Source organism: Stenotrophomonas sp. YJH_SMC_19, assembly GCF_059367915.1.
In genome coordinates this window covers 1-55,187 of the sequence record NZ_JCAFRI010000015.1, presented here as the reverse complement: position 1 = coordinate 55,187, position 55,187 = coordinate 1, and the positions used below count along the sequence as shown (strand labels likewise).

Below are 55,187 nucleotides of genomic sequence, written 5' to 3'. Positions count from 1 at the left end.
CAGGCAGTTGCTCTTGGCATGGGCAATGAAGGTGCGCATCAAGCCGATCAGGTCCGCGTCCGGCATGGGCTTTGCGCCCTGCTCGGGCAGCTCGCGGTCGGGGTTGGGGTCGAGTTCGACACCGGAGTCGCCAAGCCTCTCCGCCATATCCCGCAGGGCGTATCCACTGCGCAGACCAAACGAGGTGGTTTCAACAAGGGCGGTGCCTCGTGCCGCATGCTGTTGACGCTTCCAATGCATACCTTCGGCGTAGTCGGGAAGCTGCTCTGGCGCCTGGCCATCCGCATCCAGCGAGAAGTGCTCGTGATACAGCCCGGCGTGCGGGTAATAGAAGTTGGGGCGATACTGGCAGTGGGTGTCTGTCGCAGTATCGAACTCGTAGCGTCGCTCGTAGTCGTACGTCACGCCGTTGTAGAACAGCCAGTCGGCGATCACGCATTCTTCCAGGCTCTTCACCCGCTCACCCTGCAGGGTGCAGATGTAGGGCGTGCCATCGCGTTCGTAGCCATCGGCCTCCATTTCCGCGCCGAATGCCGGCAGGTCGCGCCCGAACACCAGGCGGAACATGTCCCACTGGGTGCGGAAGTGGATCGAGCGATCCTTCAGGTCGTCCACCAGTTCGGCCAGCTTGTTGAAGCCCAGCGTGGCGTTAATGGCCCATTCGGGGATGTCGGGCTTGCGGCCGGTGACCTTGGCGATGATGGCCAGGCCCAGGGCGTGGAAGGTCCGGGCCTCAACCACGGTGTTGCCCATGCCGAGTCGATCGAAGGTTCGCTGCGCACGCTCCTCCAGTTCCTTGGCAGCATCCTTGTTGAAGGCGAGCATCACGATGCGTTCGGGTTCGACAATGCCGCGGTCAATGGCATAAGCGGCCTTAGCGACCATGGTGGAGGTCTTGCCGGAGCCGGCTGCGGCCACGACCTGCACCCGATTGTCGAAGCAGATGACGGCGCGGGCCTGTTCCTCTGTCAGCGGCTTGCTCTCGACCCGGCCCAGGAAGCCCCTGGCCAACACCAGCTCGCGCAGGGTCATGGCCTCATTGGCTTCGGCCCAGGCAGCGGGCCAATCCAGGTTCCAGTCGCGCAGGGCGTCCAGCGCTGCGCGATGGCTGTCCGCATGCAGATCTTCATGCACGTCTTCATCGCGGAACAGCTGCTCCAGCTCAGGCGGCTGCAGGGGCAGGTTTGAGCGCTTCGCCAGCAGCGCCTGCTGCTGCTCATGGGTGATCCAGCGGCGGCCGGCACTGCCACGATCGATGAGGGCATCCGCGTCGCTCAACCAGGACTGGATCTGCTCCAGAATCGTGTCGAACAGGGCCTTGCGTCCACGCGTGGTTCGCGCAAAGAGCAGGTGCTGCAGGGCCCCCGCAAGCCGGGACGCTGGTCCGTTAGGGAGCCCGTCCACGCACAGCCCGGCAGCATCGCCGGTCTGCAGTTCGACCCGTGACCAGAAGACCCCTCGATGGACCTGCACCTGCTGATCATCATCCACGCGCAGCCGGTACTGCTGGCCGGAGACACTGAGTTCAACGTACTCGCCATCAAGCCGCAGCGACCAATGGGGCGAACGGGTCACGCGTCGGCCCCAGCCCGAGGGGCGCCATTCCATAGACATCCAGATACTGCCTTGCAAGCGTCAATAGGGCTTATTGAGCCCCTAAGCCCACATGATAAGGGGCTTGGAAGCCGCCTGTGGTCGTCAGCTCGTGGATTGACCTCGGTACGGGCTTCGCGTGCGCAGGAAGTGGTCGGTGGAGTCGCGGGGTGTCGCGTTTATCGCGTGCATCCCGGATGCGGGCTCCGTACGTGCCACTATGCACCTGTGCAATGGTGTGCCACGATCCGGCGGCTCACTGCATGTTAAGTGGAAGCAGTGCTTGGAGAAAGGCCTGGGAGGGAATACCCCGATGAATGCAGTGGATCCGGAATTAATGAGGTTGCTGGCAAGGTTCGATGAGTGCCACACCTTCGAAGGCTGCGAGTTGACCAGTCCGGAAAGCCATGGGATCGACGACGATACGCCGCTGCATATAGCGGCGTTCAATAACGACGTGTATCTACTCAAAGAGTTGATGCCGTTCGTCACCAATATCGACGTGCTCGGGGATATTGGATTGACCCCGATGGCGAACGCCGTGATTAGTGAAAGCCTCGAGGCCGTTGTCTACCTTCTCTCCTGTGGTGCGGACCCCATGATCCTGGATGAAGTGGGCGATTCGGTGCTGGATATCATGAAGATGAGACCCCTCTTCAATCAGTTGGTTGAGCAGATCGAGAGCGAGCTGCCGGGGGCGGTTTGAGGTGGGCGAGGTGTGGGTGCTGGGGCGCGCTCGGGGCTCCGCAACCTGGGGCAGGCCGAGAAGATCACGGCGCTAGGATTGCGTACCATCACTCATAGGCGCGATCCTGCTTCGTCGGCGGTACTTCCACCACATCACCGCGTCGGATCAGCTCATCCAGATCCACCGCCGAAGCGGCCAGGGCATCCTGCGCATCGAAATCCCACTTGTCCTTGTACTCGCGTGCCAGCAGGTCGCAGACCGCTTTGGCACGCGGATAGGCATCGTCCTTGCCCTCGTTCTGCTTCAGCGCATCGCGATGGATCTGGCACAGCATGAGCTGGTGCGCATCCTCGGCGCGCTCGCGCTCCCAGGTGATGTCGGGCAGGCCCGAAAGCGCAGCGGCAAGTGCGAACGCGGTCATTGGCATGTCGGGTGTCCAGGCAGCGATGGGAACCCGAGCGTATGCGAGCGGCAGTGGCTCGGGGACACCACCGCCCGCGTCGTTTCACTGCATGTTCACCATTCGCCGCAGCATGGAAGCTGCATCAGATGCAGTTGATCCAGACTATCTGCTCACGCATTCACATCCACGACAATCCGCCCACGCACCTTGCCCGGGATGATCTGCTCATAGACATCCAGCACCTCGGCAAGCCCAATCAGCTGCACTGTGCTTTCAAGCTTCTGTGGATCCAGGTCGGTGGCAAGCCGATCCCAGGTGCGCTGGCGAACCTCCTGCGGCGCATTCACCGAATCCACGCCGGCAAGCGTCACGTTGCGGAGAATGAAGGGCAGCACCGAGCCATGCAGCTCATCACTCTGCGCCAGCCCGCAGGCGGCCACGGCGCCTCGGTATTTCGTCTCGGCAATGGCGTTGACGAGGGTAGGGCCACCGGCCACATCCACCACCCCAGCCCAGCGTTCGGCGCTCACCGGCCGCTCGCGCGGTTCTGAAAGCCGCGCGCGATCGATGATCTCGGCGGCGCCCAGGCTGTGCAGGTACCTGGCGTGTTCCGGGCGCCCGGTGGCTGCCACCACGCGATAGCCCAGCTTTGAGAGGATCGCCACCGCGATCGAACCGACGCCACCGTTGGCGCCGGTCACCAGCACATCGCCCTTTTCGGGCGTCAGCCCCGCATGTTCGAGGGCCAGTACGCACAGCATGGCGGTATAACCTGCGGTACCGATGGCCATGGCGTCGCGGGTGCTGAAGTTGCCGGGAATCCGGTTGAGCCATTCGCCCCGCACGCGCGCGCGCTGGGCCAGCCCGCCGTGATGTCCCATGCTCAGGTCCCAGCCATTGAGCACAACGCGGTCGCCTGGCTGGAAGTCGGCTCTACTGGATTCCAGCACCACACCTGCCAGATCGATGCCGGGAATGAGCGGGAACGTCCGGATGACCGGACTCTTGCCGGTCAGGGCGAGCGCATCCTTGTAGTTCAGCGTGGAGTACTCGACGTCCACCAGGACGTCGCCGTCCATCAGATCGGCTTCATCAAAATCGACCAGCTCGGTCGAAACCTGGTTGTTCGTCTTGCGGCTGAGCAGTGCTTTGAACGTCATGCTGGGCCTCACATTCAAGGAATGGGGCCATGCTAGGCTCGCACCGTCATCGCAACAAGAACGATGAATTTCCGTAGGTACTATGGTTTTCAGGAGTATGCATGCGTAGCAGGCGTTGGGATGGCAAGAGCGGTTGCGCGGTGGAAGTCACGCTGTCGGTGATGGGCGGCGTGTGGAAGCCGATCATTCTGTTTCACCTGATGACAGGCAAGCGACGTTTCATGGAGCTGACCCGGCGTGTGCCCAACGCCACCCAGTCCATGCTGACCAGCCAGCTGCGGGAACTGGAGGCTGACGGGGTGGTGATCCGCCACGTGTACCCGGAAGTGCCGCCGAAGGTGGAGTACGAACTTTCTGAATTCGGCCGCACGCTGGTGCCGGTGCTGCTTGCCATGCGCGAGTGGGGTGAAACCTATCGCGGCCATAAAGGCACGGACAGCAACGGCTGAGACCTGGAGTGGAGTGCCGAAGCAGTATCCGCAGTACTGCAGGCAGCGCATGTGGCGCGCCGCCTGGTTTCATGAAGGGCTGCGATGCGGTTCCTGTTCCGTGGACGCCCGGTTGCCTATAGTGGCGCTGGAACCCTGCAATGGAATGCCCATGCACGTGATGTCCCCCAGCCGGTGTCTGACGCTTGCACTTGCCGTTGCAGTGAGTGCCGGCGCCTGTGCGCGGCCACCGTCCAACGAACACGAAAGGAATTCCGCCATGTCCGGCGCAACCCAGACCGGCCGCACGATCAACGGCCACACCTATACCGATGCGCCCGTGGACGTGAAGCTCGGGCCGAATACCTTCCGCATTCCAGCCAACTACCTGGACAGCCAGATCGCACCGTGGCCGGGCGAGGGCGTGACGCTGGTCATCGAGTGGCCGGACATGAAGCCGACGGCGCCGGGTGCGCGGGCGAATCCACGTACGAATGATTTCCGGAAGGAGATTGCTGTGGCGATCGATTACATCGATCGCGCGCCAATCGAAACATCATTGGAGCGATTGTCCTCTAATCAGGCATCCACCGAGGAAGGATCGGTGGAGCGAGGGGATCCTCGGGATCGGCTCGATCTGCGCATTGCGCGGCCCGACGTCATGGGTCTGACGCCTTACGCCATCGATGAAACGAGGATGGGGGTTTTCTCGAAGGAATACGAAGCACGCTATGGAAAACCGCCCACGCGCAATCCTGCCTTTGAAGATGACTGGTACATCGCGCGCGCTCCCAACGGCGGCCTGGCCACATTCATCAAATGCGAAAGCCCGGCGTTCCGGGGGGATGGCGTTCGCCTGCAGGGCGATCAGGTCATCAGTGAGCAAGGACAAGCCGCCGCGGGGTGCTTCCACTATTTCTCGGATGTGGAGAACAAGCTTTCCATCTCGCTGAACTACAAGCGGGCCTTCCTGGCGGACTGGAAGCGGATGGAAGATGCGGTGCGGGATGTTCTCGCGCGCTCCCGCGTCCGGTAGTGAATGCATTCAGGAGCAGGCTATGAGTGGATTGACGCAAGAGAATCTCAAGATTCTGGCCAGCTATGCCAAGGCCGGAAACCGCGAGTTGTACTGGAACTATCTGTCGCAGCTGCCAGATGCGGATGGCTATGGCACGCTTGCGCTGGGTGTTGTTCGCAACGACAGCCTGCCAGGCCGCGTTGCAAACAGCTACGCGCAGGATTACGCCCGTGATCAGGAGGGCAAGGGCTCCGGCTTTCCCGATGCGCAGCTGAGCGAGCGCCAATGGGAGATGTTTGGGCAGACGCTTCTGCGCCAGGACCTGGAGCGACGCCTGTACTGGATGGAGCAGGGCCGCCCAGACCTGGCACTGAATCTTCCCGGCAAGGATGTAATGCTGGCTCACGACCGTGCATTTGAACGGCATGAACTCGATCCCAACTGCTGGACGCCGCGCGTGTTGCTGCAGGCGGCTGAGCAGAAGAGCGGCCCCGCGAAGCTGGAGCAGATCTGGACCAACATGCTCAACAATGACTACGCCGGAGGCCCGCGTGTAGGCAACACCAGCGTCGATGCCATCAGCCAGATGGGATGGACGAAAGGCGGCCAGTACCTCACCCGGTTGAGCGTGCTGGAAGCCACCCAGGCCCTGGAAGGGCGCTCGGCGGTCGATCCGAACGTCATCGGTGGCAACAGCTACTACGCGATGTACTTCGAGGCGGACAGGAAATGGGCCAGCATCAGTGCGGGCGGCGGTCACATGTCGCTGCGCGAGATCACCGATCCCTCACGTATCGCCGAACTCAACGACGCGCGCGAGGTTCGTCTGGAGCGCCTGGAGAAGCGAACCCAGTTCCACCCGGACGACCCATATCGGACCATTACCCGCAGCCCGCTGACCGCAGCGGTGGACGACGTGGCGGATCCCTCACAGGCGCCGACCCGTCTGGCCGACATTGGTCCTGGCCACCGTGAGTACACATTGCTGCAGCAGGTGCGCGAAGGCGTGGCCGCGATCGATGCCAGCGCGGGACGTACCCACGATGAGAACAGCGAGCGTCTTGTGGCGAGCGTGATGGCCTTGGCCCGCCGCAACCAGCTTGAACGCGCCGATCACGTGCTGCTGAGCGCCCAGACGGCCGACGCTCCCGCAGGGCGGAACGTGTTCGTGGTGCAGGGCGAGATGACCGACCCCGCCCACCTGCGCGTTTCAATGCCCACGGATATAGCAGTACAGACGCCGGTTGCGCAGTCGTTGCAGCAGATGAATGCGATCGACCTGGATCGCCAGCAGACTGCCGGGCAACGCCAGCAGGAAATTGATGTGCAGGCGCGCGAGAACCATGCGATGCGGATGGGATGAAATCACACCGCCAGTCGCGTATGGAACCTTTTCAGTAGTAAGGCGCAGCGCCTGCCAGCCAATGCCAGCCCCCGAAATGGGGGCCGGCACGCATCACGGCAGTGCGTGACTTACGGGATGGTGCAGCCGCTGTTCCGCAGGCAACGAGCAAACGCCGGGTAACAGACCTTCTCGCCATTACCCGCCGCCAGGCACGCGTCATACGCGGTGTAGCAAGGGGTACAGCGGGACTGCGCGGAGGCACTGCCGATTCCCAGGGTCAGTGCAGCAGCCGCAATAGCAACAGACAGCTTGAATCCAATCTTCATGCTTCACTCCGTTGATAGCCCTCCTTGGGCAACGGCAACGCTACAGGCGGAGGAGATCGTGCACAAGTGACTGGAAGTGCCGACGGTTTCGGACGTGCGTGAACCAGTGCCATGCAACGACCTGCTTGCCGACAGTGAATTCAGCGCTGCAAATGCTTCCGGTCAGAAGCTGTAGGCCGCCTGCACATACACCCGCCGTGGATCTCCGGGGAAATGCCCGTTGCGTTCAATGAAGCCACTGGCCGCGTACACCTTGTCGAACAGGTTCTTGACGTTGGCCTGGAACTGCCACTGCCTCCACGTGGTCTTCCAGCTCATGTCGAACACGGTGTAGGCCTTGACGGTCTGCCCATCCAGGCTGACGCGCTCGCCGACGTGATCCGCGCCAAAACCGATGGCGGAGTTGATCGCCGGCAGGTCATAACGCGTCCACAATCCCAGCTTGTTGCGCGGCGCATTGGCGAATCGGTCACCGGAGGCGTTGGTGATGCCATTCGGGCCGGCGTCCTTCACCCGCGCATCGTTGTAGGCGTAGGTCAGGTTCAGCACCCAGCGCTCGCTGAGGTCGGCCAGAAGGTCAAGCTCCATGCCGGTACTGCGTACCAGGCCCAGCGCGGCCAACTGGTTCACGCCACCGATCACCTCGCCGGTGGCCTGCACGATGTTGCTGCGGTCGATCCGGTAGGCCGCCATGTTCAAGGTCACACGGTCGGCCAGCAGCGACTTCATGCCCACTTCCCACTGCTTGCTGCGCTCGGCATCGAACGGTCCGCCAGCGGCCGGGTTCTGGTTGGCGGCACTCTGCGGCACGAAACCACTGGCGACGTTGGCGTAGACGTTCAGGCCCTCGCGCACGGTGAACGTGCTGCCCAGCCGCCAGCTGAGATCGTTGCCATCCACACTGTTGCCAGTGATGCGATCCTCATCCTTGAAGCCATCCCAGCGCACCCCGGCCAGCACATGCCAGCGCGGGCCCAGTGCCAGTTCGTCCTGCAGGTAGCCGCCATGGCGCTTGCTGCGGGTGGATGTGCTGCGCCAAGGCAGGGCCGCCAGGTTGTAGTCGTGCCAGGTACTGGCGCCGTACACGGGATTGAACAGGTCGATGCCGCGCACCGGCCCGGCGCCACGCGCAAGGTCAGCGCTGTTCGCGGTCTGTGCGGTGAAATCCGCATCCAGCTGGTACACATCGGCGCCGAACAGCACCTTGTGCTCAACCGTGCCGGTGGCCACCCGCCAGACGGCATTGCCGTTGGCAGTGAATGCTTCGTTGTCGCGTATCTGGTTGCGCAGCTGGCGGGTCATCCACTCGGCCACGCCATCGCGGTCACGATCGATCAGGCCCATCGGCTCGTGGTACATCTGGTGTTCGTTGTTGCTGAACCAGCGGGCGGCGAAGTCCAGGTCCAGAGTGTCGCTCGGCGCGAAACGGTACTGCGCCAGCGCCACTTTGGCGCGCATGTCGAGGAAATCACTGGCCTCGTTGTGGTTCCAGCGGCGGTCGGTCAGGAACGTGCCTGCATCGTTGACCGGCACGCCACGCAGGCGGTTGCCGCCAAGGTTCTGGGTGATGTCGGTGAACTGCAGCACCAGCTCGCCGGTCTGGCCAACGTCGAAGGCCAGCGAGGCGTCGCCGATCACGCTCTCGCTGTCGGTATTCCAGCGCACGCCCTGTTCACTGTCGGCATAGAGCCCGGCGCGATAGCGTACGCTGCCGGCGGCATTCAACGGCCCGGTACCCTCGATCGATCCGGCACGGAAGTCCTTGTCGCCGAGCTGGACCTCGATGCGGCGTTCGGCGCTGGCTTTCGGCTTGCGGGTCACGTAGTTGATGACACCGCCCGCATCACCCCCGCCATACAGCGCGCCTGCCGGCCCCTTCAGCACTTCCACGCGCTCGATGTTGAACAGTTGCGGCACCGAAAATCCTGCGTACGGGTCGCCGCGCAGGCCGTCATACAGCACGTTCTCCTGGCGGAAGCCGCGCAGGGTCACCCCGGCATAGCTGAAATAGCTGATGCCGCTGATGCTGCGATAGAGGTCGGTCACCTGACGCGCGGCCTGGTCGTCGATCAGTTCACGCGGGATGACCTGGATCGACTGTGGGACCAGCTCCAGGGGCGTATCGGTGCGGGTGCCGACCGCGGCATCGTCTACCCGATACAGTGTCTGTGCGCGTCCGCGGACTTCGACCTTGTCCAGATCCTTGGGTGCGGCAGCGGAGGACTCAGCTGCATGCGCAAGGGGCGCCACGTGCAGGGTCAGTGCCAGGCACAGGGTGCGTTGCAGGGGCATGGGCAGGGGCATTGGGGAGGGTCACGTGTCTGCAAATGAGAAAGATTAGCATTGGCGATACTTCGACGCCTATTCCCCGGATGCGCTATGGACGCGCGCCGGGGTCCGTATACGGGGTGCCCGCCAAGGCCACCAGTACCCCGGTGGCACCGCGCACGATCAGCTGCCGCATGGCCTCACGCGGGTCCTTGCCCTGCAGCTGGCTTGCCAGTCCTTTCTCATAGGCCGCCACCATCGACGCCAGCAGCATGGCCGCGCCCAGTCGCGCTTCGGCGTCATGTTCGGGCCGGCCGACAGCGTGGGCCATCAATCGCGCCAGATCGTCAGTCAACTGCGCCTGCAGCCGTCGCGCGTGCGCGACCAGTACCGGGCTCTCCGCCACGGTGCCCCAGAAGGCGACAGCGCCGGCATTGATGCGCAGCAGCGGATGGCCAGCCTCCAGCAACTCACGAACGAGCGACTGGAAGGCCGCGAGCGGGGTCAGGCCGCTGCGCGCCATCATGCCCTCGCGCAGCAGCGTGCGCGCCTCCTCATCCCGGTCGAACACCAGGTCTTCCTTGCTGGCGAAGTAGTTGAAGACCGTCTTGCGTGAGACGCCCGCGGCTTCGGCGATCTCGGACATGGAGACGGCCTCGAAGCCGCGCCGGATGATCAGCTCGGTGGCGACGTCCGAAATCGTTTGTCGGGTCACGGCCTTGCGTTGTTCGCGGCGGCCAGGAGGCGGGGTCATGGGCGGTTCACTTGTGAAAACGTACACCGAGTGTAACATTTGATCCGCCAGAGCGCCGACCCGGCGCTCAAAAGGAATCTCGATGCTGTACGACGTCGTCATTGCCGGTGCTGGCCCGGTTGGCCTGTTCCTGTCCTGCGAACTGGCCCTGGCCGGGTGTTCGGTGCTGGTGCTGGAACAGGCCGGGTCCGCCGGTTCGCCGTTGAAGCGCCTGCCATCCGGGCTGCGCGGCCTCAACGCCCCCACGCTGGAGGCACTGGATCGGCGCGGCCTGTTGGACGCGGTCGCCGCGACGCAGGTGCTCAAGCCCGACAAGGGCGCGCCGCCGCCCGGCACCGCCCATTGGCTGGCGCAGCCGCGTGCGCTGGGTGGGCACTTCGCGGGTATTCCATTTGTACTGGACGATGTGGACCAGGCGCGCTGGAGCTGGCGCCTGCCGACACCGGTGGGCACCCAGATGGCGGTGGAGTTGCAGGCCCTGGAAGCGGTGTTTGCCGAACGTGCGACTGCGCTGGGCGTGCGCATCGAACGCGGGCGTGCGGTACAGGCGGTGGATGCGCACGAGGCGCAGGTTGCCGTGCACACCGGCTCCGGCAGGGTCCACGGCCGCTGGCTGGTCGGTTGTGATGGGGCCCGCAGCACGGTACGCAAACAATCGGGCTTCCTCTTCGCTGGAACCGGGCCAGAGTTCACCGGTTACACGCTGCTGGTCGAACTGGCAGATGGGTGTGTACTCACACCAGGCCGACAGTTCACCGATCACGGGATGTGCAATTTCAACCCGCCAGGCATGCTGGCGCTGGCCGATTTCGATGGTGGCGCCGGCCATCGCACGCCACTGGACCGGCACACCGCGCAAGCGTTGCTGCGGCGGGTGTCTGGCCGCGAGGCAACGATCACTGCATTGCACCTGGCCACGACATGGACCGATGCTGCGCGCCAGGCGACGGCCTATCGCAGCGGACGTGTGCTGTTGGCAGGTGATGCCGCGCACATGCATTCGCCGTTGGGCGGCCAGGGACTGAACCTCGGCATCGGCGATGCGATGAACCTCGGTTGGAAGCTGGCCGCCGTGGCGCGGGGCAAGGCCGATGAGGCGCTGCTGGACAGCTATCAGGCTGAGCGCCATCCGGTGGGTGCCAAGGTGCTGGACTGGTCGCGCGCGCAGGTTGCGCTGATGCGACCCGGGCCCGGTTCGCGCGCACTGGCAGCGATCATGGCCGACCTGGCCGGCACCCGCGATGGGGCCACGTATCTGGCCGAGCGGATCTGGGGTGTTTCGCAGCAGCTGGATCTTGACGGAGACCACCCGCTGGTCGGCAGGAACGCGCCGGATTTCCGGTTGGTCGATGGCCGCCGCCTGGGCGAACTGCTGAGAGCGGGGCAGGGGGCGCTGCTTGTTTTCGACCCGGCGTCTTCGCCGCCGCAGCATGGCCAACGCTGGCAGCCTTCCATCGCCTGCGCCGCAGATACTGGGGATGCGACATCGGGCCTGGGGGCGGTGCTGGTGCGCCCGGATGGCATCGTTGCCTGGGTCTGTGGCACACGGGGGGATATGTCCGGCCTTGATTCAGCGCTTGCTTCCTGGACCGGTCCGATCCGGTGATCTGCCCGCTAATGCGCAGTCACCATCGTCTGCGAGCGACAGCTGGCCTCGGTCATCACCAAGGCCAGCTGCTTCAGTGAGTAGGGCTTGCGCAGCAGCGTGAAACCGTGGCCTGGATCGCGGGCCAGCAGTTCGCTGTAGCCACTGGTGAGAATGATCGGAAGATCGGGCAGGCGGCTGCGGATGGTGCGGGCCAGATCCAGCCCATTGGTCCCGGGCATGACCACGTCGCTGAACACCACGTGGAAACGCGCAGCGTCGCGCTCGAGCTCCGCCAGTGCTTCGTCGGCATTGCGCGCGAGTACGACGTTGTACTCAAGCTCGCGCAGCGCACCGACTGCAAATTCGGCCACATCCACATTGTCTTCCACCACCAGCACGCACAATCCGTGACCATGCAGCAATCCCGGTTGCGCGGTCGGCAGCTCGATGGAGGCGTTAGCCTGCGCCAGCGGCAGATACAGCGTGAAGCGCGTACCGACACCGGCCTGGCTCTGTACGTCCACTTCGCCCTCGGACTGCTTGACGAAGCCGAACACCTGGCTGAGGCCAAGCCCGGTGCCCGCGCCCACTCCCTTGGTGGTGAAGAATGGCTCGAAGATCCGGTCCACCACGGACGGATCGATACCGGCACCGGTGTCGCTGACGCTGATCGCAGCGAAGTTGCCTTTCATCGGCGCCGCGAACCGCACGGAAGGCACCGATGTCAGCTGTTCCACATCGATCGTCACCTTGCCGTGGCCGTCGATGGCGTCGCGCGCGTTCACCGCGATGTTGATCAGTGCGGTGTCGAGCTGGGTCCGGTCCAGCAGCACCGGCAACGGGGCGTCGGGCAGGTTCACCGACACGGAGATGCGTGCACCCAGCACTGTGGTGATGATGTCTGAAAGCGCGCGTACGCTCTCGCAGAGGTCGAATACCTGCGGCGACAGGCTCTGCCTGCGCGAGAACGCCAGAAGCTGGGCGGTCAGGCGAGTGGCGCGGTCAGCGGCGGTTTCGATCGCCTGTACATAGCGCAGGCGCGCATCTTCGGCCGGCCAGGTATGCAGCAGCATGTCCACGGAACCGGTGATGACCTGCAGCAGATTGTTGAAGTCGTGGGCAACGCCGCCGGTCAGCTGGCCGATGGCCTCCAGCTTCTGCGACTGCCGCAGCTGTTCGCGGGCGCGTACCAGTTCAAGATGGGCCTCGCGTGCCTGCTCGGTGATGGCCGCCACCTGGCGGGTGTGCCGGTCGCGTTCGATCACCCGTTCGGTCTGCTCGCTGACCATGCAGATGATGCCGGCCACGCCTCCGCAACCGGCACGCAGCGGCGAGTAGGAGAACGTCCAGAATGTCTCGCGCAACGTGCCATCACGGTCCATCATCAACGGCATGTTCTTGAAACTGCGGCTCGTGCCGCCAAAGGCGTCGTTGACAGCATCGACGACGTCGGCCCAGACGTCCGCCCAGACGTCTTCCAATCGGCTGCCCATGGCGCCGTGCAGCTTGCCGCCCAGCATCGGCAGGTAGGCATCGTTGAAGAAGAACGCCTTGTTGTCGCGGCCCCATGCGATCCACAGCGGCTCCGGAGAATCCAGGATCATCGCCAGCAGAGCGCGAAGTTCGGGAGGAGCGTTGATCGCGTCGGTGGAACGGGCCCAGTCGCTGTCCTGCAGCAGTCGGTAGGCGAGTTGATCGGGTGCCGAGACAGGAAGGGGGAAGGGATGCATGGCCGTGCGCGAAGAAAGGTGCCGCAGCTTAGCCGAGGTGATGTCATTGCGCCCTGCACAGCTCCTTTGCCCTGGCTGTCATCGGCCCTGCGCGGCGGACGAGGTGGCTCACGGGGCGCCCGCTGACTGCACCATCATCCCTGCGCCAACAGCCTGCGTCGTGGCACCGTCGTATTGCAGCCTCAGACACCAAGAAGCGAATTCACCTGCCAATCGGCAACCCGCGCATGGCTCACCGCCTGATGACTGCCGCATCCGTCGCAGCGGAACAACGCGCCGCCCGGCAGCTGGACCAGATTGTCTTCGCTGGCCGAGCGGGTTTCAGAGCAATGCCGGCAGATGACAGTGAGCGCCGTAATGCGCTCCACCCCGCCAGACAGGTCGAACACAGCTTCAAAGGCATGGATGACAGGGTGACCAGTGGCCGGCATCGGGAAAGTCGTCGTGATGGGGAGGCCTTATCCTGCCCCCCCGATCGTGACGGGCTGGTCATCCGCATGCATTGGAACGATCAAGATGCCCGGCGGATCAGAGATCCTTCTTCTTGCCGCTCAGGTCGATCGGCCTGTCACTGCCCTTGCGCTCGCTCGACCACACTTCCATGCTCTTGTTGCAGCGGCTCTCGCGGGCAGCCACTTCGGGCGGCACGTCCTTCAGATGCGGCGACTCCTGGCAGGCCTGGTGCATGTTGCTGTCGTCATACGTGGCACAGGCGCTGAGCGTGGCCAGGGCAAAGGCGGTGAGGGAGGCGCGAAGCAGGGGCTGCAGGATCATGGGGAGTCTCGGGTGGTGCCGGGCTGGCCATGGAATTCAAATCCGTGACCCCGGGCACGAGCAATCCGTCCAATCGCACTTGTTATTCTGTAACAGATGCGCGATAGTCCGGCGCCTGCTGCTGTCAGGCGACGCAGATCATCAGGATCATGCTCAGCGCCAGCATCAGCACGAATACGCGCCGGCTCAGCGCAAGGCAGGCCAGGCAGGCGGCCAGTGCCCAGGCAGCCAGCAGCGCGCAGGCCAGCAGCCACAGCCCGATCACGATCAAGGATCCGGTCGCCAGCGCCGACAACGCGATGGCCTTGTACAGAGCCACGCCCAACACGCTGCCGAGCACGCCCGCCTGCAGGGCGATGGCATCGTGATGTGCGGGGGCAGGCGCGTGGAGCATGGTGGCTGGATGGTTCCAAGCGTGAGCGGCGCGCGTACTGTGCCCGAATACACATCCACGCCATGTGTACTTCGCCGACGGCGCGATCAGTGACGGCGGCGCGACAGCAATAGCCCAATGCCCACCACGGGCACGATCCCAAGGATCGGTGCTTTGTACAACGGCCAGCCATGCAGTACGCCCGTGATCACCAGTGCCGCCGTCGCCAGCAACAGGCCCGCACCCCAAACGCGTGCGGGCCAGGCACCGAAGAAATGGCGACGTTGCGGAGCCGCGGCAGCGTTGGCGGGCCGATCTGCGAGCGCCTCTGCCAGTGCGTCCCGGAAGGTTGGGAAATCATGCATCGATGCCCGCGTGCGCTGCAGCAGCACGCTCGGTCCATCGATCAGGATCAGATCGACATGATCGTCCAGGTTGTAGGACCGGATCTGCTTGAACGGGAGAGGAGGACGGTGCTGGAATACCAGACGATCCTGTTCCAGTACCACCCGGTCCCGTTGTGGGGAATAGACAACGAAGCCGAGAATCAGCGGCGACAGCGTGAAAATCGCTGCCGCGCCCAGTGCCGGAAGCGGCCCAAGTTCGGGCGCGACGGCGACCAGGAGTATTGCCAGTGGTCCGGCTCCGGCGGCAAGGATGGCGTACTGGTGATAGCGTCTGAAGATGCGTACTTCGCTGCCGATTTTCCGCGGGCGGGCGGGGAGACGGGAGCGGGCGGTGGGTGACTTCATGGACTGCGTTCGATCACGGCTTTCCGGCAAGAAAGCGTGGCGTCGCGTTGCAATGAAGTCCATACAACTATTCCGAATCCGCCCTCGCTGGACCTCTATGTGCGTCTTCGCGCGCCTTCGCCCATGCATCTGCTCAGTCGAACTCGCCCTCGGCCGATTCCAGCCGCTGCCGGTACGCCGCCCGATGCTGGTACAGGCGCTGGCACTCGGCGGACCGGTGGATCCGGCTGGCCGGTTCGTTGGCCACGGCGTCGCACATCCTTGCGATGTGGTTGTTGGACGCCAGTTCGGTCACGAAGAACACGGCGGTGATGCCGGTACCCAGCAGCACGACATAGAGCAGGCGGCTGAGCCAGCGCGTGCGCTTGCGCTCGAAGTGCTGCTGGAGGGTCAGGTCGAAGCGGATGATGCTGAGCACGATCCAGATGATCGCGACCAGGAAGCAGATGGTAGGCAGCAGGCCTCGCCAGAGTCCTGCTTCGTACACCGACTCGCTGTAGTGAACTGCTGCCCCGGCACCTGCGATGGCGATCGCCAGCGCCCAGTTACGGCCCAGCGAGAGCAGGTCATCGAGCAGCTTCTCCCGGTTCCTGGTCGATCCTGCTGCCACGTGGGTTCCGTCTCCATGCTGCGACCGGCGGCGGAACTGCCGCCGATCCTGCAGATGGTGGAGCATCGCTGCGGCGATGAGAAGACCGCGCGGCTCAGTGCGCGATAGCGCGGGCGCCGATCCAGCGCCGGTAGCGGCGGGTCCGACACTTTGCGGCCGCCTGTGCCAGCAGCAGGGCCCATACCGGTGAGACCGTGGGTGCGGTGGGGCGGCGCCGGCTCAACCGGCCCAGCTGATACTTCACTGCGGCCATGTGCGCACTGGCCGCCAGCGGCTTGCTGCGCCAGTTGATGTTGCGCAGTGTCGGCACCGGATCGCGGCCCTGTTGCCAGTGCCGCGGCAGATCCGGCTCGATCGCCAGCGCGGTGGCGATGCCGACCATGGCCACGCCGCTGGCCAGCACCTGCTCTGCCACTTCGCGGCGGCGGATGCCGCCGGTGACCATCAGCGGCATCGTTGCCACCGTGGCGATCTCGCGCGCGAATTCGAGGAAGTACGCCTCGCGGGCCACGCTGCGCTGGTCGCGTGCGGCGCCGGTCATGGCCGGTGCTTCATAGCTGCCGCCGGACAGTTCGACCAGATCCACGCCGAGGGGCGCCAGCATCTCGACCACGTCGCGCGCGTCCTCGGGCGAGAAGCCGCCGCGCTGGAAATCGGCGGAGTTGAGCTTCACCGCCACCACGAACGTGGGCGCCACCGTCGCGCGCACACCCTGCACGATCTCCAGCAGCAGGCGCGCACGGTTCTGCAGGCTGCCACCCCAGCGGTCATCGCGGCGGTTCGACAGCGGCGACAGGAACTGGCTGAGCAGGTAGCCGTGCGCGGCATGGATCTCCACGCCGCTGAAACCGGCGCGCTCGGCCAGCTCGGCACTGCGGATGAAGCGGGCGATCACGTCTTCAATATCCGCCTCGGTCATCGCCCGCGGCGGCGCGAACTGTTTGGACAGTGCGCCCATGTCCAAGGGGACCGCCGAAGGCGCCAATGCCGGCTGGCCGAGCGCGGCCGGCATCTGCCGCCCGGGGTGGTTGATCTGCATCCACATCTGCACCCCGCGCGAGCGCGCGGTGTCGGCCCAGGCGATGAAACGCTCCAGGTGGCGATCGTCCTCCAGCACCACGCCGCCGGGGCCGGTCATGGCGCGGCTATCAACCATCACGTTGCCGGTGATGATCAGTCCGGCGCCGCCGTCGGCCCAGCGCTGGTACAACTGCAGCAGCGCTTCGGAGGGGGCGTGGTCGGCGTCGGCCATGTTCTCCTCCATCGCCGCCTTGGCGATGCGGTTGCGGATGAGGGCGCCGGAAGGCAGCGCCAGGGGCGAGAACAGCGACATGGGACAGCTCCAGGACAGGGGAATGGTGCTACGCTAACCTTCAAGTTTTATTGAAGGTCAATGGGTTCCGATGTCGAGGATTCAGGCAGATGAAGATCGGTGAGCTGGCCCGCCGCACGGGCCTGGCGGCGTCACGTATCCGCTTCTATGAGGAGGCAGGGTTGCTGGTCGTCCAGCGGCAGGCCAACGGCTACCGCGACTACCCGGAGCAGGCGGTGCTGCTGCTGGAGCTGATTACCGGTGCGCAGCGCGCCGGCTTCAGCCTGGAGGAGATACGCGCCTTGCTGCCACCGGACATGGGCCAGTGGCAGCACGACGCATTGATCTCGATGCTGCAGCAGAAGGTGGCCGACATCGAGGCGCTGCAGTTGCGGCTGGCAGAGAGCCGGGCGCACCTGCTGGCCCTGATCGAGGACATCCAGGCGCGGCCGGAGGGCATCGACTGCGCGGCCAACTCGCGGCGGGTGCTGGAGCGCGTCAAGCGCGGTGAGCTGGCGCGCCCGACACTTGCGGCCGGCGATACGGCGTTGCTGCGGCCGGATCGCCGCCGCCGCGCGGGCAGCAGCTGACGATCCGGCGCGAAGGTCAGTGACTGCCCACGCCGGCTGTCTTGCGCTTCCTGTCCAGCATCACCGCCACGCACCACAGCAGCAGGCCGCCGATGGCGGTGGCGGCACCGACATAGCCAGTGCTGGCCGGGCTGAAGCCGGCACTGATCGCCATGCCACCCAGCCACGGGCCGAGTGCATTGGCGGTATTGAAGGCGGCATGGTTGGAGGCGGCGGCCAGGGTCTGTGCTTCGCCGGCCACGTCCATCAGGCGCGTCTGCAATACTGCGGCCAGCGCGCCCATGGTGCCGACGGTAATGATCATCGGGCCGATGGTCCACACCGACTGCGCGGCCAGCGGATACAGCAGCAGCATCACGATCGACCACAGCAGCACCACGGCGGCGGCCTTGAAGTGGAACTTGTCCACCAGCCAGCCACCGGCGATGTTGCCGATGATCGCGCCGATGCCGAACACGCCCACCGCCAGCGGCATCCACGATTCGGCCACGCCGGTGACCTGCACCAGGGTCGGTGCCAGGTAGGTGAACACGCAGAACATGCCGGCGAAGCCAACGGCGCCGATCGCCAGCGCCAGCCACACCTGGGTGGTGTTGAAGGCGCGCAGTTCGCGCATCGGCGAGGTACGGACCTCGTCCGGGTCCGGCAGCAGGAAGCGCGCGATCATCGCCACGGTGGCGATGGCCAGCACGCTGACCAGGGCAAAGGCGGTGCGCCAGCTCAGCTGCTGGCCCAGCCAGGTGGTCAGCGGATTGCCGACCAGGATCGCGATCGACAGGCCCAGCAACACGCGCGACATCGCCTGGCCGCGCTGGCCGGCCGGGCTGATCGCGGCGGCAACCAGCATCGCCACGCCGAAGTAGGCGCCATGCGGCAGGCCGGCGACGAAACGCGCAATGAGCATCGTGCCGTAGTTCGGCGCCAGTGCGCTGGCCAGGTTGCCGACGGCATAGAAGCCCATCAGTGCCAGCAGCAGCTTGCGGCGAGGGAAGCTGGCGCCGACGAAGGCGAGGATCGGGGCGCCGACGACCACGCCGATGGCGTAGGCGCTGATCAGGTGGCCGACCTGGGTTTCGGAAATCGACAGGCCGCGGCTGATCTCCAGCATCAGGCCCATGCTGGCGAATTCACTGGTGCCGATGGCGAAGCCGCCCAGCGACAAGGCAAGGATGATCAGGGTGCGCTGACGGGGCGTCAGCCGCGCAGCCAGGGAAGAGTTGGGGCTCATGCGGGGCGCGATGGGGGCGGGGAGCCGGTCATTGTACTGCTGCACCGCAACAAGGGCAGCAGCACTCAGGGTAAATCAGCGTTTGATCGGTGACACGTTCGCCCACCCGCCATCGCGCGGCGCGATCAGATGCCCAGCGCTGCCCGGGCGTGCGCATACTTGCCGCGCAGGCGCCCGGCCGTCGCCGCGTCGAGCATCGCCAAGCGCTGCGGATCGGCGTTGTCATCCAGATCGGCCTGCTTCACCTTCAGTGCCAGCGGGTGGGCGGCAATGCGCGCGTAGTAGCTGTCCGCGTCGGGGGCCGCGTCGCGGTTGAGCAGGTGGACCGCCTCGCGCAGCGGGGCGGGAAAGACCTCGATCCGTGCGGCAAACGCCGGGCAGTCTTCGGCTACGTCATGCAGCCAGGCCACCACTTCGGCGTCATCGTCGCCGCGCACCGCGGCCGCCACTCGCGCCACATGGCAGATGTAAGGCTGGCCGGCCTTGTCCGTCTGGCCCGTGTGGGCCTCGGTGGCCAGCGTGCGTGCAAGTGCTACCCAGTCCATTGCAATCTCCTTGGATATCCGCAGACAGTTTCGCGCAGAAGCCGTAGCGCTTGTGCATACGCCGATGACACTGCGATGGGCATCATGGCGGGGCAGGGGACGCAGTGTTGCCCCGACAAGGAGGAATGCGATGCAGGAATTCAGGCATGTGCTGGAAACCCGTGGCCGCTATCAGCTGGTAGCAGTGTCCTACGAGCCGGTGTACGCTCCGGGCGATGTGGTCGGCCATGCGGTCGTCGCCGACGATGGGGATCGTCTGACCGACCTGGTATCACTGGCCGAAGCGCGCCAACTGCTGTTGCAGCGGGTGCGTGAAGAGGGCGAAGAGCCCGGGCTGGAGAACGAAAACAACCTGCGGAAGAAGGCGTCGCGCTGGCGCCGCCGCTAGGCCGTCGCGCCCTCGTGCGCATCATGGAGGATTCGGGTGTTGCCCAGTAAGAAGTATCTGCTCATCGCCATCGTCACGCTGGCGACCCTGCTGCTTGGTTTCGTGTTTTCCGGCTACCTGACCCTGTTGTTCCTGGGGTTGGACACCAAGCTGTTCACCTGGAACACGTACTACCAGTACTACCACGCCATCGGCCAGCCGCAGGTTGCGCCGTTCGTGGGCAAGATCAAGTGGGCCGGCTACGTGGGCTTCGGCCTGCCGCTGCTGGTCCTGCTGGTGACCGGTCTGGTGCTGCTGCTGAAGAAGGACAAGCGCTCGCTGCATGGCGACGCGCGCTTCGCCACCGGCGCCGACCTGTCCAGGCATGGCATGTTCAAGAAGACCGGCCAGAGCATCGTGGTCGGCAGCCATGGCGGCAAACTGGTGCGGCTGGATGGCCAGCAGTTCGTGATTCTTGCGGCACCCACCCGTTCAGGCAAGGGCGTGGGCGTGGTCATCCCGAACCTGCTGGAATACGGCGAATCGCTGGTGGTGCTGGACATCAAGCAGGAGAACTTCGACCTGACCAGCGGCTGGCGCGCCAGCCAGGGCCAGGAGATCTACCTGTTCAATCCCTTCGCCGAGGATCGGCGCACGCACCGCTGGAACCCGCTCAGCTATGTCTCCGATGATCCGGCATTCCGGGTGTCGGACCTGATGAGCATCGCCGCGATGCTGTATCCGGACGGCGCCGAGGACCAGAAGTTCTGGGTCAGCCAGGCGCGCAACGCGTTCATGGCCTTCACCCTGTATCTGTTCGAAAACTGGGACGACGAGCGCAGCAGTGGCTTCCCGGGCGGCTCGGGCACGCCGACGCTGGGTTCTGTCTACCGGTTGTCATCCGGCGATGGCACCGATCTGAAGAAGTACCTCAAGGCCTTGTCGGAGCGTTCGTTCCTCAGTGGCAACGCGCGTTCGGCGTTCGCCAACATGCTGTCCCAGGCCGACGAGACGTTCGCCTCGATCCTGGGCACCTTCAAGGAACCGCTCAATCCCTGGATCAACCCGGTGCTGGACAAGGCCACCAGCAGCAACGACTTCCTGCTGACCGACGTGCGCAAGAAGAAGATGACCATCTACATCGGCATCCAGCCGAACAAGCTGGCCGAGAGCCGGCTGATCATCAACCTGTTCTTCAGCCAGCTGATCAACCTCAACACCAAGGAACTGCCCAAGTCCAACCCGGACCTGAAGTACCAGTGCCTGCTGCTGATGGACGAATTCACCTCGATCGGCAAGGTCGAGATCATCGCCTCGGCGGTGTCCTACATGGCCGGTTACAACATCCGCCTGCTGCCGATCATCCAGAGCATGTCCCAGCTCGACGCCACCTACGGCCGGGAAGTCTCGCGCACGATCATCACCAACCACGCGCTGCAGATCCTGTACGCGCCGCGCGAGCAGCAGGACGCCAACGACTATTCGGACATGCTGGGCTACACCACCATCCGCAAGAAGAACGTCACGCACGCCCGCGAGAAGACCCACAGCTTCACCGAGGAGCGGCGGGCACTGATGCTGCCGCAGGAGCTGAAGGCGATGGGGCCGGACAAGGAAGTGTTCCTGTACGAGGGCATACCGCATCCGGTGAAATGCGACAAGATCCGCTACTACAAGGATCGCTACTTCACCTCGCGGCTGCTGCCGAAAGTCGACGTTCCCATGCTTAACGTCTAATTCACGTCGTTAAATTTGTGACGTAGATTCATATTCACTGACGTGAAAACGTGAGTTGAGTCAAGAATTCGGCATTTGTTCATAGATTTTCAGACTTGTCTGACATGGAATTGACGCGTGGTTGTGCGACCCTGTGCATGCCGTTCAGAAATGTGTGATGGATGGCAGATGTTGTAGAGCAGGGTGGCCAGGAGTTTGTGCCATGAAACATGGATGGTTTCGACGTTGGTGAGGTATGCGGGTGTGTCGCCGGCAGTGTCTGGCGGCCCCGCGACTTGGTTGGCAGCCGTTGGCTGCAGGGGAGCCGGAGTGGGTGTGCTGCCAGTCAGTGCGTCGCTCCGATTCCGGCGTGCGCGACGCAGCGCCGGACGACCAGGGGACCAATGCTCGGGACTGCTTTTTCGTACGTCAAAGTGAAGCCCGTATGAATCAGGCGTTTATCGCGAAAATGTCCATCGCCGCAGTGGCGGCGTTGATGGTGGCCGGTTGCGCCACCAAGTCCGCTCCCGATTTCGGAGGCCGCTGGAAGCCGGTGAACCGCTTTGCTGCGGCAACCACCGAGATCCCGCTGTACTCCAGTTACGTCTACCAGGCCTCGCCGATGGATGGCACGCTCAAAGCCATGCTCGAGCGCTGGGCCAAGGATTCCGGACGCACGCTGGATTACCGCCTGAGCTCGGACTTCACCCTGTACGGCGCGGTCTCCAACATCGATACCACCAACGCTCAGCAGGCCGTGATCGATCTGACGGCGGCCTATGCAGCGCAGGGCATCTCCGTCTCCATCGTTGGCAACCAGATCGTTGTGCAGAGCGCTGGCTCGACGCCGACCGCGTCGGCACAGGGCGCTGATTCCAACAGCGGCACCTGAGTCCACCTCGAAATCATCGAACGTGCCGCTCCCCGCGCCTGTCGCAGGGGTGCCACGCCCATTGATGTTTCAGCAGTACGGAAGAATCCATGTTCCGCAAGAAGGATCCCGGCAATAGTCCCAAGGTCGAGCAGTCGGTCGCCAAGGCGGTCAGCTACGAGATCACCGTGGCCGACATGGCGCGTCGCAGTGAGCGCCGTGCCTGGTGGGTCGCCACCGGCTCATTGCTGATGTCGCTGGCACTGGCTGGCGGCTACTACTACATGCTGCCGCTGAAGGAGAAGGTGCCGTTCCTGGTGATGGCCGATGCCTACACGGGTACCGCTACGGTGGCGCGCCTGAGGGGCACGTTCCAGGGCGAGACGATCACCACCAACGAAGCGGTCAACCGCAGCAATGTCGCCCAGTACGTGCTGGCGCGCGAGTCGTACGACTCCGCGGTGATGGGGTTGCGCGACTGGGAGCTGGTGTTCGTCATGTCCAGTGATGCCGTGGCCGCAAGCATGAAGCAGCGCTATGCCAGCAACAATCCGCAGAATCCGTTCGTGATGTACGGCCGGGGCAAGGCGATCAGGGTCAAGATCCTCAGCATCACCCCGCTGGGCGTGCAGGCGAACGGCAGCTTCCGTGGCGCGTCCGTGCGCATCCAGCGCAGCCTGCTCGACAAGCGCAGCGGTGTGTCGACCTATCTGGACAACCAGCTGGTCACCATGCGCTTCCAGTACAACCAGAATCTGGCGCTCTCCGAACAGGACCGCGTGCTCAACCCATTGGCGTTCCAGGTCACGGAGTACCGTGTCGACAACGACTATGCGCGCGGGGTGCCCGTGCCGGATGACGGTGCCATGCAGCAGCAGGCCCAGGATGCCGCGCAACAGGCACAGCTCGCCGCGCAGCAGGCGCAGGGCATGTACGTTCCGAACAATCCGGCCGCTGCCACCATGATCGATCCCGCCACCGGTCAGCCTGTCGCAGTGCCGGCCAATGGGCAGATGCAGCCGATGCAGGGTGCGCCCATGCAGGGGCAGCCGGTCCAGGGGCAGCCGATGCCGGGGCAGGGCGCGCCGGGACAGCCGGCAATGATGCCGGCACCGAACCATTCCACCGGAAATGCTGATGGAGCAAGCAACCGATGAGTAGTCGAAAAATCAGGGGAAGCGCGTGGGCGCTGCTGTCGTTGCTGTCGCTGGTGTTTTCCAGCGCGGCGATGGCACAGGCAGTTGACCACTACGAGTATGAGAAGGACCGCATCTACCCGGTTCGCACCGGCCTGGGCCTCACCACCCAGATCGAGCTGAGCCCGAACGAGAAGATCCTCGACTACAGCACCGGCTTCAGCAGCGGCTGGGAACTCACCCGTCGCGAGAACGTGTTCTATCTCAAGCCGAAGAACGTCGACGTCGACACCAACATGATGGTGCGTACCGAGACCCATTCGTACATTTTCGAGCTGAAGGTCGTTGCCACCGACTGGCGCCAGCTTGAGCAGGCCCGTCGCGCCGGCGTGCAGTACAAGATCGCATTCGTCTATCCGAATGACACTGTGTTCGGCCCTGCCCAGTCGGCGGTCGAGGAGGAGGCGCAGCCGCTGCTCAGTACCGAGCTGGCCAAGGATCGCCAATACAACTTCAACTACTCCTATTCGACCAGCAAGGCCAAGAAGATGGGATGGCTGGTCCCGGTCAACGCCTACGACGATGGCCGTTTCACCTATCTGAAACTGCCCAACTCGCCCGAGTACAAGACCGGTATCTTCCCGGCCGTATTCGGTCGCGAGAAGGAGTATGGCGAGGATTTCGTGGTCAACACCACGGTTGAGGGCAATACGCTGATCGTGCACGGGACGTACCCGTACCTGGTCATCCGCCACGGCGACTTCGTCGTCGGCCTGCGAAGGAACGTGAAGAAATGAGCCAGCAGAACACTCCCGAAAACGATCCGAATCCGTCTCCGTACGGACAGGGGCCTGCGGCTCAGGAGCCATCGGCGAACCCTTACTACGGGCACGCGCAGGCAGAGGCGGCGCCGGATCTGGATGCCAGTGCCCCACAGCTTCGCTCTGCGGAAGAGCAGCGCTTGAACCGCAAGGCGCTGTTGTTCCTCGGCGGCATCCTGGTGTTGTTGCTGGCCATGGGCTTCCTGCTGCTGCGCAAGGGCAAGGAAGACGCTGAAGAAGCCAAGGCGCCGCCGCAGGTTGCACGTTCGAGCACCCCCGACCTGCCGATCATTGCACCCTCCGCGATTCGCGAGGCTGCCCGGGAAGCCGCCGAGCCCATTCCGATGCTGCCGCCACCGCCGCAGGAAACGATGGGCCCGACGTTCATTCCTCGTGCCGAACCCGAGCGCGAGGTCGAGCGTGGCCCGAGTCTGCTGGATCGCCGCATTGCCGGTAGTGGTGGCGCAGGCGTGGGCACGGGCGACGCTGGCGGCCAGGCCGCAGCAGGGGACAACGACGATCCCTACATGCAGGCCACGTTGGCTGCGCTGCAGGCGCAGAACGGCAATGCTCCGCCGGCCAAGGTGCGCCGCGGGCCTGATGTGGAGGATGTGTCCAATGCTTCCTACATCCGGAGCCCCGACGCGCTGCTGGTGCGTGGCACCTATCTGCGTTGTGTACTCGAGACCCGCATCATCACCGATCTTGCAGGTTATACGTCGTGCCTGTTGACCGAGCCGGTCTACTCGATCAACGGCCGCAGCCTGCTGCTGCCCAAGGGGTCCAAGATCTATGGTGCGTACGGTGGCGGTCCCAAGGGCAAGCGCGTGGAAGTGATCTGGGATCGCATCACCACGCCCAATGGCATCGACGTGGCCATGTCCAGCCCGGGCGTGGATCAGCTGGGTGGTGCCGGTCATCCTGGCCAGTACAGCGCGCACTGGGGTAGTCGCATTGCGTCGGCGTTGATGATCAGCCTGATCGCCGACGCCTTCAAGTACGCCGCAGCCGAACATGGCCCAGAGTCGACGACGGTTTCCAGCAATGGTTTCGCCGTTCGTTCGCCCTATGAAAGCGCCACCGCGCGCACGATGGAGCGTCTCGCCAACGAAGCCCTCACCAGTTCGAATCGCCCGCCGACTGTCACCATCAACCAGGGCACCATCGTGAACGTCTACGTCGCCAAGGACGTTGACTTCACCAACGTGCTCAACCCGCGCCGGTAACCCGAAGAACAACCATGGACGCCGAAGTGTCACCCCTCGCCCTCGTTTCCAGCGATTTCCTGCGCTATCAGTACGAAGTGCTGGGCATCGCCGAGTACATGACATCCCCGGAAGTGACGGAAATCTGCATCAACCGTCCCGGTGAGCTGTACCTGGAAACCCGGGCCGGGTGGCAGCGGGTGGACGTGCCGGGCCTGACCTTCGAGCGGGCCCGGCAGTTCTGCACCGCCGTAGTGAACGAAAGCAACACCGGCCAGCGCATCACCGATGCCGATCCGGTGGTGTCGCTCACGTTCCCCACCGGCCAGCGTGCGCAGTTCGTGATTCCACCTGCCTGTGATGCCGGCAAGGTTTCGATCACGATCCGCCTGCCGTCCAAGCACACCAAGTCGCTCACCCAGTACCACGAGGATGGTTTCTTCAACCAGATCCTGGAACAGGATGGCAGTCTGAGCGAGCAGGACCGCGAGCTGCTGGAACTGCGCCAGCAGCGCGAGTACGCAGAGTTCTTCCGTCGTGCGGTGATGTACCGCAAGAACATCGTGGTCTCCGGTGCGACCGGTAGCGGCAAGACCACCTTCATGAAAGCGCTGGTCAATCATATCCCGGACAACGAGCGCCTGGTCACGATCGAGGACGCACGCGAGCTGTTTCTGACCCAACCCAATGTGGTGCACCTGCTGTACTCCAAGGGCGGGCAGAGCACCAGCAATGTCAGCGCAAAGAGTTGCATGGAAGCCTGCCTGCGCATGAAGCCAGAACGCATCATCCTGGCCGAGCTGCGCGGTGACGAGGCGTTCTACTTCATCCGCAACTGCGCATCGGGCCACCCGGGCTCGATCACCAGTTGCCATGCCGGTAGCCCGGAGCAGACCTGGGATCAGCTGGCGCTGATGGTGAAGGCCTCGGCCGAGGGTTCGGGCCTGGAGTTCAACGTGATCAAGCGACTGTTGATGATGACCATCGACATCGTCGTGCATATCAAGGCGCATGCCGGCTCGCGCTACATCACCGGCATCGACTTCAATCCTGGGCGTGCCCAGGGGCAGGAGGGCTGACCAATGCTGCCAGGACTGGAAATGATGGCGTGCCCGGAAATGGCCGTCTCGATGGACGTGATGCAGCACGTCATCAACGTGGAATCGTCGCGCAACCCCTATGCCATCGGCGTGGTCGGCGGCGCCCTGGTGCGCCAGCCCAAGGCCCTCGACGAGGCGCTGGCCACCGTTCGCATGCTGGAGGAGAAGGGCTACAACTTCTCCATTGGCCTGGCCCAGGTCAACCGTTACAACCTGGGCAAGTACGGGCTGGATTCCTACGAGAAGGCCTTCCAGCAGTGCCCGAACCTGCAGGCTGGTTCGCGCATCCTCGCCGATTGCTACAAGCGCTCCGGTGGTGACTGGGGCAAGTCGTTCAGCTGCTACTACTCGGGCAACTTCGAGACCGGCTTCCGTCACGGGTACGTGCAGAAGATCTACGACTCGATCCGCCGCGGTCAGCAGGTCGCAAGCAACGGCGTCGCGCCGATTGACGTGGTCAGCCGCGGCGAGCGTCGGGTGGTCAGGGTCGAACATCATCCGCAGACGGCCTCGCCGGCCCAGGCACGCATCGTCGCCCAGGCCAGTGCGCCGGTGTACGTGCCGTCCAATGACCCGGCCCGCGCCTACACCGTTTACCCATCCACCGGTGCGATGGCCCGCGGCAGCCTGCTGAATATCGCCGACCAGGCGGTATCGCGCGTGGTGCTGGGCTCGGTCGATCGAATGATGCAGCCACAGGCACAGCGTGGAAACGACATGCCGCAGCAGGCTCCGCAGCCGTATCAGCAGCCTGGTGCGGCGCAGGGCGGGGCAGCCATGCCGCAACAGCTTCCCGGGATGGCTGCCGGCGCGAACGCGCCGGTGATGCTGCGCCCGTGGAATGAGCGTAACGCGCCGGCAGCGGACACCCAGAATTTCTACAACGCACCGGCGCCCCGTGCGCCGGTGCAGCAGATTCCCGCAGGGGATGCGGCCTTCGTGTTCTGACGAAGTCGTGGTGCGACCGGTCCCCCGGCTGGTCGATTCAGTTGTGTTAGTCCATCAACAAGGAAATCAATCCATGAAGCGATTCAATCTCGACCTCGTCCAGGCCCAGCGCACGCTGAAGACCATGCTGATGGCCGTCGCATTCGCCGGTGCTGTGTTCGCTCCGCAGGCCCTGGCCGGCACTGACTTCGGTGGTACCGATGGCAAGGTCTGCGGCTTCTTCTCCAACATCAACGGTCTGCTGAACATGGCCTCGATCGCCGTGGTCACGATCGCCGTGATCTTCGCCGGTTACCAGATTGCGTTTGCCCACAAGCGCATCGGTGACGTGGCCCCGATCCTCATCGGCGGTGTGCTGATCGGCGCGGCAGGCCAGATCGCGCGCATGCTGCTCGGCAAGGAGGCTGGCAGCTGCGAAAAGGTCGGTGGTGGCGACGGCGCTGGCATGGCGTTTGAAATGATCAAGCACGCCGTCCAGTACTACAGTGCATAAGAACGTCCTGTTCCGGGGATGCACGCGCCCAGCGATGTTCCTGGGCGTTCCCTACCTGCCATTTTTCATGGTGGCGGGTGGGTTGTTGCTGCTGAGCATGTACACGAACTTCTGGTTTCTGCTGACCATCCCGGTGGCCATTTTCATCATGCGGCAGATGGCCAAGCGTGACGAGATGATCTTCCGCCTGCTGGGCCTGCGCCTGATGTTCAAGCTCAAGGTGCGCAACGTGCAGGAGCATGATGGCATGTGGGTGTTCAACCCGAATCACTACCGCAACAAGCCAGCCCCCAGGGATTGAGGGCTGGATCCGGCCAGGCGGGCGTTGAGCGCCCGCCTGGCCAACTCCGCATCTTTGTCGGCAGTACCTTTTGGAAGCAGTCGTATGTTCAACCCAGATACCTCCATCAGCGAATTCATCCCCTTGTCGTCGCACGTGGCTCCGAATGTGGTGAAGACCACGGGCGGCGACTACCTGTTGACGTGGCACCTGGAAGGGCTGCCGTTCGTGGGGCGCGAAGAATGGGAGCTTGAGCATCGGCACAACACCTTCAACCGGTTGCTGCAGACGCTGCGCGCACCGGATTTCGTCAACGTTGCCTTCTGGGTGCATGACATCCGGCGCCGTCGCACCCTGAAGGGAAAGAGCTACTACAAGCAGCGCTTCAACCAGGATGTGTCCGACCAGTACATGGGCATGCTGTCCTCCCAGCGCATCATGCAGAACGAGCTGTACCTGACGATGATCTATCGCCCGGTGGTGGCGGGAAAGCGCTTCGTGGAGAAGTCCGCGAACGTGGACAAGCTGCGCGCCGAGCAGGAGCAGGCCGTCGAGAAGCTGATGGAGCTCGCCGGCAACGTCGAGGCTGTGATCCGCGACTACGCGCCTTACCGGCTCGGTATGTACGAAGCCAAGAACGGCGTGGTGTTTTCCGAAACGCTTGAGCTGTTCGGCTACCTGATCAACCGCATCGATGAGCCGGTACCGGTGCTGTCGGCGCCTGTGAAAGACTATCTTCCGGTCAGCCGTCATATGTTCTCGGCCAAGACCGGCGATTTCGTGATCAATACGCCCAATGGCGTTAACCATTTCGGCGCGATCCTGAATATCAAGGAATATGCCGAGGGGACCTATCCGGGCATCCTCAATGGTCTGAAGTATCTGGACTACGAGTACGTCATCACCCATTCGTTCAGCCCGATGGGGCGCCAGGACGCATTGAAGGTGCTGGACCGGACCAAGGGCATGATGATCTCGTCGGGCGACAAGGCGGTCAGTCAGATCGTCGAACTCGACCAGGCGATGGATCATCTGTCGTCAGGCAACTTCGTGCTGGGCGAATACCACTTCATCATCGCGGTTTATGGCGACAGCCAGGCGAAGCTGTCGCAGAACGTGGCCTCGACCCGTGCCGAGCTGTCCAACGCCGGTTTCGTGTCGACCAAGGAGGATCTGGCAGTCACCTCGTCGTTCTATTCGCAGCTGCCGGCCAACTGGCGCTTCCGCACGCGGCTGGCCAACGTCAGCTCACTGAATTTCCTCGGCCTGTCGCCGCTGCACAACTTCGCCACGGGCAAGCAGCACAACAACCCGTGGGGCGACTGCGTGACCACGCTGCAGACCACCAACGGCCAGCCGTACTACTTCAATTTCCATGCCACCCATCCATCCGAGAATTCGCTGGGTGAGAAGGCGATCGCCAACACCATGGTGATCGGCAAGTCCGGTACCGGCAAGACCGCGCTGATCAACTTCCTGCTCAGCCAGGTTCAGAAGTATGAGCCGTCACCGACCATCTTCTTCTTCGACAAGGACCGTGGTGCGGAGATCTTCGTGCGTGCCTGCGGTGGCAATTATCTGGCCCTGGAGAACGGTGCGCCGACTGGCTTCAACCCGTTCCAGTGCGAGAACAACGAAGCGAACGTGCAGTTCCTGGCCGACCTGATCAAGGTGCTGGCCGGCAAGCGCGAGTACAGCGCCCGCGAGGAAGAGGACATCTACCGTGCGGTGGAGAGCATGCTCGATACGCCGATGCATCTGCGCAGCATGACCAACTTCCAGAAGAGCCTGCCCAACATGGGCGACGACGGCCTCTATGCGCGCATGCGCCGTTGGACTTCGGGCAATTCGCTGGGTTGGGTCTTCGACAATCCGATCGATACGGTGGATCTGAGCAAGGCCAACATCATCGGCTTCGACTACACCGACATCATCGACAATCCCGAAGTGCGCGTGCCGGTCATCAATTACCTGCTGCACCGCCTGGAATCGCTGATCGACGGTCGACCGCTGATCTATGTGATGGACGAATTCTGGAAGATCCTGGACGGCGAGGGTGGCCTGAAGGAGTTCGCGAAGAACAAGCAGAAGACCATCCGTAAGCAGAACGGCCTGGGCATCTTCGCCACGCAGAGCCCGGAAGACGCGCTGAAGAGTGATATCTCCGCTGCCCTGATCGAGCAGACCGCCACGCTCATCCTGCTGCCGAACCCGAACGCCAGCAAGAGCGACTACATGGATGGCCTGAAGTTGACCGAGGCGGAGTTCAAGGTGGTCACGGCACTGGACGAGCGCTCGCGCTGCTTCCTGGTCAAGCAGGGCCATGCTTCCAGTGTCTGCCAGCTCAACCTGCGTGGCATGGACGACATCCTGTCGGTGATCTCGGCCTCGACCGACAACATCGACATCATGCATCGGGTGCTGCAGACGGCTGCAGTCCGCAATCGGATCACCGTGGACGAACTCACGCCGGAACAGTGGCTGGAGGACTTCTACAAGAACCGAAAGGGCTCTGGTAAAGCCAAGGCCTCTGCCGAAACCGATGCGGCTTGAAAGCCCTGGATCAGACAGCGCCGAATGAAATCCATTCCCCTGGAGAAGAACATGAGCATGACATCCCGAAATCACAAGCGCCACCGCGGTCTGCGTCAGAAGCGCCTGGCAGCCATCCTGCTGGGGAGCATGGTCATGTTCTCCACCACGTCGGTTTCGGCCGGTGGTTACCCTGTCTTCGACCTCAGTAATCTCATGCAGGCACTGAAGGACTTTGCCCAAGGGAAGGCGCAAATGAAGGCTGACGGGCTGGAGTACGCGGCTCAGGTAACTCGGTGGAGAAGGACGTTCCAGGAGTACCAAAATGCGCTTGTCCAGATCCAGGGCATGATCAACAACTTCGGCTTGCCGCCAGGCGCCACATTGGAGCGGGTTCCAGACGACTATATGGTCGCCGACCTCTGCCGTACGTCGGCGGGCTTCAGCGCTGGCAGCCTGCTGAAGAAGTTTGTGCTGGATACCTCCGGTGATCTCTACGCGCAGCAGCAGCAGCTGTGCGTCAACATCCAGATGATGGAAAACCGGAAGCGCAACGAGACGGTGGATTTCATCGAGAAGACCATTCCCAGCATCAACGCGTCGTTGTCTGAGATCATGGGCTGGCGAGGCGGCGCCGATGGCAATCTTGCGGGAACTCTTTCGGCCGTGAACAGTGACTCCCTGCGTACGGCAAACGATATTTCCAAGCTGCAGCAGGAGTGGGAGGCGCGCATGCGGTCCTACGACGCCTATCAGGAGTCAATGATGGCCAATCAGCGCGTGCTGGCGCGCGTGGCATTGAAGGGCAAGCCGGGCGTCATCTCGCAGCTGGTCAAGACGGCCGCATTGGAACGCGCTTTGCACGTCGACTGACGCCGCTTGGGGCAGGTGCATAGGCACCCGCTCCACGAGGTTGTCCGGTAGGGATACATCAAGGGATTGCGGAAATGATCAGGTCGATTGCCAATTTTGATTTCAATGGCGGATTCCAGGATTTGATGGGGCACGTTGCACGTGTCCAATCGATCGGGGATTTCGTGTTCTTCAAGTTCATCTTCGACTTCCTGCGAAGCAAGATAAACAAGTTCGGCATCGACATGATGGGGGAAATGATGCAGTGGGTCGGCGGCATCGCCCTCACGCTCATGACCCTGTGGGTGCTGGTGCAGGGCTTCCGCATCGTGACCGGCCGCAGCCGGGACTCAATGATGGTGCTGGTGACCAATATGGCGCGTGCGGCGTTGATCGTCAGCGCGGCCACCACGATGGGCGCTTTCGGCACCAACCTTCAGAGCTTCCTCACCCACGACGTCAAGGCAGAAATCACGAAGGTCGTGACAGGCTCGAACGAGTCACCCGAAGCTCAGATCGACAAGAGCCTGGCATGGATGCAGGTGGCGCTTTCCAGTATCGACGCCATCCAGATCATGAATGACGGGGAGCTGCTGGAGGACAAGAAGCGGGCACTGTTCTTCATCGGCATGGGCACCGCAGGTCCAGCCATCACCGCTGGTGCGATGCTGATGCTGTATGAAATCGCCATGGCGCTGTTCATCGGCTTTGGCCCCCTGTTCATCCTCTGCCTGTTGTTCGACCAGACCAAGCAGTTGTTCCAACGTTGGCTGTTCTACGGCATTGGCACGATGTTCTCCATGGCCGTACTTGCAGCGATGGTTTCCATCGCACTGGACATGGTGGTACGTGTGGCGGCCACTTTCTGGACCACAGCGCTGGTGCAGGAATTCATCCTCAAGGAAAGCATGTCCGACGGCATGACCAGCCAGGCAATGCAGCAGGGAGGCATGGGCCTGATCCTCACCGCGTTGATCCTGACTACACCCCCAATGGCAGCGATGTTCTTCCAGGGTACCCTGGGCACCTTCATGGCATATTCGCAGATAGGCGGTGGTGCAAGTGCCTCGCCGAGTGCCGATGGTCGTCCGCCGGGCATGTCGGCTCCGCCGCCGGCGGCTCCGGAGTCGTCTTCTGGCTCAAACTCCCATGGTCAGCAGTCGGCGATGGGGAAGATGTTTGATGGAACCGGAGGCCCGGGTTCAGCGGTTCCCGGTCAGCGTGGTGCGGCAAATCCGAGTCATGGAAACTAGAGATTCAGTTGATGAACGTAAGCGCCTCTCTAAAGCATCTGTGCTTGTCCCTGATCCTACTGGGCTCTGTGCACGTCAGTTCGGCGTTCGCTGAAGGGCGCTGCCCTCCGGGTCAGTACCCGATTGGCGACCAAGGCGTTGGTGGCTGCGCACCCATACCCGGCGCGGCTCAGAGCGCCCCGCAGGAGAATCCCGGGTACTGGGTCAAGACATGGGGTGCTGTCGCCAGCTCGCCTGGAGGAGATGCAGGTTCGGCCACTGGGCATCAGGCCAAGGCTTCGGCAGAGCGCCAAGCGGTCGAGCGATGCCGGCAGGGCGGAGCTACCGACTGCACAGTCGTTTTTACCTACTACAACCAGTGCTATGCGGTTGTCCGGGCTGCACGACCGGACAATGGCATGAGATTCAACACCGGGGCGACGAAAGAACAGGCGCAGGAGCGGGCAATCAAGGACTGCAAGGATTTGGGAAGTCAGGCTTGCTCCGTTTTCCATTCTGACTGTACCAAGCCGTTCTTCCAGCAAGACTGATCGGTTGTGACATCACACGGAGATTCAAGGCAATGGCCGACTTCAAATCTCTGCGTGGTGATTCAGCTTTCGTGATTTCTGCTCTGCTGTTCGCTGCATTACTTGTTGCCAGCAACGCCAGTGCCGAGGGCCGATGCCCGTCCGGCCAGTACCCCATCGGCGATCAAGGGGTTGGTGGGTGCGCCCCGATTCCTGGGGCAGGGGTAACTGCCCGCGAATCCGGGCCCGCGGGTCAGTGGCATAAGACGTGGGGGGCAATTGCGTCGTCCGACGCGACCGCAGATGCCGGTGTTGCGACGGGCCGGCCGAGCAAGGAGAACGCGGAGCAGTTTGCTCTGGCAGACTACGGTAGGCGCGGTGCTTCCGATTGCCGAGTCATCTACACGTATAGAAACCAGTGCGTTGCATGGTAGGTTCCCAATAGCCAGGGCGGGGCTTCCCGCGCCGGTTTTGCCAGCGCCAAGGACTCCGCCGAAGCGCGGAAGTTTGCCCAGCAGTCGTGCGTCGACACCGATGGAAAGGCGTGTCAGGTTGCATACGAGGACTGTACGAAGCCGGTCTATGAGTCATTCTGACCCGTTGATCGGATTGTCGGACTGGTAGTCAGCGCAACTCGCGATGGCGGCGGAAAGCTTCATGTGTTTGGGCGCAGCTCCGTTTGTTCTCTTGGCTCCAGCATCGACAGTGGGCAACGATCGTCCGCTCAGGTCATCCCACCCCTCACAATGGGCAGCAAAGGAATGGGTCTCCCCATGAAACGAATCCACCTCGCTTTTCTCCCGTGCCTGCTGATTGCAGGCCTGCTGCCGTTCACCGCGCTTGCCGAAGGCAATTGCCCGCAGGGCATGTATCCCATCGGTGGCCAGGGTGTACAGGGTTGTGCGCCCATTCCGGTGAGCAGCTCAGGCTCCCCGTACAACAATCGCCCCAACTGGGCGCAGACCGTGCGTGGCGTGGCGATGGATGCCCGCGGCGACACCTTCATCAGCAACTCGATGCGCTCGCGGGGCAAGGCCAAGCGTGCATCCATGAAGGAGTGCAAGGAGTTCGGGAAAGGCGAATGTACGTTGGCGACCCTGTTCCAGGCGCAATGCGTGGCGGTCGCCCACGCGGGCCTGGGCACTGAAACCACCAGCGTCGCCACCGCCATGTCCGAACAGGGAGCGGTCATTGTCGCGATGCAGCAATGCAACGCGAAGGCGGCATGGAAGCAGCTGCCGCAGGGACAATGCGGGATCGCCAGAACGGCCTGCACGGCGGATCTGTTCATCAGGTAAGGCGCCATTCACGCTAAGCCCCGTTTTCTGTGATCAATTCCGCTTTTCGATTTCCTCGCACTTCGACGCGGCAGAACGCCTCGCGGTAAGCTCCCCACGCGTCATGAAAATGACGCGCCAGTGCCGCCGAATGCAGGGGTTCTTCCGTCCAATGAGGACGCTGTCAGCCCCTGCGTCGGGTGACGCTCGCCATCATCGCGGTCTTGCCGTACGCAAGGCTATGATTCCTGTCCGCGCAGGCGCGGATAAGCCGGAACGCGTTCCGGCTGGGCAGGGAGGCGGGTATCGGCATGACCACATTGAAGGAGTGGGAGGGGATGGAAGACAGGGTTGGCGCACACATGGACGATGCCCTGGCATTTGTTCCGTCCGGTGCGAACCTGCTGGAAGCCGTAAGGGGCGAACTCAACGGCGATGGCATCGAGTATCAGCTGCTGGTCATCGACCAGCCGACGCCGGAAGGGCTGGTGCCCGGCCAGCACGGGCCAAACCGGGTGCTGCTGTTGCTGCGCGGTGATGGGCGCGGGCGCTGGCAGCTGGCCGCGCGCAACGACAAGCTGGTGCCGTGTTCCACCCGAGGTGGCCTGGCCGGCGACCCTTTTGCGTATGCAATGGTCGAGAAGGGCACCTTCAGCGTGATCACCAACGGCGGTAGCCGCGAGCGCTGGAGCAGCACCTACCGGTTCCGCTATGCGCCCGCGGACAAGGCCTGCTGGGTTGACGGGGTGAGACGCAAGGTCGTGGATATCGAGACCGAAGCGACCAACATCCGGGATTACTCGGCGGCGGAGCTGGGCAGGGTGAGGTTCGAGGACTTCGACCCATCCAGTGTTGCCGAGGTGTCGCTTCCATGAGCCAAGCTCCAACCGGCGGAAGGGAATCCGCGCTGATGAAGATTCAGGAGTTGCACTGTGTCGACCGATAGAGAGTCGCAGCTGTTGCGACAGGCGACCAAAGCCGGCATCGACTCCCCGCTTGAACTGGCCAATTTCATGGCCCAGGCAGGGCACGAGTCGCGCGGCTTGAGCCGGCTCAACGAGAGCTTCAACTTCACCCGGGGAATCTCGCAGATCCCGGTGGAGGCTGCGTGGCGCAATGGCAACGCCGCGTTGGAGAGCGCCCGCCAGGAAGCGCTGCGTGGTCGCCCGGAAAACCTGGCTGAGCTGATGTACGGCGGGCGCATGGGCAACGACGCGCCTGGTGACGCGCTGAAGTACCACGGCCGCGGCTATCTGCCATTGGTCGGCAAGGAGAATTACGAGCGTGCCGGCAAGGCGCTGGATCTGGACCTGGTGAATCACCCGGAGCTGGCAGCGCAGCCCGAGCACGCAGGCCGTATTGCCGTATGGCAGTGGCAGACACGGGTGCCGGAGGGGGCGCGCCATGATGTGCGCGAAGCAACTTATGCGCTCAACGGCGCGCTCAATGGCATCGAGGCGCGCCGGCAACGATTTGAGGTCTGGCAGCAGAAGTTGACGCCGGACGTGATGGCGCGACTGGATCGCGGCGAAGTCGGTGCGCCGGCGCAGACCGTTGCACGCGACATGTCGCATGCCGGTGAGCCCGGCAACGCATTGTTCGAGGATGCGCGCCGGCACCTGCAGCAGATGGGGCCACAAAGTGGACTGCGCAGTGCACAGGAGCTCGACAATACCGCTGGCGCATTGGCGCTGGGCGCGCAGAAGGCCGGCCTGTCGCGCATCGATCATCTGCTGGCGGGCAACGACGGCCGTACGCTGTTTGCAGTGCAGGGCGCGCTGGGTGATCCGGCCATGCTGCGTGCGTCTGTTGACCGGGAGCAGGCCTCCCAGCAGCCACTGGCGCAGAGCAGCCAGCAGTTGGCGGCCAGCGTTGCGCAGCAGGATCCGATGGCCGCGCTCGCCCGCGAGCAGGAGCAGCGTTCCCGATCCCTGTAGCACTTGGTGCCGGCGGGCAGGGTGCCCGCCGTTGTTTTGCGTACGACGCGTGGCGCCCTGTGGCGCCGACATGGAAACCCACCCGTAAGGACACCACATGCGAATCGTTCCCTTGAATGCCCTGCAGGCCGCTGCCCGCTGCAATGCATCCGCGCGCCGCCTGCCGCCGCTCTGGCTGCTGTCACTTGGACTTGCCGCAGCCTCGGCACAGGCTCAGGAGACAGCGCCGCCGGTCGCGGAAACGCACGCCACGGCACAGGCGATCGCTGATGCGCCTGCAGGGACGGCACCGCCTGCCACCGTCGAGCGAACCGTTCCGGCGGTAGCACCCGCACCGCCCGCATTGGCCATCGTTCCATTGCCGCCAGAGCGGGCGACCGAGCGGGCGCTCGGTGCGCGCTGCCCGGTGGATCTGGCCGGGCGACTGGCGACCCAGGGCGACCTGCTGACCGGCGCCTGCCAGGGCACCATGCCGGCGCATCTGGCCGCTCTGCTGGTCGCGCTGCCCGAGCAGGACATCCACCTGCCGCGCAACTGGCGCGAGCGAGAGGTACAGCAGAAGGCCTGGTTCAAGGCGGTGCCTGGGTACGGCCAGCGACCGGACTTCATCGTGCGGATGGGCGACGTCTGGGTGCGCTCGCTGGAAGGGCGCGACGCCGACAGCACGTTCTACCTGGTGTCCGCGCCGTTCACCTGCAGTGACCAGGTCGCCAACCGCGATGAGTTCAGCGCGGAGCCGGTACGTGTGCCAGCGGGTAGCTGCCGCGAGGCCTATGTGGGCCAGCGTGTGTACCAGGTGCGTGGCGATGCGCCGCCGAGGGATGTTACCGCCGAGGCGATGCCGGTCATGCCACAGGTGACCGAGGCGGATCGCGCACGCCAGCTGGCGCGTGGGGGCAGGATCACGCTGGATCACAGCAAGCTGCAGTTCGGGCCGGCCATGCGTTGGTTCGTGCAGTATCCGGAGACGGTGCCGAAGGGTGGGGCGCGTGCGTTCAGTGACTGGAACCGCGAGCATCTTGCCTTCGTGGTCTGGACCGGCGATCGCTTCGAGTTGCGCGACAAGGTCCCGCGCAGCCAGTGGCCGTGTGATCCGGTCGCGCCGGGCGATCGCGCCTGCGGCGGCTTCCCGGATTCCGGGCCGGATCTGTTCGTGACCGCCAGTGCATCTGCGCCGGTCGCGGCCACCAGCCCCTGAGTCACGGTGCTGAGGCGGGAGCCGGAATGACCGGCTCCCGCGCTGTCCATCAGGCCTGCAGGCTGCGGGTCTGATGCTGCTGCTGTTCCAGCTGTTGGTCGCGCTCCAGCGCAAGGCGCTGGCCTGCAGCCTGCTGGTCGATGCGCTGGCTGCTCTGTTCCAGCGGCGTGTTCATCGCCACTGCCGTATCCACCGACACGCGAAGGTGGGCGGGGTCACCGCCCTGGCCCTGCACGGCGAAGCTGCGCGAGGCATCGGCGTTCATCACCACTTCGTCGATGCGCTTGCCGCCTGCAGCGTGCATCTCCGCCGCCAGGCTGCCCGCCAGCTGCGTACTCATCACGTCCGGCACGCGGCCAACGCGCACGTCATGTGCGTGCACGCCGCGGATCGCGTCGTTGAACAGCGGGTTACCCAGGTGGTTGGCATCGTCCATGCGCAGCATGCTGGTGTGATGGCCATTCTTCTCCGCTTCGCGGCGTGCCGGTTCACCGGGCTGCAGCGGGCCGCGGATGTGGTCGTACAGATCGATGGCGCCGCCCGGGATGCCGCGTGCAGCGCGGGTGACGCCGCGACGCAGTGACTCGACGTCGTCGCGATACTCCTCGATCATCTTGGCGTTGTCTTTCGCCAGCTTCTGCGTTTCCGGGTGCTTCAGTACCGAGCCTTCGTTGAGGAAGTTGCCCAGCTTGTGCGCACCGAACGAGCTGGTGGCCGCGATGATCGGGCGGTCCGGAATCAGATCACGCAGGGCGTGATTGCTGAAGCCGTTTGCCGCGAGCGTCTTGATCTCGTCGGGCTTGGCATAGATGCGTACCTGGCCGAAATGCGGTGACGCGGCGCTGACCGGATCGGAGGCCATGACGTGGTTGATCATGGTGTTGCCGCCTTCCGGAATGCGATAGCTGAGGCTGACCGCGCCGTAGGCATTGAAGGTCTCGCCCTTGACGTTGAAGTGGTGCGAGGTGATCTGGGCAAGAGCGCCGCCGAGGGAGTGACCGGTGACGGTGACCTGGGGCGCGGGCACACCGTTCAAGCGGGATTGAAGCGCAGCGCCTTCGAGCGTCCTCTGTGTCAAAGCAATCGCGTCAGGCGCCTGTACGTTGGTGCGCGCAACCACCATGCCGCCGTCGGTCAGAATCGCATCGCGAGCGATCTGCTCGGTGCCACGATGCGCAATGACGATCTCTTTGGTGTCTACGCGCTGATAGACGGTGCCCTGATAGCCGTTGAGACGATTGTTGACATGCTCAAGTATCTTGTACTCATGGCCGTTTAACGTGACTTTTTCTTCTTGGCCGGGTTCACGTCGGCCGACGGCCCGATCCTTGTAGGCGTCATTGGATAACGCGGCGTAGTCCTGAGAGGTGATGGTCACGGCGCGACCTCACTTGCGGAGAGGGTGATCGTAAACAGCTTGTCCTGCAGATCAGCGGCGTAGTTGCTGCGATCGGGCTCGCCACTGGCTGGGAAGTTGGGAACGCGATCTGCCTTCGGATAGACCAGATCCGGATAGTAGAGCGTATGGGCGCCACCTTCGGTCAGCGGCTTGGCGTCGACGAAGGTGAGGAAGCGGGTCTCTTCTTCGGCACCCGTCGCCTTCAGCATTGCCCCGGCACCGGTGAACTCCCACTTGCAGACGCCACGACCGTAGTAGTCCTCATCCAGCATGCGGTCCACATATAGCGTGCCGCGGTACTCGCCCTCAGCGACCTTGCGCAGCTCCACCGGTTCCTGGCTGGTGATACGTGCAGCTGTGCCGGTGGCCGGCTCGATGTGGCCGCACTGATCCTCGTTGGTGACGTCGTACTGCGCTACGCCCTTGACCAGTGCGAAATCGCCGGGGGCATCCTTCAGGCGCAGCACCAGCTCATAGGCCTTGCGCGGGGTGGGGTTGAGCTTGGCGAGGCCGCGCCCGCCCTGGGCGACATCGGCTTCAGCAGCGGCACGTTCCTGGTTCATGGCGGTCTCCGGGTTGCAGGCGGTCAATAGAAGCAGAGCAAGGCACGGAATCATCTTGTGGCGCAATGTCGGCCTCCTTGGGGGTAGGGGTTGTTGAACTGGCAGCTCATGGCACGAGCTTCTGCACAGTGGTGGTGGTTGAGAACAGCGCGTCGCGCAGATCTTCGCTGTACCCCGACGGATCTTCCTCGCCACTGGCGCCAAAGTTGGCGACAGTGTCGGCGCGCGGATAGATAAGGTTTGGGTAATAAAGCGTAAGAGGTGAGTCGCTCTCCATGCGCTCCTTGTCGACGAACGTAAGGAATCGCGTATCCGCCTCGCCGGTCGTAGCGCGCAACATCGCACCGACACCCGTCAACGTCCAATGGCAGACGCCACGCCCGTAGTAATCCTCGTCCTGCATGCGGTCGAGGTAGAACGTACCGCGGTATTCGTTCTCGTCGACCTTGTGTAGTTCCACCAACTCCTGGCTGGTGATACGGCTGGCGGTACCGGTCGCCCACAGGACCCGGCCGCAGTCCCTGTGGTTGCTGACGTCGTACTGGGCAACGCCCTCGACCACCGCGAAGGGACCGGGGGCATCCTTCAGTGTCAGCACCAGCTCGTAGCCCTGCTGCGGTGACGGGTTGAGCTTGGCCAGGCCGCGTCCACCTGCGGCGACGTCACGCTCTGCGTCCGCGTAAGGCGAGCAGGCCGTCAGCGCCATCAAGAGGCCCATCGGTACCAGATGGCGTCCATCGCGTGTCGGCGTGGCTACATCCATGGCGGCATCCTGCATCGTGCGTCCGTGTCCATATATCCTTCCCTGGTGACAGGTTTATCGATTATGGAGTGTTCTGGAAACCTGGCGCCAGCTACGGCAAGGTGTCCGCGACGGAATTTTGACGCATTCAGCGTTCGGGAGCGTCGCCGAATCGATTGCGGCACAGGCGATTCGGGGTCGGCCAGGCGATTGCGCTTCGCGTTCGACATTTCGCCGTCAATTTGTGACAACGGTCGCCAATTCACGCGACTCTCACGCAAGCGAGCATTACGCCATGAACTACACCATCCGTGCCGAAGCCATTGATGATCACGCCACCCTCCATGCACTCACCGAGGCCGCGTTCCGGAACGCTGCGCACAGCAGCCGTACCGAGCAGTTCATCGTCGACGCCCTGCGCGCGCGCGGGGAGCTGAGCGTTTCGCTGGTGGCCGAGATGGACGGGAAGGTGATCGGCCATGTGGCGGTGTCGCCGGTGACGATCAGCGATGGCAGCACGGGCTGGTTTGGCCTGGGGCCGATTTCGGTATTGCCCGCCTGGCAGGGGCAGGGCATCGGTGCGGCCCTGATGCATGCCGCACTTGAAGCACTGCGTCAGCAGGGCGCACATGGCTGTGTATTGCTGGGCGAGCCGGCCTATTACGGTCGCTTCGGCTTCTGTGCCGAGCCGGGCCTGGTGCTGCCGGGTGTGCCGCCGGAGTACTTCCAGGCACTTTGCCTGCAGCCTCCGTTGGCACAGGGCGAAGTGCAGTACTCACCGGCCTTCGAGGCGACGGCCTGATCCGGGCCTGGCACGTTTCTGCTCAGGGCGCGCGCCAGACGGTCGGTTCGGGTTGCGGCTTCGGAATGCGGTAACCGCCGATGTGTTCAAGCAGTTCATTGGTACGGCGCTGCTCGACCAGTACTTCACGCAGCAGGTTGCGCACGGCGAAGATGGCGAACGGCACCAGGATCCAGACCAGGCTGATGCCCAGCGCAAACAGGGTCAACAGGGCTTTTGCACCATCCATGCGGCATTCCTTGGTCGAAAGCAGCCACGCTAGCACGTGGCTGCTGCCGACGGATGTCAGCCGTTGTGCCGAAGGTGGATCAGCGGATACGGACGGCCTTGCGAATCCAGCGGTGAACGTCCGGTTTCGACGAAGCCCATGCGCAGGTAGAAGCCGACGGCCTGTGCGTTCTGTTCGTTGACGTCAGTACTCAGCTGCGGATGCTGGGCCAGTGCGTGCTGCAGCAGTTGCCGGCCGATGCCGGTGCCACGTACGTCCGGATCGATGAACAGCGCTTCCATGTGCGTGCCATCGATCAGCATGAAGCCCAGCGGCCGATCCTGCGCATCGACAGCAACGGTCATCGGCGCCTGCGGCAGGAAACCGGCGACTTCGGCATCGATGGCCTGGCGGTCTTCGGCACTGAGGAAGTCGTGGGTGGCGTCGACGGCGCGGCGCCAGAGGTCGACAAGAGCGGCGCCGTCGTCGGCGCGAGAGGGGCGGAGGGTGGTCATGGGTTCGCCAAGGTGCTTGCAAAGAGTGCGTAGTATGGCGCGTCCCGATCCAGCGCGCAGATGTGGATTCATCCGGCGTTGCGATGGCGGATGAAGGGGCTGTAGGTAGTGGCCTCCGCGCGCAGCACAACGCCGTCCTCGAAATCGCTGCTGTCGTTGAAGGGCACGGTGGTCCACTGCGGCCATTGCGCCAGGCGTTCGCGGTAGTGGTGGGTTGCTGCAGCCAGTGCCTCGTCGTGGGCCTGCATGCGCTCCGGTGCCAGCCCGGAACGCACGCCGTGCACCACGTGCGGTTCCATCACGTCGAAGCCGACGTAGCGCAGGCTGTACATCAAGGGCCACAGCAGCAACCGGGTATCTCCCTCGCGGCCGTCCATTGCGCAGGCCCGTGCCGATGAGCCGGTGGTGACGCTCAGCAACGCACGCTTGCCGCGCATCGCTCCGTGCTCGTGACGCAGGCGGCTGTTGTACATCGGCCCGTACACCAGTACGCGATCCAGCCAGCCCTTCAGGATGGCCGGCGCCGCGAACCACCACAGCGGGAACTGCAGGATCAGCAGGTCTGCGGCCCGCAGCAGTTTCAGGTGACGTTGCACATCGACGGGCAGCTGGCCCTGCTCGGCGCTGTGCCGCTGTTCGCGTTGGGCGTCGAAGTGGCCGGGATGCAGGCGATGCGGATGGTGGTCAGCCGCTTCCAGCGGATCGAAGCCCTCCGCATACAGGTCGACCACGTCCACCTGCAGCGCGTCATGCCGCAGCTGCTCGGCGGCCTGAGCGGCCAGATGTGCATTGAAGGAGCGGGGCTCGGGGTGGGCAAGCAGGATCAGGGCGCGCATGGGGCGAGGTGTTCGAGGAGTGTGCGACCATCCTCGCGGTGCCGGCATGCGCCGGCAATTACGCACCTTGAGGTAACCATGGCTCTTCCCGGGGATGTCTATGCCGCCGACTGTTCGGCACGCGATGCGCTGGCGCTGATTTCAGGCAAGTGGGTGATGCTGCTGCTGCCGGCATTGGCGCAGGGCCCGCTTCGCAACGGCGCGTTGCTGCGGAAGATCGAAGGCATCTCGCAGAAGGTGCTGACCCAGACCCTGCGCCAGCTGGAGCGCAATGGGCTGGTCGAGCGGTGTGACCGGGGCAGCAAACCACTGCATGTGGAGTACCGCCTGACCGAGGTCGCGCGCGGCCTGGTCGAGACGCTGTCCGCCCTGGATCGCTGGGCCGAGCACAACTTCCCGGCGCTCGATGCGGCCCGCGAGCGCTTCGACGCGCGCTAGCGGCGCCTGCACGGCCCCGGGCGTACAATGCGCCCCCGGCGGCCATCCTGGCCCAGTTGAAAAGCGAGAACCGCCATGACCGATGTCCTGGGTGTACCGGTGCACGACGCCGATGAACACTGGATGCGCCATGCACTGGCCCTGGCCGAGCGCGCGCAGCGTGAGTTCGACGAGATTCCGGTCGGGGCGGTGCTGGTGGGCGCCGACGGCCAGCTGCTGGGCGAGGGCTGGAACCTCAACATTGCCTCGCACGACCCCAGTGCGCATGCCGAGATCGTGGCCATGCGGGCCGGTGGAAAGCTGCTCGCCAACCATCGCCTGCTTGGCAGCACGCTGTACGTGACCTTGGAGCCATGCGCGATGTGCGCGATGGCGATCGTGCATGCGCGCGTTTCGCGCCTGGTCTACGGCGCCAGCGACCCCAAGACCGGTGCGTGCGGCAGCGTGTTCGACCTGCTCGGCGATGCCCGCCACAACCACCGGGTCGAGATCCACGGCGGGGTGCTGGCCAAGGAAGCCAGTACGCGCCTGACCAATTATTTCCGCGCCAAGCGTGGCAAGCCGCCGCTGCTGCTGGAAGACCACGTCGGCGAGGGCTGAAGGGCGAACGGGTATGATGGGCGCCTCTTTCCTTCACCGGTAGGCCGCGCGCCTGCCCAGCAACGAGGCGACACAATGGCGGACACCGGCGCGGCCAACGAACGACTGATCTGGATCGACCTGGAAATGACCGGGTTGGACACCGACAACGATTCGATCATCGAGATCGCCACCGTGGTCACCGACGCCCAGCTGAACGTACTGGCCGAAGGTCCGGAATTCGCCATCCATCATCCGCTGGAAACGCTGGAGGCGATGGACGAGTGGAACCGCAACCAGCATCGTCGTTCGGGCCTGTGGCAGCGCGTGGTGGACAGCACCACCACCCTCGGCCAGGCCGAGGCGCAGACGGTAAACTTCCTGGCGAAGTGGATCCCGGCCGGCCTTTCGCCGATGTGCGGCAACTCGATCTGCCAGGATCGCCGCTTCCTGCACCGCCAGATGCCGCGCCTGGAGAAGTACTTCCATTACCGCAACCTGGACGTATCCACGGTGAAGGAACTGGCCAAGCGCTGGGCGCCGAGCGTGGCCGCCGGCGTCGGCAAGAACAGCAACCACACCGCGCTGAGCGACGTGCACGACTCGATCGCCGAGCTGCGCCATTACCGCCAGTTCATGGGCACGCTGTCGGGCTTGCCCACGGCCTGAACAACAACGCCGGGCATGGCCCGGCGCGACCGGGTGACACGCGAACTGGTAGTGCCGGCCGCTGGCCGGCAAGGCGTCGGGGTCGGATCCCTTTCCCGCGGCAAGGGATCCGACCCCTCTGTCGTGCCTCGCGACGAACCGTTCAACTCCCCGGCGCTAAGATCGGCGCCATGAACGAGCCCATCCTGCTCCCCCGCGATATTGCCCACGACGCCCGCGACTGGTCCGACCTGCAGCGGGCGGTGGCCCTGCTGGAAGCGCCAACCCTCACCGCGCGCATGGCCAACCTGGTCGGCACGCCGCTGGAGTTCGCGGTGAAGGCGCTGCCCAGTTCGGTCTCCAACCGCATCCACGGTGCGGTGCAGGCGGCGTTGACCAAGTCGGCGCAGGCGGCGCTGTGGAGCATGGACAACACACCCGGCAAGGGGGCGTCCACCCGTTGGCACAAGCTGGCGGCAGCCACCTCCGGCGCGGTGGGCGGTGCCTTTGGTTTCGCGGCCTTGTTCATCGAACTGCCGGTGTCGACCACCATCATGATGCGCGCCGTGGCCGACGTGGCCCGCAGCGAGGGCTTCGACCTGTCCGAGTTCAGCACCCGGCAGGCGTGCCTGGAGGTGTTCGCGCTGGGTGGCAACTCGCCGCGCGACGACGCCAGCGAGACCGGCTACTACCTGGCCCGCGGCTTCACCACCGACGTGATGCGGCATCTTTCGGCCGAACTGGCTGGGCGTGTGGTGACCGGCCGCGACCTGACCCTGGGCGTGGCACCGAAGGAAGCTGGAAAGCTGCTGGCGAAGATGGTGGAGAAGGTGGCGGCGCGCTTCGGCGTGGTGGTCACCGAGAAATTCGCCGCACAGGCGGTGCCGATCGTCGGTGCTGCCGCCGGTGCAACGCTGAATACCATGTTCACCGACTACTACCAGGACATGGCGCGCGGCCACTTCATCGTGCGCCGGCTGGAGCGCAAGTACGGGGAAGACGTGGTGCGCGCCTGCTATGACCGCGTGGCGCATGGTGCGGTAAAGATCGAGCCAAGGCTGGAGTAGAAGAGCCACGCTATGCGTGGATGAGCCCTCGTGGCGGGGATCCTTGCCTCGAGGGAACAATTGTTTTGCCAGTGCATGCCTGTTGCCTGGCAGCCGGCATCCCCATCCTTTGCAGCACTCCCCCCGCAAGAGATTGCCGCCATGATGTTCACCCCCCACCGCCTGGGCGCGTTGACGCTGCCCAATCGCATCGTGATGCCGCCGATGACCCGCTCGCGCGCCGCCGATGGCAACGTCGCCACCGCAGAAATGGCCGCCTACTATGCGCAACGCGCCAGCGCCGGCCTGATCGTCAGCGAAGGTACCCAGATCAGCCAGCAGGGCCAGGGCTATGCCTGGACCCCGGGTATCCACAGTGCCGAGCAGGTGCAGGGCTGGCGGCAGGTGACCGATGCGGTGCACGCCGCCGGTGGCCGCATCTACGCCCAGCTGTGGCACGTCGGCCGTGTCTCGCATGTGGCCCTGCAGCCCGATGGCGCGGCGCCGGTGTCTTCCTCGGCATTGCTCGCCGAAGGCGTGAAAGTGTTCGTCGACCCGACTGGGGCGGGTCCCGAAGCCGGTGTGGGCGAGATGATCCAGCACTCGATGCCGCGCGCGCTGCGCGAGGACGAGATTCCCGGCATCGTCGCCGATTACGCGCAGGCGGCGCGCAATGCGCTGGCCGCGGGATTTGATGGTGTGGAACTGCACGGCGCCAACGGCTACCTGATCAACCAGTTCATCGATTCGCAGGCCAACCAGCGCACCGATGCCTACGGCGGTTCACTGCAGAATCGCCTGCGCTTCCTGCGCGAGGTGGTGCAGGCGGTGGTCGAGGTTGCCGGTGGCGAGCGTGTGGGCGTGCGCCTGGCGCCGCTGACCACGCTGCAGGGGGCGGTGGACGATACGCCGCAGGCGACCTATCTGGCTGCCGCACACCTGCTCGGTGAGATGGGGGTGGGCTACCTGCACATTGCCGAGGCCGACTGGGACGATGCACCGCCGATGCCGGTGGCGTTCAAGCAGGCGCTGCGCATGGTCTACCCGGGCACGCTGATCTACGCCGGCAAGTACACCGCCGAGCGCGCCGAGCAGGCACTGGCCGAAGGTTGGGCTGACCTGATCGGCTTCGGCCGGCCGTTCATCGCCAACCCGGATCTGCCCGAGCGCCTGCGTACGGGTGCGACGCTGAATCCGCCGGATCGCGCCACGTTCTTTGGCGGTGGTGCGGAGGGTTTCACTGATTACCCGGCGCTGGAAGAGAGCGTCGCTGCCTGATTCTGGAGGCTGCCGGCCAGCGGCCGGCACTACCAGGGGGCGCGGGGTAGTGCCGGCCGCTGGCCGGCATTTCAGTCAGGCGGCGAGGGGTAGTGCCGGCCGCTGGCCGGCATTCCACTGCCGGATCACGGCTTGTCGCGCACCAGCGCATCAGCCTCCATGACCCCACCATCCTTTCCATGCAGGTACAGGTGCATGTCCTGCTGCGGGTACGGGATGTTGATGCCGGCCTTGTCATAGCCCAGCTTCAGCTGCTCCAGCAGCGTGACCTTGGTGCCGAACCAGTCGGCCGACTTCACGTAGCAGCGGATGCCGAGGTTGATGGAGTGTGCGCCCAGTTCGTACACCACCACGTCCGGTGCGGGGGTCTGCAGCACACGCGGGTCGGCCTTCATCAGCGCCAGCGCGGTGTCGCGTGCCAGCTGGATGTTGTCTTCGTAGCCGATGCCGATCACCAGTTCGACGCGGCGCGTCGGCTCGGCGGTCAGGTTGATGATCGGCGCGGCGGTGATCAGCGTGTTCGGAATGGTGGTGTGCTGGTTGTCGGCGCCAGTCAGAACGGTCTGGAAGATGCGCACTTCGCGCACGGTGCCGGTCTGCCCGGCCACCGTCACTACGTCGCCGACACGGAACGGGCGCAGCGTCACCAGCATCACGCCCGAGGCGATGTTGGACAGCGAATCCTTCAATGCCAGACCGACCGCCAGGCCAGCGGTGCCGAGCACGGCCAGCAGCGGGGTGATCTGCACGCCCAGCGTGCCGATGGCCAGCACTACCACGATCACCAGCGATGCGGCGTACACCACATTGCGCAGGAAGCTTCCCAGCATCGGGTCCACACCCATGCGCGCAGTGGCGCGCGGCATTGCATTGGACAAGCGACGTGCCACCCACAGGCCCACCAGCAGCACCACGATCGCGGCCAGCAACGGCACGCCGTAGGTTTCCAGCAGGCGTTCCCAGTCGAGCGAGTGGAACCAGGGCGTTGCGGCGGGGGCGGCGGGTGCTGCTGCGGCGATCATGCGGAAGTCCTTTGCTGAGAAACGGTGTCTGCGTGGGGCAGGTGCACGCCAGAAACACGAAGCCCCGCAGAGGCGGGGCTTGCATGCAGCAGCAGTATCGGCCGACGCCGATGAACACGACGTCAGCCTGTAGCCATCACGGCATCAGCCGTTGGCCTTCAGCTTGGCCAGGCGCAGCCAGGTATCGACCACGGTGTCCGGGTTCAGCGACACCGACTCGATGCCTTCCTGCATCAGCCATTCGGCCAGATCCGGGTGATCGGACGGGCCCTGGCCGCAGATGCCAACGTACTTGCCCTTGGCACGTGCTGCCTTGATCGCCATCGACAGCAGCTTCTTCACTGCCGGGTTCCGCTCGTCGAACAGGTGCGCAACGATCGAAGAGTCGCGGTCCAGGCCCAGGCTCAGCTGGGTCAGGTCGTTGGAGCCGATCGAGAAGCCGTCGAAGATCTCCAGGAACTCATCGGCGAGCAGTGCGTTGGACGGCACTTCGCACATCATGATGATCTTCAGGCCGTTCTCGCCCTGCTTCAGGCCGTTCTGTTCCAGCACCTCGACGACCTTGCGGCCTTCTTCCAGGGTGCGCACGAACGGAATCATGACCCACAGGTTGTCCAGGCCCATTTCGTTGCGCACGCGCAGCACGGCCTTGCACTCCAGCGCGAAGGCGGCCGAGAAGCTCGGGTCGACGTAACGGCTGGCGCCGCGGAAGCCGATCATCGGGTTCTCTTCGTGCGGCTCGTAGTTGCTGCCGCCGATCAGGTTGGCGTATTCGTTGGACTTGAAGTCCGACAGGCGCACGATCACCGGGTTCGGTGCAACCGAGGCGGTGAGGGTGGCGATGCCTTCGGCCAGGCGGTCGACGTAGAAGCTGACCGGATCACCGTAGCCGGCGATCTTCTCATCGATCTTCTTCTTGGTCGCCGCGTCCTGGCGGTCGTATTCCAGCAGTGCGTTCGGGTGGATGCCGATGTGGCTGGCGATGATCATTTCCAGGCGGGCCAGGCCGATGCCGGCGTTCGGCAGCTGGCCGAAGTCGAAGGCACGTTCCGGGTTGGCCACGTTCATCATGATCTTCAGCGGGGCCGGCGGCATGTTGCCCAGATCGGTCGTGGTGCGCTCGAAGCCGAGCTTGCCTTCGTAGATGAAGCCGGTATCGCCTTCAGCGCAGCTGACGGTGACCAGCTGGCCATCTTCAATGACCTTGGTGGCATTGCCCGAACCGACCACGGCGGGCACGCCCAGCTCGCGCGCGATGATCGCGGCGTGGCAGGTGCGGCCACCACGATTGGTGACGATGGCCGAGGCGCGCTTCATCACCGGTTCCCAGTCCGGGTCGGTCATGTCGGCGATCAGCACGTCGCCCGGCTGCACGCGGTTCATGTCGTCCAGCGTCTTGACCACGCGGGCCACGCCCGAACCGATCTTGGCGCCGACGGCGCGGCCTTCGGCCAGCACGTTGCCGCCCTTTTCGGTCAGCGCGAAGCGCTCGATCTGGGTGGCGTGGCTGCGCGACTTCACCGTCTCCGGGCGCGCCTGCACGATGAACAGCTTGCCGCTGACACCGTCCTTGGCCCACTCAATGTCCATCGGGCGGCCGTAGTGCTTTTCGATGACCAGCGCCTGCCTGGACAGTTCCTGCACGTCCTCGTCGCTGATCGAGAAGGTGTTGCGCAGTTCGACCGGAGTGTCCTCGATCCTGACGCGCTCACCCGGGACATCCGAATACACCATGCGGATCGCCTTGCTGCCGAGCGAGCGGCGCAGGATCGCCGGCTTGCCGGCCTGCAGGGTGGGCTTGTAGACGTAGTACTCGTCCGGATTGACCGCACCCTGCACGACCATTTCGCCCAGGCCGAACGAAGAGGTGACGAACACCACGTCGCGGAAGCCGGACTCGGTGTCCAGGGTGAACAGCACGCCGGAGGAACCGACGCCCGAACGCACCATCAGCTGCACGCCGGCGGACAGGAACACGTCCTCATGCTTGAAGCCGTGGTGGACGCGGTAGGCGATGGCACGGTCGTTGTACAGCGAGGCGAACACTTCCTTGACCTTGTGCACGACATCGTCGGCACCGGTGACGTTGAGGAAGGTTTCCTGCTGGCCGGCGAAGGAGGCATCCGGCAGATCCTCGGCGGTGGCCGAGGAACGCACGGCCACGGCCACGTCGCCGCCGCCGTTGTCGGCGCTCAGCTTGGCGTAGGCGGTGCGGATGTCCTGGTCCAGCTGCGGCTGCAGCGGCGCATCGATCACCCAGCTGCGGATTTCCTTGCCGGCGGCGGTCAGCGCGTTGACGTCCTCGACGTCCAGCGTGGCCAGCTTGTCGAAGATGCGCTTGGACAGGTCGTTGTGCGCGATGAAGTCCTTGAAGGCTTCAGCGGTGGTGGCATAACCGCCCGGCACCGAAACGCCCAGACCGGCCAGGTTGCCGATCATCTCGCCCAGGGACGAATTCTTGCCGCCTACGCGGGCCAGATCGGCCAGACGCAGTTCGTGCAACCACAGGATGTTCTCGTTCAAGCGCGATGCTCCGTTTGGCCATCGCCCGAGGCGGGCTGAGTGGCCGCGTCCGTAGGAAGAAGCCGATATGATGCCGGGCAGACCACTGTCGGCACAAGCTTGTGCTGGCGGCCTTTTTAAGCTTCGTAGGGGGTAAAAGCGCGCATGTCGACCATCCGCCCGGTGTTCTACGTTTCCGATGGAACCGGTATCACCGCTGAAACCATTGGGCATAGCCTGCTCACCCAGTTCTCCGGGTTCAGCTTCATTACCGACCGCATGTCGTTTGTCGACGACCCCGAAAAAGCGCGTGAAGCCTGTGCCCGGATCCAGGCGGCAGGGGAGCGGTACCAGGTCCGGCCGATCGTGGTGAACTCCTGCGTGGACCAGAGCCTGAGCCTGATCCTGGCCGACAGCGGGGCGCTGATGCTGGATGTGTTCGCGCCGTTCATCGAGCCGCTGGAGCGTGAACTGGCCAGCCCGCGCCTGGCCCGGGTCGGCCAGGCCCACGGCATGGTCGACTTCGACACCTACCACCGCCGCATCAACGCGATGAACTTCGCCCTGACCCACGATGACGGTATCGCGGTGAACTACGACGATGCCGACGTGATCCTGGTGGCGGTGTCGCGCGCCGGCAAGACGCCCACCTGCATCTACCTGGCCCTGCATTACGGCGTGCGTGCGGCCAACTACCCGCTGACCGACGAGGACCTGGAAAGCGATCGCCTGCCGCCACGCCTGCGCAATTACCGGCGCAAGCTGTTCGGCCTGACCATCGACCCGGACCGCCTGCAGCAGATCCGCCAGGAGCGCCGCCCGAACTCGCGCTACGCCAACCTGGAGACCTGCAAGCGCGAGGTGGCCGCGGCCGAGGTGATGTTCCAGATGGAGCGGATCCCGACGCTGAGCACCACCCACACCTCGATCGAGGAGATTTCCAGCAAGGTGCTGGCCACGCTGGGGCTGCAGCGCGAGTTGTATTGATCCGTGCGCCACGACCAACGGTCGTGGCCTACCTCCCGGGGCAATACCCCTCCTGCGCGGGGGCATCGACCCTCCTGCACGGTGGGTATCGACCCTCCTGCACGGTGGGTATCGACCGTTGGTCGATACCGAGCCCTTTGGTCGGGGTGATCCCGCCCCCACGTTGAAGCACCAACGTGTAGGATCGACCCATGGCCCGAGCCTTGCCCCGTACCGAACGCATTCCCCGCCTGAGCCGGTTGAGCTGGCTCATGGGCCTGTACGCGGAGAACTATCGCCATCTGGTGCGCCTGTTCGAACCGGCCGGACTGGTGGCGGGCAGCTACATCTCCTCGATCGGCGACGGCCTGGATGTCCGCCTGGACGTGATCGAGTGCCACCGCTACACGGTGGAACTGCGCCTGACCTACGACCTGGCCGACCCGGTCACCGGTGAGCCGGACCCGTCGGCCTACGTCCGCCTGTACCGTGATGCGCGCCAGGCCGAGACCACCCATTGCTACGTCGGCCGCCGCTGGCAGGACACAATGGGCCTGTACCCGCCGCCGGCGGAACTGATCAGCCACCGCATGCGCATGAACACCTTCCTCGGCAAGTGGCTGGAATACCTCGCCGAGCGCGGCCACGGCGTGGCCACCCTGCGCCGCGATCCTGATGGCGCCACTGCGGCTGCCGAACGCCGCCTGTCGCTGGTGCGCTGATCGGCCATAATCCACGGCTGACCTGCCGCTGGATGCTGCCCATGCCGTACACCCCGATCGTCGCCACCCTGGGCTACGTGCTGTCGCCCGATCGTCGCCAGGTGCTGATGATCCACCGCAACACCCGGCCCGGTGACCACCACCTGGGCAAGTACAACGGGCTGGGCGGCAAGATCGAACCGACCGAAGACGTTGCGGCAGGCATGCGCCGCGAAATCGCCGAGGAAGCCGGCATCGACTGCACCGGCATGCGGCTGCGCGGCACCATCAGCTGGCCGGGATTCGGCAAGCATGGCGAGGACTGGCTGGGCTTCGTGTTCGTCATCGACAGTTTCGAAGGCACCCCGCACGGCGGCAACCATGAAGGCACGCTGGAGTGGGTGGACCTGGACAAGCTGGACACGCTGCCGATGTGGGAGGGCGACCGCAACTTCCTGCCACTGGTGTTCGACGCCGACCCGCGCCCCTTCCACGGCGTGATGCCGTACCAGGACGGCCGCATGGTCAGCTGGTCCTACAGCCGGCTGTAAGCCGGCGAATCGGGAGGGGGGCGATCTTTCGAGTGGGGATCAACCTTCCAGGTGGGTGCCAACCTTGGTTGGCACGCTCTTCCGGTTCATTAATGTCCGGGCAATATTGACGAACGCAAATTACCCGGGCAATATTCGCGCATCACCTCCGATGCCATTGCCATGCCTGCGTCCCGACTCCCTCCCTTCAGTTGCTTCGACGGCCACCGGCTGGTCGCCTCCGGTACCCCGGAAGTGGCTGCGCTGGCGCTGAAGCAGCTGCGTGCCGGCAACGCTGCCGGTCCGCTGCTTGTGTTCGACAACGCTACCGGCCGCACCCGTGATTTCGATACGCGCGGCAGTGACGCAGAACTGCTGGCGCGGGTCGTCGAAGCCTTTCCCGCCGCCGTCGAGGCGGATGCCGACGTTACTGCCGAAGAGGCGCCGGCAACTCCGCGTGGCCGCGGCCGCCCCAAGCTGGGCGTGGTCGCACGCGAAGTGACCCTGCTGCCGCGCCACTGGGCGTGGCTGGCCGAGCAGCCCGGCGGGGCCTCGGTAGTGCTGCGCAAGCTGGTGGAGGCGGCCAGCCGTGCTGGTGCCGACAAGGACCGGCAGCGCCGCCACAGCGAGCGTGCCTATCACTTCCTGCAGACCATCGCCGGAGACCTGCCGGGTTTCGAGGAGGCCATCCGTGTCCTGTTCGAGCACGACCGGGCGGGCCTGGAAATGGCGTTGCGCAGCTGGCCCGAGGATGTGCGCAATCACGCCCTGCGCCTGGCCTTCGATGATTCTTCGGACCACGCAGACGGCTGAGCCACTGCGCCGTTGCTGAGCGGCGGCGCCACCTGATCGCGGGTCACGGCCGCCCGCTCCCCTTTGCTTGCTTTGCTGGCGGAAACGCCGGGCAGGGCAGCGCCTTGCCCAGAGAACCCCATGGACACCCCCGCACATCCCATCCCCCCGGTCGCGCCGCCCCTCTGGCGCACCTATCTGACCCTGCTGCTGCCGATGCTGCTGACCAACGCATTGCAGCTGGCCGCAGGCACGCTGGACAACATTTACCTCGGCCATCTGCTGGGTACGCAGGCGGTGGCCGCCGCCGCAGCGTTCTTTCCTGTCTTCTTCCTGCTGCTGGCCCTGGTAATGGGTCTGGCGACCGGTGCGATGGTGCTGATCGGCCAAGCCTGGGGCGCGGGCCGGCCGCAACAGGCTCGCGCGGTCGCCGGCAGTGCGGTGGCACTGATTCTGCTGTTGTCAGTGCTGGTGATGGCGGTGGGCGGCGGTTTCGCGCCACAGCTGCTGGCGGCACTGGGCACGCCAGCGCCGATCCTCGGCGAATCCATCGTCTATGCCCGTGTTCTGCTGCTGGCGGCACCGGCGTTCTTCCTGCTGTGGCTGGCCACTGCGGTGAGCCGTGCGGTGGGCGATGCCAAAACGCCGCTGCATGCGCTGCTGCTGGCCACGGTGGTCGGCCTGCTGTGCACGCCGCTGCTGATCCTGGGCTGGGCTGGCCTGCCGCAGCTGGGGTCGGCCAGTGCGGCTGTATCGGCGGCGTTTGCCTCGCTGTTGGCCCTGGGTTGGTTGCTGTGGCGCTGGCATCGGGTAGGTCATCCCCTGGCACCGGGGCGCGAGCTGCTGCATGCCATTCGGTTCGACGGCGCGCTCATCCGCGCGATGCTGCGCATCGGCGTACCGTCTTCGCTGCAGATGCTCAGCCTGGCCATTGCCGAAATCGTATTGCTGGGCTGGATCAACCGCTATGGCTACACGGCCACGGCCGCCTACGGTGCGGTCAACCAGTTGATGAGCTGGGTGCAGCTGCCGGCGATGTCGCTGGGCATCACTGCCACCATCCTCGCGGCGCATGCGATGGGCGCGGGGCGTACGGCACGGCTGCCCGCCATCGCCCGCACCGGGGTGATGCTGGGTCTTGCGATGCTGACAGTCGTGGTGCTGCTGGTGATGGCGCTGGCGCCGTGGCTGACTGGTTTGATCCTGGCGGCCGCAGAGCCGCGCGAACTGGCCACGCAGCAGTTGCGCACGGTGGTGTGGGGCGTGCTGGCGATGGGAGGCAGTGCGGTGCTGGTCGGAGTGATGCGCGGCAGCGGCACGGTGCTGTTGCCGGCATTGCTGGGCATGGCTGCCGTGTTGCTGCTGGAGCTGCCGTTGGCGATGTGGCTGCAGTCCCGGCACGGTCTGGCCGGGCTGTGGTGGGCATGGCCGCTGGGGTTGCTGGCCATGCTGGTGATGCAGGTGTTCTGTTTCGCGCATTGGCGGCGCCGCGTGCAGGCCGGGTAGTGCCGGCCGCTGGCCGGCAATCCGCAATGGCCGGAGCAGCCGGCCAGCGGCCGGCTCTACCACTCGGACGGATCGCATCCGGCGCGGATGCAGGTGTTCTGTTTTGCTCGCTGGCGGCCGGGTGCAGGTTGGGT

At 64.4% G+C, this 55,187-nt stretch carries 59 protein-coding genes (1 of these 59 running past the window's edge); 36 read left to right on the top strand and 23 right to left on the bottom strand.

All coding sequences use genetic code 11. The features are described from left to right. Positions 1–1,608 carry the 5' portion of a UvrD-helicase domain-containing protein gene (locus tag AC5P5R_RS15260; protein ID WP_100438707.1) on the bottom strand. It extends 1,146 nt beyond the left edge of the window, so only the first 1,608 of its 2,754 coding nucleotides appear in the window; the start codon lies at positions 1,606–1,608; its stop codon lies beyond the left edge, outside the window. 298 nt (positions 1,609–1,906) lie between these two features. Here AC5P5R_RS15260 and AC5P5R_RS15255 point away from each other — a divergent pair, with 298 nt between their 5' ends. Beyond that, complete coding sequence (locus AC5P5R_RS15255; RefSeq protein ID WP_157803280.1) at positions 1,907–2,299, top strand: ankyrin repeat domain-containing protein; 393 nt, start codon at positions 1,907–1,909, stop codon at positions 2,297–2,299. Between the two features lie 88 nt (positions 2,300–2,387). On the opposite strand, the gene AC5P5R_RS15250 is transcribed toward AC5P5R_RS15255, so the two are convergent. Beyond that, entirely contained in the window at positions 2,388–2,708 is a 321-nt protein-coding gene (locus tag AC5P5R_RS15250; protein ID WP_005410147.1) for a hypothetical protein, read from the bottom strand. Between the two features lie 146 nt (positions 2,709–2,854). After that, a complete protein-coding gene (gene acuI / locus AC5P5R_RS15245) occupies positions 2,855–3,844 on the bottom strand; it encodes an acrylyl-CoA reductase (NADPH) (RefSeq protein WP_100438705.1) in 990 nt (329 codons plus the stop codon). A 101-nt stretch (positions 3,845–3,945) separates the two neighbouring features. Here acuI and AC5P5R_RS15240 point away from each other — a divergent pair, with 101 nt between their 5' ends. From AC5P5R_RS15240 to AC5P5R_RS15230, 3 genes are all read left to right on the top strand, one after another. Further along, complete coding sequence (locus AC5P5R_RS15240) at positions 3,946–4,293, top strand: winged helix-turn-helix transcriptional regulator (RefSeq protein ID WP_005410145.1); 348 nt, start codon at positions 3,946–3,948, stop codon at positions 4,291–4,293. 151 nt (positions 4,294–4,444) lie between these two features. Beyond that, on the top strand, positions 4,445–5,308 hold the full coding sequence (locus tag AC5P5R_RS15235) for a Smlt3025 familytype IV secretion system inhibitor (RefSeq protein WP_100438704.1): 864 nt from the start codon (positions 4,445–4,447) through the stop codon (positions 5,306–5,308). Positions 5,309–5,330: 22 nt separating this feature from the next. Beyond that, positions 5,331–6,653: a Smlt3024 family type IV secretion system effector gene (locus AC5P5R_RS15230; RefSeq protein WP_100438703.1), complete on the top strand. Its 1,323-nt coding sequence runs from the start codon at positions 5,331–5,333 to the stop codon at positions 6,651–6,653. Positions 6,654–6,763: 110 nt separating this feature from the next. On the opposite strand, the gene AC5P5R_RS15225 is transcribed toward AC5P5R_RS15230, so the two are convergent. The 3 genes from AC5P5R_RS15225 to AC5P5R_RS15215 all read right to left on the bottom strand — a co-directional run bounded on the left by AC5P5R_RS15225 (position 6,764) and on the right by AC5P5R_RS15215 (position 9,983). After that, a complete protein-coding gene (locus AC5P5R_RS15225; RefSeq protein WP_005410142.1) occupies positions 6,764–6,961 on the bottom strand; it encodes a hypothetical protein in 198 nt (65 codons plus the stop codon). A 162-nt stretch (positions 6,962–7,123) separates the two neighbouring features. After that, positions 7,124–9,265, bottom strand: coding sequence for a TonB-dependent siderophore receptor (locus tag AC5P5R_RS15220; RefSeq protein ID WP_100438702.1), 2,142 nt, complete (start codon positions 9,263–9,265; stop codon positions 7,124–7,126). Positions 9,266–9,338: 73 nt separating this feature from the next. After that, positions 9,339–9,983, bottom strand: coding sequence for a TetR/AcrR family transcriptional regulator (locus AC5P5R_RS15215; protein WP_005410140.1), 645 nt, complete (start codon positions 9,981–9,983; stop codon positions 9,339–9,341). Positions 9,984–10,065: 82 nt separating this feature from the next. Between AC5P5R_RS15215 and AC5P5R_RS15210 the strand changes: the two genes are divergently transcribed. Then, positions 10,066–11,589 carry an FAD-dependent monooxygenase gene (locus AC5P5R_RS15210; protein WP_100438701.1) on the top strand — a complete coding sequence of 508 codons (1,524 nt, stop codon included), beginning with the start codon at positions 10,066–10,068 and terminating at the stop codon, positions 11,587–11,589. 8 nt (positions 11,590–11,597) lie between these two features. Here AC5P5R_RS15210 and AC5P5R_RS15205 read toward each other — a convergent pair whose 3' ends face one another. The 7 genes from AC5P5R_RS15205 to AC5P5R_RS15175 form a co-directional block, all read right to left on the bottom strand. Next, positions 11,598–13,301, bottom strand: a complete 1,704-nt coding sequence (locus tag AC5P5R_RS15205) for an ATP-binding protein (RefSeq protein ID WP_100438700.1) — start codon at positions 13,299–13,301, stop codon at positions 11,598–11,600. A gap of 182 nt (positions 13,302–13,483) precedes the next feature. Continuing rightward, positions 13,484–13,732 (bottom strand): hypothetical protein, encoded by a 249-nt coding sequence (locus AC5P5R_RS15200; RefSeq protein ID WP_005410137.1) that lies wholly within the window; start codon positions 13,730–13,732, stop codon positions 13,484–13,486. Positions 13,733–13,829: 97 nt separating this feature from the next. After that, positions 13,830–14,075 carry a hypothetical protein gene (locus AC5P5R_RS15195; RefSeq protein ID WP_100438699.1) on the bottom strand — a complete coding sequence of 82 codons (246 nt, stop codon included), beginning with the start codon at positions 14,073–14,075 and terminating at the stop codon, positions 13,830–13,832. 124 nt (positions 14,076–14,199) lie between these two features. Beyond that, positions 14,200–14,469, bottom strand: coding sequence for a hypothetical protein (locus AC5P5R_RS15190; RefSeq protein ID WP_005410135.1), 270 nt, complete (start codon positions 14,467–14,469; stop codon positions 14,200–14,202). Between the two features lie 86 nt (positions 14,470–14,555). Then, on the bottom strand, positions 14,556–15,200 hold the full coding sequence (locus tag AC5P5R_RS15185; RefSeq protein WP_100438698.1) for a hypothetical protein: 645 nt from the start codon (positions 15,198–15,200) through the stop codon (positions 14,556–14,558). Positions 15,201–15,333: 133 nt separating this feature from the next. After that, positions 15,334–15,810: a hypothetical protein gene (locus AC5P5R_RS15180; RefSeq protein ID WP_005413845.1), complete on the bottom strand. Its 477-nt coding sequence runs from the start codon at positions 15,808–15,810 to the stop codon at positions 15,334–15,336. A gap of 94 nt (positions 15,811–15,904) precedes the next feature. Beyond that, the gene (locus AC5P5R_RS15175; RefSeq protein WP_100438697.1) at positions 15,905–17,143 is read right to left on the bottom strand and encodes an NADH:flavin oxidoreductase/NADH oxidase family protein; all 1,239 of its coding nucleotides are present in this window, start codon (positions 17,141–17,143) and stop codon (positions 15,905–15,907) included. A gap of 89 nt (positions 17,144–17,232) precedes the next feature. On the opposite strand from AC5P5R_RS15175, the gene AC5P5R_RS15170 reads away from it, so the two are divergent. Then, on the top strand, positions 17,233–17,712 hold the full coding sequence (locus AC5P5R_RS15170; RefSeq protein WP_005410131.1) for a MerR family transcriptional regulator: 480 nt from the start codon (positions 17,233–17,235) through the stop codon (positions 17,710–17,712). Positions 17,713–17,728: 16 nt separating this feature from the next. Here AC5P5R_RS15170 and AC5P5R_RS15165 read toward each other — a convergent pair whose 3' ends face one another. Both AC5P5R_RS15165 and AC5P5R_RS15160 read right to left on the bottom strand, forming a co-directional pair. Further along, positions 17,729–18,940 carry an MFS transporter gene (locus AC5P5R_RS15165; protein ID WP_005410130.1) on the bottom strand — a complete coding sequence of 404 codons (1,212 nt, stop codon included), beginning with the start codon at positions 18,938–18,940 and terminating at the stop codon, positions 17,729–17,731. Positions 18,941–19,065: 125 nt separating this feature from the next. Next, positions 19,066–19,485 (bottom strand): HD domain-containing protein, encoded by a 420-nt coding sequence (locus AC5P5R_RS15160; RefSeq protein WP_043034643.1) that lies wholly within the window; start codon positions 19,483–19,485, stop codon positions 19,066–19,068. Positions 19,486–19,615: 130 nt separating this feature from the next. On the opposite strand from AC5P5R_RS15160, the gene AC5P5R_RS15155 reads away from it, so the two are divergent. The 19 genes from AC5P5R_RS15155 (at position 19,616) to AC5P5R_RS15065 (ending at position 37,980) form a co-directional block, all read left to right on the top strand. Further along, positions 19,616–19,873, top strand: coding sequence for a hypothetical protein (locus AC5P5R_RS15155; RefSeq protein WP_005410128.1), 258 nt, complete (start codon positions 19,616–19,618; stop codon positions 19,871–19,873). A 36-nt stretch (positions 19,874–19,909) separates the two neighbouring features. Further along, positions 19,910–21,589: a type IV secretory system conjugative DNA transfer family protein gene (locus tag AC5P5R_RS15150; protein WP_005410127.1), complete on the top strand. Its 1,680-nt coding sequence runs from the start codon at positions 19,910–19,912 to the stop codon at positions 21,587–21,589. A gap of 424 nt (positions 21,590–22,013) precedes the next feature. Then, positions 22,014–22,460 (top strand): hypothetical protein, encoded by a 447-nt coding sequence (locus AC5P5R_RS15145; protein WP_012480646.1) that lies wholly within the window; start codon positions 22,014–22,016, stop codon positions 22,458–22,460. Positions 22,461–22,549: 89 nt separating this feature from the next. Next, entirely contained in the window at positions 22,550–23,596 is a 1,047-nt protein-coding gene (locus AC5P5R_RS15140; protein ID WP_012480645.1) for a VirB8 family type IV secretion system protein, read from the top strand. Further along, positions 23,593–24,372, top strand: a complete 780-nt coding sequence (locus AC5P5R_RS15135) for a TrbG/VirB9 family P-type conjugative transfer protein (protein ID WP_012480644.1) — start codon at positions 23,593–23,595, stop codon at positions 24,370–24,372. The genes AC5P5R_RS15140 and AC5P5R_RS15135 overlap by 4 nt, the downstream gene beginning before the upstream one ends. Beyond that, positions 24,369–25,622: a TrbI/VirB10 family protein gene (locus AC5P5R_RS15130; protein WP_012480643.1), complete on the top strand. Its 1,254-nt coding sequence runs from the start codon at positions 24,369–24,371 to the stop codon at positions 25,620–25,622. Before AC5P5R_RS15135 ends, AC5P5R_RS15130 begins: the two co-directional genes overlap by 4 nt. 14 nt (positions 25,623–25,636) lie before the next feature. Then, the gene (virB11, locus tag AC5P5R_RS15125; RefSeq protein ID WP_012480642.1) at positions 25,637–26,680 is read left to right on the top strand and encodes a P-type DNA transfer ATPase VirB11; all 1,044 of its coding nucleotides are present in this window, start codon (positions 25,637–25,639) and stop codon (positions 26,678–26,680) included. A 3-nt stretch (positions 26,681–26,683) separates the two neighbouring features. After that, complete coding sequence (locus tag AC5P5R_RS15120; protein WP_012480641.1) at positions 26,684–27,649, top strand: lytic transglycosylase domain-containing protein; 966 nt, start codon at positions 26,684–26,686, stop codon at positions 27,647–27,649. Between the two features lie 73 nt (positions 27,650–27,722). Beyond that, positions 27,723–28,142, top strand: coding sequence for a TrbC/VirB2 family protein (locus AC5P5R_RS15115; RefSeq protein ID WP_012480640.1), 420 nt, complete (start codon positions 27,723–27,725; stop codon positions 28,140–28,142). Further along, complete coding sequence (locus AC5P5R_RS15110) at positions 28,135–28,443, top strand: VirB3 family type IV secretion system protein (RefSeq protein WP_012480639.1); 309 nt, start codon at positions 28,135–28,137, stop codon at positions 28,441–28,443. Before AC5P5R_RS15115 ends, AC5P5R_RS15110 begins: the two co-directional genes overlap by 8 nt. 84 nt (positions 28,444–28,527) lie before the next feature. Further along, positions 28,528–30,975, top strand: a complete 2,448-nt coding sequence (locus AC5P5R_RS15105) for a VirB4 family type IV secretion/conjugal transfer ATPase (protein WP_024958424.1) — start codon at positions 28,528–28,530, stop codon at positions 30,973–30,975. A gap of 51 nt (positions 30,976–31,026) precedes the next feature. Further along, complete coding sequence (locus AC5P5R_RS15100) at positions 31,027–31,827, top strand: hypothetical protein (protein ID WP_123958716.1); 801 nt, start codon at positions 31,027–31,029, stop codon at positions 31,825–31,827. Positions 31,828–31,901: 74 nt separating this feature from the next. Further along, on the top strand, positions 31,902–33,059 hold the full coding sequence (locus tag AC5P5R_RS15095) for a TrbL/VirB6 family protein (RefSeq protein ID WP_012480636.1): 1,158 nt from the start codon (positions 31,902–31,904) through the stop codon (positions 33,057–33,059). Between the two features lie 11 nt (positions 33,060–33,070). After that, positions 33,071–33,589: a DUF4189 domain-containing protein gene (locus AC5P5R_RS15090; protein WP_043034651.1), complete on the top strand. Its 519-nt coding sequence runs from the start codon at positions 33,071–33,073 to the stop codon at positions 33,587–33,589. Positions 33,590–33,621: 32 nt separating this feature from the next. Next, the gene (locus AC5P5R_RS15085; RefSeq protein WP_100438696.1) at positions 33,622–34,002 is read left to right on the top strand and encodes a DUF4189 domain-containing protein; all 381 of its coding nucleotides are present in this window, start codon (positions 33,622–33,624) and stop codon (positions 34,000–34,002) included. 312 nt (positions 34,003–34,314) lie between these two features. Further along, positions 34,315–34,866, top strand: coding sequence for a DUF4189 domain-containing protein (locus AC5P5R_RS15080; protein WP_012480633.1), 552 nt, complete (start codon positions 34,315–34,317; stop codon positions 34,864–34,866). A gap of 317 nt (positions 34,867–35,183) precedes the next feature. Beyond that, positions 35,184–35,720: a hypothetical protein gene (locus AC5P5R_RS15075; RefSeq protein WP_005410114.1), complete on the top strand. Its 537-nt coding sequence runs from the start codon at positions 35,184–35,186 to the stop codon at positions 35,718–35,720. Positions 35,721–35,777: 57 nt separating this feature from the next. Next, on the top strand, positions 35,778–36,782 hold the full coding sequence (locus AC5P5R_RS15070; RefSeq protein WP_099490479.1) for an XVIPCD domain-containing protein: 1,005 nt from the start codon (positions 35,778–35,780) through the stop codon (positions 36,780–36,782). A 97-nt stretch (positions 36,783–36,879) separates the two neighbouring features. Continuing rightward, positions 36,880–37,980 carry a hypothetical protein gene (locus tag AC5P5R_RS15065; protein WP_049396619.1) on the top strand — a complete coding sequence of 367 codons (1,101 nt, stop codon included), beginning with the start codon at positions 36,880–36,882 and terminating at the stop codon, positions 37,978–37,980. A gap of 49 nt (positions 37,981–38,029) precedes the next feature. Here AC5P5R_RS15065 and AC5P5R_RS15060 read toward each other — a convergent pair whose 3' ends face one another. Genes AC5P5R_RS15060 through AC5P5R_RS15050 form a run of 3 tightly spaced genes read right to left on the bottom strand, consistent with a single transcriptional unit; the run spans position 38,030 to position 40,705 of the window. Further along, positions 38,030–39,358, bottom strand: coding sequence for an XVIPCD domain-containing protein (locus tag AC5P5R_RS15060; RefSeq protein WP_005410111.1), 1,329 nt, complete (start codon positions 39,356–39,358; stop codon positions 38,030–38,032). Then, complete coding sequence (locus AC5P5R_RS15055) at positions 39,355–40,008, bottom strand: hypothetical protein (RefSeq protein WP_012480629.1); 654 nt, start codon at positions 40,006–40,008, stop codon at positions 39,355–39,357. Before AC5P5R_RS15055 ends, AC5P5R_RS15060 begins: the two co-directional genes overlap by 4 nt. A gap of 40 nt (positions 40,009–40,048) precedes the next feature. Next, positions 40,049–40,705, bottom strand: a complete 657-nt coding sequence (locus AC5P5R_RS15050; protein WP_062607457.1) for a hypothetical protein — start codon at positions 40,703–40,705, stop codon at positions 40,049–40,051. Between the two features lie 274 nt (positions 40,706–40,979). Here AC5P5R_RS15050 and AC5P5R_RS15045 point away from each other — a divergent pair, with 274 nt between their 5' ends. Beyond that, complete coding sequence (locus AC5P5R_RS15045) at positions 40,980–41,486, top strand: GNAT family N-acetyltransferase (RefSeq protein ID WP_012480627.1); 507 nt, start codon at positions 40,980–40,982, stop codon at positions 41,484–41,486. 22 nt (positions 41,487–41,508) lie between these two features. Here the strand turns inward: AC5P5R_RS15045 and AC5P5R_RS15040 are convergent, their stop codons facing one another. From AC5P5R_RS15040 to AC5P5R_RS15030, 3 genes are all read right to left on the bottom strand, one after another. Next, positions 41,509–41,715, bottom strand: coding sequence for a hypothetical protein (locus AC5P5R_RS15040; protein WP_005410107.1), 207 nt, complete (start codon positions 41,713–41,715; stop codon positions 41,509–41,511). A 56-nt stretch (positions 41,716–41,771) separates the two neighbouring features. Then, a complete protein-coding gene (locus AC5P5R_RS15035; protein ID WP_005410106.1) occupies positions 41,772–42,209 on the bottom strand; it encodes an acetyltransferase in 438 nt (145 codons plus the stop codon). 68 nt (positions 42,210–42,277) lie between these two features. Beyond that, positions 42,278–43,045 (bottom strand): NAD(P)H-dependent oxidoreductase, encoded by a 768-nt coding sequence (locus tag AC5P5R_RS15030; RefSeq protein ID WP_100438695.1) that lies wholly within the window; start codon positions 43,043–43,045, stop codon positions 42,278–42,280. 78 nt (positions 43,046–43,123) lie between these two features. Between AC5P5R_RS15030 and AC5P5R_RS15025 the strand changes: the two genes are divergently transcribed. The 5 genes from AC5P5R_RS15025 to AC5P5R_RS15005 all read left to right on the top strand — a co-directional run bounded on the left by AC5P5R_RS15025 (position 43,124) and on the right by AC5P5R_RS15005 (position 47,034). Then, positions 43,124–43,483 (top strand): winged helix-turn-helix transcriptional regulator, encoded by a 360-nt coding sequence (locus AC5P5R_RS15025; protein WP_100438694.1) that lies wholly within the window; start codon positions 43,124–43,126, stop codon positions 43,481–43,483. Positions 43,484–43,558: 75 nt separating this feature from the next. Continuing rightward, a complete protein-coding gene (gene tadA / locus AC5P5R_RS15020) occupies positions 43,559–44,083 on the top strand; it encodes a tRNA adenosine(34) deaminase TadA (protein WP_005410103.1) in 525 nt (174 codons plus the stop codon). A gap of 75 nt (positions 44,084–44,158) precedes the next feature. Continuing rightward, on the top strand, positions 44,159–44,731 hold the full coding sequence (gene orn / locus AC5P5R_RS15015; protein WP_164281616.1) for an oligoribonuclease: 573 nt from the start codon (positions 44,159–44,161) through the stop codon (positions 44,729–44,731). 170 nt (positions 44,732–44,901) lie between these two features. After that, the gene (locus tag AC5P5R_RS15010) at positions 44,902–45,777 is read left to right on the top strand and encodes an EcsC family protein (RefSeq protein ID WP_062607300.1); all 876 of its coding nucleotides are present in this window, start codon (positions 44,902–44,904) and stop codon (positions 45,775–45,777) included. 141 nt (positions 45,778–45,918) lie between these two features. After that, a complete protein-coding gene (locus AC5P5R_RS15005) occupies positions 45,919–47,034 on the top strand; it encodes an alkene reductase (protein ID WP_012480623.1) in 1,116 nt (371 codons plus the stop codon). A 125-nt stretch (positions 47,035–47,159) separates the two neighbouring features. Here AC5P5R_RS15005 and AC5P5R_RS15000 read toward each other — a convergent pair whose 3' ends face one another. Both AC5P5R_RS15000 and ppsA read right to left on the bottom strand, forming a co-directional pair. Next, complete coding sequence (locus AC5P5R_RS15000) at positions 47,160–48,056, bottom strand: mechanosensitive ion channel family protein (protein WP_100438693.1); 897 nt, start codon at positions 48,054–48,056, stop codon at positions 47,160–47,162. 144 nt (positions 48,057–48,200) lie between these two features. Continuing rightward, the gene (gene ppsA / locus AC5P5R_RS14995) at positions 48,201–50,579 is read right to left on the bottom strand and encodes a phosphoenolpyruvate synthase (RefSeq protein ID WP_100438692.1); all 2,379 of its coding nucleotides are present in this window, start codon (positions 50,577–50,579) and stop codon (positions 48,201–48,203) included. Positions 50,580–50,723: 144 nt separating this feature from the next. Here ppsA and ppsR point away from each other — a divergent pair, with 144 nt between their 5' ends. The 5 genes from ppsR to AC5P5R_RS14970 all read left to right on the top strand — a co-directional run bounded on the left by ppsR (position 50,724) and on the right by AC5P5R_RS14970 (position 55,053). After that, complete coding sequence (gene ppsR / locus AC5P5R_RS14990; RefSeq protein WP_005410097.1) at positions 50,724–51,545, top strand: posphoenolpyruvate synthetase regulatory kinase/phosphorylase PpsR; 822 nt, start codon at positions 50,724–50,726, stop codon at positions 51,543–51,545. Between the two features lie 191 nt (positions 51,546–51,736). After that, positions 51,737–52,246 (top strand): DUF1249 domain-containing protein, encoded by a 510-nt coding sequence (locus tag AC5P5R_RS14985; RefSeq protein WP_032966899.1) that lies wholly within the window; start codon positions 51,737–51,739, stop codon positions 52,244–52,246. A gap of 41 nt (positions 52,247–52,287) precedes the next feature. Further along, a complete protein-coding gene (locus AC5P5R_RS14980) occupies positions 52,288–52,776 on the top strand; it encodes an NUDIX hydrolase (RefSeq protein ID WP_005413820.1) in 489 nt (162 codons plus the stop codon). A gap of 162 nt (positions 52,777–52,938) precedes the next feature. After that, the gene (locus tag AC5P5R_RS14975) at positions 52,939–53,568 is read left to right on the top strand and encodes a DUF2239 family protein (protein WP_111723013.1); all 630 of its coding nucleotides are present in this window, start codon (positions 52,939–52,941) and stop codon (positions 53,566–53,568) included. Between the two features lie 120 nt (positions 53,569–53,688). Beyond that, positions 53,689–55,053 carry an MATE family efflux transporter gene (locus AC5P5R_RS14970; protein ID WP_100438690.1) on the top strand — a complete coding sequence of 455 codons (1,365 nt, stop codon included), beginning with the start codon at positions 53,689–53,691 and terminating at the stop codon, positions 55,051–55,053. Positions 55,054–55,187 lie beyond the last annotated feature (134 nt).

Coding starts and splice junctions, on each gene's coding strand:
- ppsR (WP_005410097.1), top strand. CDS start 50,724: ATGTCGACCATCCGCCCGGTGTTCTACGTTTCCGATGGAACCGGTATC.
- AC5P5R_RS15165 (WP_005410130.1), bottom strand. CDS start 18,940: ATGAGCCCCAACTCTTCCCTGGCTGCGCGGCTGACGCCCCGTCAGCGC.
- AC5P5R_RS15065 (WP_049396619.1), top strand. CDS start 36,880: ATGCGAATCGTTCCCTTGAATGCCCTGCAGGCCGCTGCCCGCTGCAAT.
- AC5P5R_RS15155 (WP_005410128.1), top strand. CDS start 19,616: ATGCAGGAATTCAGGCATGTGCTGGAAACCCGTGGCCGCTATCAGCTG.
- AC5P5R_RS15130 (WP_012480643.1), top strand. CDS start 24,369: ATGAGCCAGCAGAACACTCCCGAAAACGATCCGAATCCGTCTCCGTAC.
- AC5P5R_RS15195 (WP_100438699.1), bottom strand. CDS start 14,075: ATGATCCTGCAGCCCCTGCTTCGCGCCTCCCTCACCGCCTTTGCCCTG.
- acuI (WP_100438705.1), bottom strand. CDS start 3,844: ATGACGTTCAAAGCACTGCTCAGCCGCAAGACGAACAACCAGGTTTCG.
- AC5P5R_RS15255 (WP_157803280.1), top strand. CDS start 1,907: ATGAATGCAGTGGATCCGGAATTAATGAGGTTGCTGGCAAGGTTCGAT.
- orn (WP_164281616.1), top strand. CDS start 44,159: ATGGCGGACACCGGCGCGGCCAACGAACGACTGATCTGGATCGACCTG.
- AC5P5R_RS15045 (WP_012480627.1), top strand. CDS start 40,980: ATGAACTACACCATCCGTGCCGAAGCCATTGATGATCACGCCACCCTC.
- AC5P5R_RS15080 (WP_012480633.1), top strand. CDS start 34,315: ATGGGCAGCAAAGGAATGGGTCTCCCCATGAAACGAATCCACCTCGCT.
- AC5P5R_RS14985 (WP_032966899.1), top strand. CDS start 51,737: ATGGCCCGAGCCTTGCCCCGTACCGAACGCATTCCCCGCCTGAGCCGG.
- AC5P5R_RS15250 (WP_005410147.1), bottom strand. CDS start 2,708: ATGCCAATGACCGCGTTCGCACTTGCCGCTGCGCTTTCGGGCCTGCCC.
- AC5P5R_RS15240 (WP_005410145.1), top strand. CDS start 3,946: ATGCGTAGCAGGCGTTGGGATGGCAAGAGCGGTTGCGCGGTGGAAGTC.
- AC5P5R_RS15205 (WP_100438700.1), bottom strand. CDS start 13,301: ATGCATCCCTTCCCCCTTCCTGTCTCGGCACCCGATCAACTCGCCTAC.
- tadA (WP_005410103.1), top strand. CDS start 43,559: ATGACCGATGTCCTGGGTGTACCGGTGCACGACGCCGATGAACACTGG.
- virB11 (WP_012480642.1), top strand. CDS start 25,637: ATGGACGCCGAAGTGTCACCCCTCGCCCTCGTTTCCAGCGATTTCCTG.
- AC5P5R_RS15190 (WP_005410135.1), bottom strand. CDS start 14,469: ATGCTCCACGCGCCTGCCCCCGCACATCACGATGCCATCGCCCTGCAG.
- AC5P5R_RS15000 (WP_100438693.1), bottom strand. CDS start 48,056: ATGATCGCCGCAGCAGCACCCGCCGCCCCCGCCGCAACGCCCTGGTTC.
- AC5P5R_RS15075 (WP_005410114.1), top strand. CDS start 35,184: ATGGAAGACAGGGTTGGCGCACACATGGACGATGCCCTGGCATTTGTT.
- AC5P5R_RS15185 (WP_100438698.1), bottom strand. CDS start 15,200: ATGAAGTCACCCACCGCCCGCTCCCGTCTCCCCGCCCGCCCGCGGAAA.
- AC5P5R_RS15120 (WP_012480641.1), top strand. CDS start 26,684: ATGCTGCCAGGACTGGAAATGATGGCGTGCCCGGAAATGGCCGTCTCG.
- AC5P5R_RS15215 (WP_005410140.1), bottom strand. CDS start 9,983: ATGACCCCGCCTCCTGGCCGCCGCGAACAACGCAAGGCCGTGACCCGA.
- AC5P5R_RS15145 (WP_012480646.1), top strand. CDS start 22,014: ATGAATCAGGCGTTTATCGCGAAAATGTCCATCGCCGCAGTGGCGGCG.
- AC5P5R_RS15220 (WP_100438702.1), bottom strand. CDS start 9,265: ATGCCCCTGCCCATGCCCCTGCAACGCACCCTGTGCCTGGCACTGACC.
- AC5P5R_RS15085 (WP_100438696.1), top strand. CDS start 33,622: ATGGCCGACTTCAAATCTCTGCGTGGTGATTCAGCTTTCGTGATTTCT.
- AC5P5R_RS15210 (WP_100438701.1), top strand. CDS start 10,066: ATGCTGTACGACGTCGTCATTGCCGGTGCTGGCCCGGTTGGCCTGTTC.
- AC5P5R_RS15160 (WP_043034643.1), bottom strand. CDS start 19,485: ATGGACTGGGTAGCACTTGCACGCACGCTGGCCACCGAGGCCCACACG.
- AC5P5R_RS15035 (WP_005410106.1), bottom strand. CDS start 42,209: ATGACCACCCTCCGCCCCTCTCGCGCCGACGACGGCGCCGCTCTTGTC.
- AC5P5R_RS15030 (WP_100438695.1), bottom strand. CDS start 43,045: ATGCGCGCCCTGATCCTGCTTGCCCACCCCGAGCCCCGCTCCTTCAAT.
- AC5P5R_RS15200 (WP_005410137.1), bottom strand. CDS start 13,732: ATGCCGGCCACTGGTCACCCTGTCATCCATGCCTTTGAAGCTGTGTTC.
- AC5P5R_RS15100 (WP_123958716.1), top strand. CDS start 31,027: ATGAGCATGACATCCCGAAATCACAAGCGCCACCGCGGTCTGCGTCAG.
- AC5P5R_RS15025 (WP_100438694.1), top strand. CDS start 43,124: ATGGCTCTTCCCGGGGATGTCTATGCCGCCGACTGTTCGGCACGCGAT.
- AC5P5R_RS15090 (WP_043034651.1), top strand. CDS start 33,071: ATGAACGTAAGCGCCTCTCTAAAGCATCTGTGCTTGTCCCTGATCCTA.
- AC5P5R_RS15050 (WP_062607457.1), bottom strand. CDS start 40,705: ATGGATGTAGCCACGCCGACACGCGATGGACGCCATCTGGTACCGATG.
- AC5P5R_RS15115 (WP_012480640.1), top strand. CDS start 27,723: ATGAAGCGATTCAATCTCGACCTCGTCCAGGCCCAGCGCACGCTGAAG.
- AC5P5R_RS15175 (WP_100438697.1), bottom strand. CDS start 17,143: ATGTCGCTGTTCTCGCCCCTGGCGCTGCCTTCCGGCGCCCTCATCCGC.
- AC5P5R_RS14975 (WP_111723013.1), top strand. CDS start 52,939: ATGCCTGCGTCCCGACTCCCTCCCTTCAGTTGCTTCGACGGCCACCGG.
- AC5P5R_RS15010 (WP_062607300.1), top strand. CDS start 44,902: ATGAACGAGCCCATCCTGCTCCCCCGCGATATTGCCCACGACGCCCGC.
- AC5P5R_RS15135 (WP_012480644.1), top strand. CDS start 23,593: ATGAGTAGTCGAAAAATCAGGGGAAGCGCGTGGGCGCTGCTGTCGTTG.
- AC5P5R_RS15140 (WP_012480645.1), top strand. CDS start 22,550: ATGTTCCGCAAGAAGGATCCCGGCAATAGTCCCAAGGTCGAGCAGTCG.
- AC5P5R_RS15005 (WP_012480623.1), top strand. CDS start 45,919: ATGATGTTCACCCCCCACCGCCTGGGCGCGTTGACGCTGCCCAATCGC.
- AC5P5R_RS15040 (WP_005410107.1), bottom strand. CDS start 41,715: ATGGATGGTGCAAAAGCCCTGTTGACCCTGTTTGCGCTGGGCATCAGC.
- AC5P5R_RS14980 (WP_005413820.1), top strand. CDS start 52,288: ATGCCGTACACCCCGATCGTCGCCACCCTGGGCTACGTGCTGTCGCCC.
- AC5P5R_RS15105 (WP_024958424.1), top strand. CDS start 28,528: ATGTTCAACCCAGATACCTCCATCAGCGAATTCATCCCCTTGTCGTCG.
- AC5P5R_RS15095 (WP_012480636.1), top strand. CDS start 31,902: ATGATCAGGTCGATTGCCAATTTTGATTTCAATGGCGGATTCCAGGAT.
- AC5P5R_RS15230 (WP_100438703.1), top strand. CDS start 5,331: ATGAGTGGATTGACGCAAGAGAATCTCAAGATTCTGGCCAGCTATGCC.
- AC5P5R_RS14970 (WP_100438690.1), top strand. CDS start 53,689: ATGGACACCCCCGCACATCCCATCCCCCCGGTCGCGCCGCCCCTCTGG.
- AC5P5R_RS15170 (WP_005410131.1), top strand. CDS start 17,233: ATGAAGATCGGTGAGCTGGCCCGCCGCACGGGCCTGGCGGCGTCACGT.
- AC5P5R_RS15235 (WP_100438704.1), top strand. CDS start 4,445: ATGCACGTGATGTCCCCCAGCCGGTGTCTGACGCTTGCACTTGCCGTT.
- AC5P5R_RS15225 (WP_005410142.1), bottom strand. CDS start 6,961: ATGAAGATTGGATTCAAGCTGTCTGTTGCTATTGCGGCTGCTGCACTG.